This window comes from Stenotrophomonas sp. 14P6.2.3, assembly GCF_057799055.1.
The window spans coordinates 1-57199 of the sequence record NZ_JBYOLA010000004.1; the positions used below are offsets into that span (position 1 = coordinate 1).

General features: G+C 65.7%; 48 protein-coding genes (1 of these 48 cut by a window edge). 25 read left to right on the forward strand and 23 right to left on the reverse strand.

What is annotated here, in order from left to right:
* Window positions 1-114 precede the first annotated feature (114 nt).
* Window positions 115-633, reverse strand: a complete 519-nt coding sequence (locus AC27VL_RS05030) for an RNA polymerase sigma factor (protein ID WP_488765823.1) — start codon at window positions 631-633, stop codon at window positions 115-117.
* 247 nt (window positions 634-880) lie between these two features.
* Here AC27VL_RS05030 and AC27VL_RS05035 point away from each other — a divergent pair, with 247 nt between their 5' ends.
* Window positions 881-3727, forward strand: a complete 2847-nt coding sequence (locus AC27VL_RS05035) for a bifunctional diguanylate cyclase/phosphodiesterase (protein WP_100552289.1) — start codon at window positions 881-883, stop codon at window positions 3725-3727.
* Window positions 3728-3746: 19 nt separating this feature from the next.
* Here AC27VL_RS05035 and AC27VL_RS05040 read toward each other — a convergent pair whose 3' ends face one another.
* Together AC27VL_RS05040 and AC27VL_RS05045 are read right to left on the reverse strand one after the other, a co-directional pair.
* A complete protein-coding gene (locus AC27VL_RS05040; RefSeq protein WP_025875132.1) occupies window positions 3747-4340 on the reverse strand; it encodes an LOG family protein in 594 nt (197 codons plus the stop codon).
* Between the two features lie 201 nt (window positions 4341-4541).
* Complete coding sequence (locus AC27VL_RS05045; protein ID WP_488765706.1) at window positions 4542-6038, reverse strand: aminotransferase class III-fold pyridoxal phosphate-dependent enzyme; 1497 nt, start codon at window positions 6036-6038, stop codon at window positions 4542-4544.
* A gap of 246 nt (window positions 6039-6284) precedes the next feature.
* Here AC27VL_RS05045 and queA point away from each other — a divergent pair, with 246 nt between their 5' ends.
* A complete protein-coding gene (gene queA, locus AC27VL_RS05050; RefSeq protein WP_483024333.1) occupies window positions 6285-7316 on the forward strand; it encodes a tRNA preQ1(34) S-adenosylmethionine ribosyltransferase-isomerase QueA in 1032 nt (343 codons plus the stop codon).
* Between the two features lie 169 nt (window positions 7317-7485).
* Here the strand turns inward: queA and AC27VL_RS05055 are convergent, their stop codons facing one another.
* Complete coding sequence (locus tag AC27VL_RS05055) at window positions 7486-7896, reverse strand: hypothetical protein (RefSeq protein ID WP_488765707.1); 411 nt, start codon at window positions 7894-7896, stop codon at window positions 7486-7488.
* A gap of 217 nt (window positions 7897-8113) precedes the next feature.
* Between AC27VL_RS05055 and tgt the strand changes: the two genes are divergently transcribed.
* The 5 genes from tgt (at window position 8114) to fabV (ending at window position 14589) form a co-directional block, all read left to right on the forward strand.
* A complete protein-coding gene (gene tgt / locus AC27VL_RS05060) occupies window positions 8114-9244 on the forward strand; it encodes a tRNA guanosine(34) transglycosylase Tgt (protein ID WP_025875126.1) in 1131 nt (376 codons plus the stop codon).
* A gap of 136 nt (window positions 9245-9380) precedes the next feature.
* Complete coding sequence (yajC, locus tag AC27VL_RS05065) at window positions 9381-9725, forward strand: preprotein translocase subunit YajC (protein ID WP_025875124.1); 345 nt, start codon at window positions 9381-9383, stop codon at window positions 9723-9725.
* Between the two features lie 61 nt (window positions 9726-9786).
* Window positions 9787-11643, forward strand: coding sequence for a protein translocase subunit SecD (secD, locus tag AC27VL_RS05070; protein ID WP_089240486.1), 1857 nt, complete (start codon window positions 9787-9789; stop codon window positions 11641-11643).
* 15 nt (window positions 11644-11658) lie between these two features.
* Window positions 11659-12639, forward strand: coding sequence for a protein translocase subunit SecF (gene secF, locus AC27VL_RS05075; RefSeq protein WP_100552292.1), 981 nt, complete (start codon window positions 11659-11661; stop codon window positions 12637-12639).
* 690 nt (window positions 12640-13329) lie between these two features.
* A complete protein-coding gene (gene fabV, locus AC27VL_RS05080) occupies window positions 13330-14589 on the forward strand; it encodes an enoyl-ACP reductase FabV (protein WP_488765708.1) in 1260 nt (419 codons plus the stop codon).
* A 112-nt stretch (window positions 14590-14701) separates the two neighbouring features.
* Here the strand turns inward: fabV and AC27VL_RS05085 are convergent, their stop codons facing one another.
* The 3 genes from AC27VL_RS05085 to AC27VL_RS05095 form a co-directional block, all read right to left on the reverse strand.
* Window positions 14702-16771, reverse strand: a complete 2070-nt coding sequence (locus AC27VL_RS05085; protein WP_191078901.1) for an EAL domain-containing response regulator — start codon at window positions 16769-16771, stop codon at window positions 14702-14704.
* A gap of 91 nt (window positions 16772-16862) precedes the next feature.
* Window positions 16863-18047, reverse strand: a complete 1185-nt coding sequence (locus tag AC27VL_RS05090) for a BaiN/RdsA family NAD(P)/FAD-dependent oxidoreductase (RefSeq protein WP_488765709.1) — start codon at window positions 18045-18047, stop codon at window positions 16863-16865.
* The gene (locus AC27VL_RS05095; RefSeq protein ID WP_025875114.1) at window positions 18044-18592 is read right to left on the reverse strand and encodes a YaeQ family protein; all 549 of its coding nucleotides are present in this window, start codon (window positions 18590-18592) and stop codon (window positions 18044-18046) included. Before AC27VL_RS05095 ends, AC27VL_RS05090 begins: the two co-directional genes overlap by 4 nt.
* A 180-nt stretch (window positions 18593-18772) precedes the next feature.
* Between AC27VL_RS05095 and AC27VL_RS05100 the strand changes: the two genes are divergently transcribed.
* Complete coding sequence (locus AC27VL_RS05100; RefSeq protein WP_100552294.1) at window positions 18773-19642, forward strand: pseudouridine synthase; 870 nt, start codon at window positions 18773-18775, stop codon at window positions 19640-19642.
* Between the two features lie 13 nt (window positions 19643-19655).
* On the opposite strand, the gene AC27VL_RS05105 is transcribed toward AC27VL_RS05100, so the two are convergent.
* Window positions 19656-20144 carry a YaiI/YqxD family protein gene (locus AC27VL_RS05105; RefSeq protein WP_049466875.1) on the reverse strand — a complete coding sequence of 163 codons (489 nt, stop codon included), beginning with the start codon at window positions 20142-20144 and terminating at the stop codon, window positions 19656-19658.
* 304 nt (window positions 20145-20448) lie between these two features.
* Here AC27VL_RS05105 and AC27VL_RS05110 point away from each other — a divergent pair, with 304 nt between their 5' ends.
* The 4 genes from AC27VL_RS05110 to AC27VL_RS05125 all read left to right on the forward strand — a co-directional run bounded on the left by AC27VL_RS05110 (window position 20449) and on the right by AC27VL_RS05125 (window position 24260).
* On the forward strand, window positions 20449-20658 hold the full coding sequence (locus AC27VL_RS05110; RefSeq protein ID WP_025875108.1) for a cold-shock protein: 210 nt from the start codon (window positions 20449-20451) through the stop codon (window positions 20656-20658).
* 152 nt (window positions 20659-20810) lie between these two features.
* Window positions 20811-21500, forward strand: coding sequence for a glutathione S-transferase (locus tag AC27VL_RS05115; RefSeq protein WP_488765710.1), 690 nt, complete (start codon window positions 20811-20813; stop codon window positions 21498-21500).
* Between the two features lie 31 nt (window positions 21501-21531).
* The gene (locus AC27VL_RS05120) at window positions 21532-23097 is read left to right on the forward strand and encodes a protein adenylyltransferase SelO (RefSeq protein ID WP_488765711.1); all 1566 of its coding nucleotides are present in this window, start codon (window positions 21532-21534) and stop codon (window positions 23095-23097) included.
* 626 nt (window positions 23098-23723) lie between these two features.
* Window positions 23724-24260, forward strand: a complete 537-nt coding sequence (locus AC27VL_RS05125) for an adenine phosphoribosyltransferase (protein WP_108265793.1) — start codon at window positions 23724-23726, stop codon at window positions 24258-24260.
* A 105-nt stretch (window positions 24261-24365) separates the two neighbouring features.
* Here AC27VL_RS05125 and dbpA read toward each other — a convergent pair whose 3' ends face one another.
* The 4 genes from dbpA to AC27VL_RS05145 form a co-directional block, all read right to left on the reverse strand.
* Window positions 24366-25742, reverse strand: coding sequence for an ATP-dependent RNA helicase DbpA (dbpA, locus tag AC27VL_RS05130; protein WP_089240500.1), 1377 nt, complete (start codon window positions 25740-25742; stop codon window positions 24366-24368).
* 102 nt (window positions 25743-25844) lie between these two features.
* Window positions 25845-26117, reverse strand: coding sequence for a hypothetical protein (locus AC27VL_RS05135; RefSeq protein WP_488765712.1), 273 nt, complete (start codon window positions 26115-26117; stop codon window positions 25845-25847).
* Window positions 26118-26161: 44 nt separating this feature from the next.
* Complete coding sequence (locus tag AC27VL_RS05140) at window positions 26162-26704, reverse strand: CbrC family protein (protein WP_165376907.1); 543 nt, start codon at window positions 26702-26704, stop codon at window positions 26162-26164.
* Between the two features lie 74 nt (window positions 26705-26778).
* Window positions 26779-27858 carry a YeiH family protein gene (locus tag AC27VL_RS05145; RefSeq protein WP_488765713.1) on the reverse strand — a complete coding sequence of 360 codons (1080 nt, stop codon included), beginning with the start codon at window positions 27856-27858 and terminating at the stop codon, window positions 26779-26781.
* A 101-nt stretch (window positions 27859-27959) separates the two neighbouring features.
* Here AC27VL_RS05145 and AC27VL_RS05150 point away from each other — a divergent pair, with 101 nt between their 5' ends.
* Window positions 27960-28835, forward strand: a complete 876-nt coding sequence (locus AC27VL_RS05150) for a LysR family transcriptional regulator (protein WP_488765714.1) — start codon at window positions 27960-27962, stop codon at window positions 28833-28835.
* A 355-nt stretch (window positions 28836-29190) separates the two neighbouring features.
* Complete coding sequence (locus tag AC27VL_RS05155; RefSeq protein WP_100552300.1) at window positions 29191-31071, forward strand: ATP-binding cassette domain-containing protein; 1881 nt, start codon at window positions 29191-29193, stop codon at window positions 31069-31071.
* Window positions 31072-31189: 118 nt separating this feature from the next.
* Here AC27VL_RS05155 and AC27VL_RS05160 read toward each other — a convergent pair whose 3' ends face one another.
* Both AC27VL_RS05160 and AC27VL_RS05165 read right to left on the reverse strand, forming a co-directional pair.
* A complete protein-coding gene (locus tag AC27VL_RS05160) occupies window positions 31190-31651 on the reverse strand; it encodes a c-type cytochrome (protein WP_099821251.1) in 462 nt (153 codons plus the stop codon).
* A 9-nt stretch (window positions 31652-31660) separates the two neighbouring features.
* Window positions 31661-32056, reverse strand: coding sequence for a c-type cytochrome (locus AC27VL_RS05165; protein ID WP_089240512.1), 396 nt, complete (start codon window positions 32054-32056; stop codon window positions 31661-31663).
* Between the two features lie 205 nt (window positions 32057-32261).
* On the opposite strand from AC27VL_RS05165, the gene AC27VL_RS05170 reads away from it, so the two are divergent.
* Genes AC27VL_RS05170 through AC27VL_RS05180 form a run of 3 tightly spaced genes read left to right on the forward strand, consistent with a single transcriptional unit; the run spans window position 32262 to window position 40017 of the window.
* On the forward strand, window positions 32262-33413 hold the full coding sequence (locus tag AC27VL_RS05170) for an efflux RND transporter periplasmic adaptor subunit (protein WP_100552302.1): 1152 nt from the start codon (window positions 32262-32264) through the stop codon (window positions 33411-33413).
* The gene (locus AC27VL_RS05175; protein ID WP_488765715.1) at window positions 33410-36931 is read left to right on the forward strand and encodes an efflux RND transporter permease subunit; all 3522 of its coding nucleotides are present in this window, start codon (window positions 33410-33412) and stop codon (window positions 36929-36931) included. The genes AC27VL_RS05170 and AC27VL_RS05175 overlap by 4 nt, the downstream gene beginning before the upstream one ends.
* Window positions 36928-40017, forward strand: a complete 3090-nt coding sequence (locus tag AC27VL_RS05180) for an efflux RND transporter permease subunit (RefSeq protein WP_488765716.1) — start codon at window positions 36928-36930, stop codon at window positions 40015-40017. Before AC27VL_RS05175 ends, AC27VL_RS05180 begins: the two co-directional genes overlap by 4 nt.
* An 81-nt stretch (window positions 40018-40098) precedes the next feature.
* Here AC27VL_RS05180 and AC27VL_RS05185 read toward each other — a convergent pair whose 3' ends face one another.
* The 7 genes from AC27VL_RS05185 to ykgO all read right to left on the reverse strand — a co-directional run bounded on the left by AC27VL_RS05185 (window position 40099) and on the right by ykgO (window position 45494).
* The gene (locus AC27VL_RS05185) at window positions 40099-40944 is read right to left on the reverse strand and encodes a phytanoyl-CoA dioxygenase family protein (RefSeq protein ID WP_100552305.1); all 846 of its coding nucleotides are present in this window, start codon (window positions 40942-40944) and stop codon (window positions 40099-40101) included.
* A gap of 49 nt (window positions 40945-40993) precedes the next feature.
* Window positions 40994-42214 (reverse strand): TraB/GumN family protein, encoded by a 1221-nt coding sequence (locus AC27VL_RS05190; protein ID WP_488765717.1) that lies wholly within the window; start codon window positions 42212-42214, stop codon window positions 40994-40996.
* Window positions 42215-42218: 4 nt separating this feature from the next.
* Window positions 42219-42749 (reverse strand): GNAT family N-acetyltransferase, encoded by a 531-nt coding sequence (locus AC27VL_RS05195; protein ID WP_025875048.1) that lies wholly within the window; start codon window positions 42747-42749, stop codon window positions 42219-42221.
* Between the two features lie 14 nt (window positions 42750-42763).
* Window positions 42764-43651, reverse strand: a complete 888-nt coding sequence (locus AC27VL_RS05200) for a carbon-nitrogen hydrolase (protein WP_025875046.1) — start codon at window positions 43649-43651, stop codon at window positions 42764-42766.
* Between the two features lie 164 nt (window positions 43652-43815).
* The gene (locus AC27VL_RS05205; protein ID WP_488765718.1) at window positions 43816-44853 is read right to left on the reverse strand and encodes an agmatine deiminase family protein; all 1038 of its coding nucleotides are present in this window, start codon (window positions 44851-44853) and stop codon (window positions 43816-43818) included.
* A 39-nt stretch (window positions 44854-44892) separates the two neighbouring features.
* Entirely contained in the window at window positions 44893-45222 is a 330-nt protein-coding gene (locus AC27VL_RS05210; RefSeq protein WP_089240526.1) for a hypothetical protein, read from the reverse strand.
* A 146-nt stretch (window positions 45223-45368) separates the two neighbouring features.
* Entirely contained in the window at window positions 45369-45494 is a 126-nt protein-coding gene (gene ykgO / locus AC27VL_RS05215; protein WP_005409283.1) for a type B 50S ribosomal protein L36, read from the reverse strand.
* A 197-nt stretch (window positions 45495-45691) separates the two neighbouring features.
* On the opposite strand from ykgO, the gene cmk reads away from it, so the two are divergent.
* The 8 genes from cmk to galU all read left to right on the forward strand — a co-directional run bounded on the left by cmk (window position 45692) and on the right by galU (window position 53983).
* Window positions 45692-46369, forward strand: a complete 678-nt coding sequence (gene cmk / locus AC27VL_RS05220; RefSeq protein WP_165376917.1) for a (d)CMP kinase — start codon at window positions 45692-45694, stop codon at window positions 46367-46369.
* A gap of 201 nt (window positions 46370-46570) precedes the next feature.
* Window positions 46571-48256 carry a 30S ribosomal protein S1 gene (rpsA, locus tag AC27VL_RS05225; RefSeq protein WP_025875032.1) on the forward strand — a complete coding sequence of 562 codons (1686 nt, stop codon included), beginning with the start codon at window positions 46571-46573 and terminating at the stop codon, window positions 48254-48256.
* An 89-nt stretch (window positions 48257-48345) separates the two neighbouring features.
* Window positions 48346-48651, forward strand: coding sequence for an integration host factor subunit beta (locus tag AC27VL_RS05230; RefSeq protein WP_005409286.1), 306 nt, complete (start codon window positions 48346-48348; stop codon window positions 48649-48651).
* Window positions 48652-48728: 77 nt separating this feature from the next.
* On the forward strand, window positions 48729-49013 hold the full coding sequence (locus tag AC27VL_RS05235; RefSeq protein WP_025875021.1) for a lipopolysaccharide assembly protein LapA domain-containing protein: 285 nt from the start codon (window positions 48729-48731) through the stop codon (window positions 49011-49013).
* Between the two features lie 6 nt (window positions 49014-49019).
* Window positions 49020-50198, forward strand: a complete 1179-nt coding sequence (gene lapB, locus AC27VL_RS05240) for a lipopolysaccharide assembly protein LapB (RefSeq protein ID WP_032977571.1) — start codon at window positions 49020-49022, stop codon at window positions 50196-50198.
* Between the two features lie 3 nt (window positions 50199-50201).
* On the forward strand, window positions 50202-51179 hold the full coding sequence (locus AC27VL_RS05245; protein ID WP_488765721.1) for an MraY family glycosyltransferase: 978 nt from the start codon (window positions 50202-50204) through the stop codon (window positions 51177-51179).
* Window positions 51180-51194: 15 nt separating this feature from the next.
* Entirely contained in the window at window positions 51195-53108 is a 1914-nt protein-coding gene (locus tag AC27VL_RS05250; protein WP_165780973.1) for a polysaccharide biosynthesis protein, read from the forward strand.
* A complete protein-coding gene (gene galU, locus AC27VL_RS05255) occupies window positions 53105-53983 on the forward strand; it encodes a UTP--glucose-1-phosphate uridylyltransferase GalU (RefSeq protein WP_100552310.1) in 879 nt (292 codons plus the stop codon). The genes AC27VL_RS05250 and galU overlap by 4 nt, the downstream gene beginning before the upstream one ends.
* Before the next feature lie 465 nt (window positions 53984-54448).
* Here galU and AC27VL_RS05260 read toward each other — a convergent pair whose 3' ends face one another.
* Together AC27VL_RS05260 and AC27VL_RS05265 are read right to left on the reverse strand one after the other, a co-directional pair.
* Entirely contained in the window at window positions 54449-55657 is a 1209-nt protein-coding gene (locus tag AC27VL_RS05260; RefSeq protein WP_100552311.1) for an acetyl-CoA C-acyltransferase, read from the reverse strand.
* Between the two features lie 74 nt (window positions 55658-55731).
* Window positions 55732-57199, reverse strand: the 3' portion of a protein-coding gene (locus AC27VL_RS05265) for a 3-hydroxyacyl-CoA dehydrogenase/enoyl-CoA hydratase family protein (protein WP_089240532.1). The gene runs 905 nt beyond the window's last position; the window shows 1468 of its 2373 coding nt (coding positions 906-2373); its start codon lies off the right edge, out of view — the gene reads right to left on this strand; the stop codon is at window positions 55732-55734.

Sequence of the window (57199 nt, forward strand, 5' to 3'; positions counted from 1 at the left end):
CACGCGCAGCGGCCAGGATCGCGGCGTCCAGCGCCGGCGGAGGGCCCTGTTCGGCGCGTCGCCCAAGCAGGCGTGCCAGCTCGCGCTCTTCCGGGGTCAGGGGATCGTCTCGGTTCATGCGTTCAGTCCCGCACGCAGCTTGTCCATCGCATAGCGCAGCCGCGATTTCACGGTTTCCCGGCCAACGCCGGTGATCTGGCCGATCTCCTCCAGGCTCAGTTCCTGTTCCAGCCGCAGCTGCAGCACTTCACGCTGTTCTGCGGGCAGCTCTTCCATCGCCAGTTGGATGCGGCGACGTTGTTCGAATTCGGACAGTTCCGCTTCCGGGGTCTGCCCATCCTCCAGCGCAGCCAGGCGCAGATCGGCATCGGCCGGTGCAGCAGCGCGATGGCGGGCGGCGCGCCAGTGGTCGTTCAGGCGGTTGTGGGCGATGCGGAACAGCCAGGTGCTGAAGGCCGCGTCGGCCTGCCAGCCGGCCCGTGCGCTGATCACCCGTTGCCAGACGTCCTGGAACATCTCCTCGGCCAGCGCGGTGTCGCGCAGCTGCCGCAGCAGGAAGCCGAACAGGCGCTTGCGATGACGTGCATACAGGCTTTCGAACGCGTGCACGTCACCGGCGGCCCAGGCCAGCATCAAGGCTTCATCGGTTGGCAGGGCGCTGGCATCCACGCCGTACAGGGTAAGCCCTGCAGGCGGTGGCGCATAGCCGGCGATGGCGTGGGACAGGGCGACGGTCACGGCGGGAATCAGGAGAGGATCGACAGGAAAAACGCCCGACGGCACGTTTCGGGGTTACCGGGCTTCCATTGCCCCCCGGGTGGCGCGTTATGCTCGGTAATTCAGGGGAGGCGGCGCTCAGGCGGCGCCAAGAGAACGTCATTTGTCCACCGAAGCCGACCGCGCGCTGGAAGCGTCACACAACGAGCCTGTGCTGAGCGCGGCGCTGGTGCGCGCGCTTCATGCGCTGCTGCCGGAAACGGCGGTCGTGCGCGTCGGTTGGGACGATCCGCAGCTCGGCAGCGGGCAGGGCGGTTGGCCGATCGGTGGCGGCGGCGAGGACGTCTGGCAGCCGTTGGCCGACCATGCCGAGGGCCGTCATGGCTGGGAGTACGACGGCGCCCGCTTGTTGCTGTCGGTGCGCGGGGCGACACCCTCTCCGGCCTGGTGGGGGCTGGCCCGGCAGGCGATGGAGCTGGCCTTGCAGCGCGACCGCCAGGCGGGTCAGATCAAGGCGCTGGAACAGGCCGAGCGGTTGCAGCAGGCCTTGTTCCAGATTGCCGACCTGGCCGGTGCCGACCTGGAAATGGGCGAGATGCTGCGCCACGTGCATGGCGTGCTGGGCACGCTGATGTATGCGCAGAACTGCTACATCGTCGAGTATGACGATGCCCGTCGGCAGATCCGCTTCCTGTACTTCGCCGACCAGGTCGATGACTTCGTTGCCGATCCTGCACAGAGCTACGACATCGACCAGATGCCGCGCAGCCTGACCGTGGCGTTGCTGCGGCATGGCCGGCCACTGAGCGGGCCTTCGCGCGAACTGCTGGCGCGGGTAGACCAGGAGCACGACCCGCAGCGCGGCCCGGAAAGCCTGGACTGGCTGGGCGTGCCGATGCTGCGCGATGGCCGCGTGTGCGGTGCGATCGTGGTGCAGAGTTACGAGCATGCCGACCGCTACGGCGAAGCCGAACGGGCGCTGCTGGGTTTTGTTGCCCAGCACGTGCAGACCGCCATGGACCGCCGCCAGGCGCAGGTGCGGCTGGAGCAGCAGGTGGAACGGCGCACGCAGGAGCTGCAGCGCGCCAATCTCAGCCTGCAGGATGAAGTGGCCGAGCGCCGTCGTGCAGAGCAGCTGCAGACCGCGCTGTACAACATTGCCGAGATGGCGATGTCGGCCGACAGCCTGGCGCAGTTCTACGGGCAGGTGCACGGGGTGGTCGGGCGCTTGCTGGATGCGCGCAACTTCTACATCGCGCTGGTCAATGCCGAGGGCGATGGGCTGGATTTCGTTTATTCGGTAGACGAGCACAACGCCAGTCGTGCACCGCGCGCGTTCAGTCGCGGCCTGACCGAATATGTGGTTCGTCATCGGCGACCCCTGTTGGCCTCGCGTGCACAGATCGATGCGCTGCTGGAAACCGGCGAGGTGCGCGAATCCGGCGCACGTTCGCAGTGCTGGCTCGGTGTGCCGCTGCTGCGCGACGACGAAGTGGTCGGCGCGATCGTGGTGCAGAGCTATACCGAGCAGATCGCCTTCAGTGTGCATGACCAGCGCCTGCTGATTTTCGTCGCGCAGAACATCGGCACCGGTCTTGCGCGCCAGCGCGACCAGCAGCGCCTGCGCTCGGCGCATGCCGAGCTGGAAAAACGGGTGGAAGAGCGCACCCGCGAACTGGGCGAGGTCAACGAAAAGCTGCTGGGCCAGATCGGCGAACGCCTGCGCGCCGAGCAGCGCCTCACCCACCAGGCCATGCACGACGCGTTGACCGGGCTGCCCAATCGCCTGCACCTGCTGGACAGGCTGCAGGATGCGCTCGCGCTGGCCCGGCGCGAAGGCGGCCCGGTGTTCGCGGTGCTGTTCCTGGACCTTGACCGCTTCAAGCTGGTCAACGACAGCATCGGCCACGCCGCCGGCGATCGCATGCTGGTGGAAGTGGCCAAGCGCATCGTATCGATGGCGGGTGACAACGACGTGGTTGCGCGCTTGGGCGGCGATGAGTTCGCCGTGCTGCTGCAATGCCCGGACGGGCTGGCGCAGGCGCTGGATTTCGGCCAGCGGTTGTTGTTGGCACTGCAGGAGTCGATGTGGATCGCCGGTCGGGAGCTGTTTCCCTCCGGCAGCCTGGGCATCGCCCTGTGGAACCCGCGTTATCGCACCGGTGAAGAACTGCTGCGCGACGCTGATGCGGCGATGTACCGGGCCAAGGCGCAGGGCCACGACCGCTGCTCGATCTTCGACGAGGAGATGCGCGAGCAGGCGCTGCGCAGTCTGGACCTTGAGGCTGACCTGCGGCGGGCGATCAACAACCGTGATTTCGTGCCGTTCTACCAGCCGATCGTGCGCTTGTCCGATGGCGAAGTGGTTGGCCACGAGGCCCTGCTGCGCTGGAAGCATGAGCGCCGCGGCCTGCTGCTGCCGGGCGCGTTTCTGGAACTGGGCGAGGAAAGTGGCCTGATCGAACAGGTCGACTGGCTGATTTACGAGCAGGTCATTGCCGGCCTCGCCGACGGCGGGCGTGGCTATGTTTCAGTCAACGTGTCGCCACGGCATTTCCGCTCCGCCGAGTTCAGCGGACGGCTGTATGGATTGCTGGAGGCGTGCAACGCGGACCCACAGCGGCTGCGCCTGGAAATCACCGAGGTTGCACTGCTCGACGATGGTCCGCATACGCTGCACATCCTCAAGGGCCTGCGCGAACGCGGCATCCAGGTGCAGCTGGACGATTTCGGTACCGGCTTCTCGGCGCTGTCCTACCTGCACCGCTTCCCGATCAGCACGTTGAAGATCGACCAGAGCTTCATTGCCGGCCTGCACGGGCCGGAGGCGCAGAGTACGCGCGCGCTGGTGGAGGGCGTGCTGTCACTGGCCCGCACGCTGGGCATCGAGACGATCGGCGAAGGCATCGAGACCGAGGCGCAGCGTGACACGCTGTTTGAGCTCGGCTGCGACTACGGCCAGGGTTACCTGCTGGGCCGGCCGGCACCGTGGACGCGCGCGGCGGCCTGAGCCACCGCGCACGCAGTCTTCAACGCAGCGCCGCGCGGCGCTTCTCGTCGATCCACTTCGAGGCCTGGGCCGGCTGGTAGTTCTTCATCCAGGCCAGCATCTCTTCGATGTCCGAGCCGTACCACAGGTCCTGGCGCTGCTCGGGGTGCAGGAAGCGCTCTTCCACCATGCGATCGATCATGCCGATCAGCGGTGCGTAGAAGCCGTCCACGTCGAGGAACGCGCAGGGCTTGTTGCCGATGCCGAGCTGGCGCCAGGTCAGCATCTCGAAGATCTCTTCCATGGTGCCGAAGCCGCCGGGCAGGGCGACGAAGCCATCGGACAGATCGAACATGCGCGACTTGCGCTCATGCATCGAACCGACGATCTCCAGTTCGGTCAGGCCACGATGGGCCACTTCCCAGTCGGCCAGCTGGCGCGGAATCACGCCGGTGACCTCACCGCCGGCGGCGAGCACGGCATTGGCCACGGTGCCCATCAGGCCGACATTGCCGCCGCCGTACACCAGGCGCATGCCGTCGCGGGCGATGCGGTCGCCCAGCGCAATGGCCCGTTCGGTGTAGACCGGCTTGCTGCCAGCGTTGGAACCGCAGTACACACAGATCGACTTCATGGATCTTCCTGTCTTGGCCGGAAACGAAAACGCCCCGCGGTCGACCAGTGGAGCCGGTCGCAGGGCGGGGTGTCCGGGCAATTATGAGGCCTCGCCGTTGTTCTCTGTAGAGCCGGGCCATGCCCGGCGGCATTTCGTTCAGATCACCGCCAGCCCGTCAGCCTTCAGCCGGGCAGTGCCCGGCTCTACGAGGGTCTGGGGTTACGCAGCGGCAGCCTGCTCGCGGCGGGGCCCTTCACGCAGCGCGCGGCCCACCATGCCCACCAGCAGGTCCAGCTCGCTGCTGTCCATGCCGAAGTGCGGGGTGAAGCGCAGCGAGTTCTCGCCGCCGTGGATCACGTTGATGCCGTGCTGGCGCAGCCATTCCTCGGTGGAATTGGCGCCATAGCACTTGAACTGCGGGGCCAGCTCGCAGGAGAACAGCAGGCCGGTGCCCTGCACCTTGGTGATCAGGCCGCCCAGCTCGTTCTTCAGCTGCTCCAGCTTGCGCACGGCCTCAGCACCGCGCTCGGAGATCGCCGCGCGGACCTGCGGGGTCAGCTGGGCCAGGGTGGCGCAGGCCACGTCCAGCGCACGCGGGTTGCTGGTCATGGTGTTGCCGTAGATGCCCTTGCGGTACAGCTGTGCGGCGTGCTCGGTCACTGCCAGCACCGACAGCGGATACTGTGCAGCGTTCAGCGCCTTGGAATAGGTTTCCATATCCGGCGCATCCAGGCCTTCGAAGCCCGGATAGTCGACCACCGACAGCACGCCATGGGCGCGCAGGCCGGCCTGGATCGAGTCCAGCAGCAGCAGGCTGCCGTGGGCACGGGTCAGTTCGCGGGCCAGCGCATAGAACGCCGGCGGCACGGAGCGGCCCGGGTCGCCTTCGCCCATCACCGGCTCCAGGAACACCGCTTCGATGAACCAGTTGTTGTGCGCGGCATCCTCGAACACCTTGCGCAGGCAGGCTTCGTCGTACGGCGCGACGGTGATCACCGACTCCTCGCCACGGTAGCTGGCCAGGTGCTGCATGTAGGTCTTGCGGCTGGAGTCGGAATACAGCGCCGGGCGGTCGGTACGGCCGTGGAAGCTGCCCTTGATGACCACGCGCTTGATTGCCGCACCGGCGTGGCGGGCGCCCGGGTCGGTCTGCAGCTTGGCGTTGACGTCGGCGATGCGCGCGGCCAGGCCAACCGCTTCCGAACCGGAATTCAGGCACATGAAGCGCGTGAACGGACAGCCGCCACGACGGTGGCCGATCTCGGCCCGCAGCGCGGTGATGAAGCGCTGCTGGGACAGGCTGGGGGTCATGATGTTGGCCATCACCTGCGGCCGTGACATTGCCTCCATGACCGCATCGGGGGTGTGGCCGAAGCCGAGCATGCCGTAGCCGCCGGCGTCGTACAGCACCGCGCCCTTCAGGGTGACCACCCACGGGCCGCGCGCGGCCAGCGCCACGTATGGGGTCACCGCATCATCGGCGTAGAAATTGACGAAGCCGTCCTGCATGGCATCGATCTGCGCCTGCTCATCCTGTGCCAGCAGCGGCCCCAGCTCGGCCTGCACGCGCGCGAATTCGGCAGCAGCGGCATCGACTGCGGCAACCAGTTGCGGATGGTTGGCGGCGAGGGCGGTCAGGGTTGCGTCATCCAGGCCGTTGGTGAGGCGGGTGCCGGGCTGGGCGCGGAGGGGGGCGAGGCGTTCGATGAAGCTCATTGCAGATCTCCTGAAACGTTGGGTCGCACGGGCCTTCAAAAGCAAAAAGCGCGTCTTTACGCGCGCTTGGGGCGGGCTCGTGCAGCGGACTTCCTCGTCGATGCTAGCACTTGTTTTTTTGCGCGATAACCCCGCAAAAGACTGCTGCATAGCAGCATTTTGCGCGACGTTCGGGCTCGGTCGTGCCGGCTCGCAGACGCTGGACGTACAATGCGCGCCATTGTCGACCTGTTGCCGTCCACTGCCTTGAAGAAGTCCGATTTCCATTACGACCTGCCGGCCGAACTGATCGCCCAGGCCCCCTTGGCCGAACGCTCGGCGAGCCGTCTGCTGCTGGTGCCGCAGGCACCGGCTGCCTTCACCGACCTGCAGGTGCGTGACCTGCCATCGCTGCTGCAACCGGGCGACCTGCTGGTGTTCAACGACACCCGGGTGATCCCGGCGCGCCTGTTCGGGCAGAAGGCCAGCGGTGGCCGCGTGGAGATCCTGATCGAGCGCCTGCTCGGCGGCCAGCAGGCGCGGGCCCAGGTGGGTGCCAGCAAGTCGCCGAAGGCCGGCAGCCGCATCGCCCTGGATGCCGGTGGCGAAGCCGAGGTGCTGGGCCGCGACGGCGAGTTCTATGTGCTGCAGTTCCACGTGCCGGAGTCGCTGGAACAGTGGCTGCTGCACGCCGGGCGGCTGCCGTTGCCGCCCTACATCCAGCGCGAGCCGGGCGTGGATGATCGCGAGCGCTACCAGACCGTGTTCGCGCGCGAAGTGGGCGCAGTGGCGGCGCCGACTGCAGGCCTGCACTTCGACGAAGCGCTGCTGGCGGCACTGAAGGACAAGGGCGTGGATTTCGGCCACGTCACCCTGCACGTGGGCGCGGGCACCTTCCAGCCGGTGCGCGCCGACGACCTGAAGGACCACGTGATGCACCGCGAGTGGCTGAACGTGGGCGCAGAGTTGGTGCAGCAGGTGCGACGCACACGTGCGGCTGGCGGCCGGGTGATCGGCGTCGGCACGACCGTGGTGCGCGCGCTGGAAAGCGCGATGCGCGATGGCGAACTGCTGCCGTTCGCCGGCGAAACGCAGATCTTCATCACCCCGGGCTACCGGATCCGCAGCGTCGACGCGATGGTGACCAACTTCCACCTGCCGGAAAGCACGCTGCTGATGATGATCTCGGCCTTCGCCGGTAAGGAGCGGGTGTTCGAGGCCTACCAGCACGCGATCGAGCAGCGTTATCGCTTCTTCAGCTACGGCGACGCGATGCTGCTGTTCCCGCAGGCGGGGTGAGGCGCCAACCCCCGCTTGCGGTGCCTGAGGGGGGAGCCACGCATGGCGTGGATCCGCTGCCGCTGGAATCAGTAGATCCACGCCATGCGTGGATGAATCCCTCGCCGAGTCAGCCAACCCACGCCGTGCGTGAATAAGCCTGGCCGTGGGTTGGTTCCGCCGGACTGGCTCAGCCGAAATCCAACTTGCATTCGCTCAATGGGACGGACTGGCCATCCGAGATCATCAGGTGGTCACCTTCAATGCGAGCTAGACGAAGGCCCAGCGTCCTTGCCCCGACTTCTACCGCCGCTCGCCATGCATCCAGATCGCCGTGGAAGGACAGGGCTCGGAAACACTGGTCGTTCGGTGCAACTATCCGGCAGCTGTCCGATACGATGCCACCGCTGCTGACGGTGACCTCTCCAGCAGAGTCCATTAGCTCCTCGAACTGACTTGCAGCACAGCTCGTTTCGTAGTCTTCGTAGTAGACAAATTCCACGCCGGCCACAGGGTTGGTGCCTGGGGCGGTTCGATCAGATCTTTGCTCGATTTTCCCTCCAAGGGCTCTTTCCAGCACTGAGTGCTCGTTTTTCAACATCGGGGCAGGACTTCCTGGCAAGAGGGGGGAGGGCAGGGTGAAGCGGGTGCTGCGCAATCTGTCCGTCCATCCTGGGGTGACGGGAGAACGTAGCCAAGGCCGGATGCGACAGGTGTACGGCCGCGCATGCCCCACGGGCCGGTGCGTTCAGGCCTGAATGGGCGACCGGCCTAGTTTTGAGAGACAATGGGCGACTATTTGCCCGAACGACCGCTCCATGTCCCGATTGCAGTTCCAGCTCCAGACCCGTGATGGCCGCGCCCGCCGTGGCCGCCTGACCTTCCCGCGTGGCACGGTGGAAACGCCGGCCTTCATGCCGGTGGGGACCTATGGCTCGGTCAAGGGCATCCTGCCGGACCAGGTGCGGGCACTGGGCGCCGAGATCATCCTTGGCAACACGTTCCACCTGTACCTGCGCCCGGGCCTGGACATCATCGCCGACCATGGCGGCCTGCACGGCTTCTGCCGCTGGGATGGCCCGATCCTGACCGACTCCGGCGGCTTCCAGGTGTTCTCGCTGGCCCACCGCCGCAAGATCACCGAGCAGGGCGTGACCTTCGCCTCACCGACCGACGGTGCCCGGGTGTTCCTGGGCCCGGAAGAGAGCATGAAGATCCAGAAGGTGCTCGATTCGGACGTGGTGATGATCTTCGACGAGTGCACGCCGTACCCGGCCACCGAGGACGTCGCCCGCCGCTCGATGGAGCTGAGCCTGCGCTGGGCCCAGCGCAGCCGCAACGCGCATGACGAGCTCGGCAATGACGCGGCCCTGTTCGGCATTGTCCAGGGCGGGGTGCACACCGATCTGCGCAGCCGTTCGGCCGAGGCCCTGCAGGGGATCGGCTTCGACGGCTATGCCATCGGCGGCCTGGCCGTGGGTGAGCCGGAAGACGAGCGCAACGCCATGCTCGACCATCTGGACCCCGAGCTGCCCGCCGACCGGCCGCGCTACCTGATGGGCGTGGGCCGCCCCGAGGACCTGGTCGAGGGTGTCGCACGTGGCGTGGACATGTTCGATTGCGTGATGCCGACCCGGAATGCGCGCAACGGCCACTATTTCACCTCGTTCGGCACCGTTCGCATCCGCAATTCACAGTACGCGCGGGACATGGACCCGATCGAGCCGGGCTGTGGCTGCGTGGCCTGCGCCGGCGGCTATACCCGCTCGTACCTGCGTCATCTGGACCGCTGCAACGAGATGCTGGCGCCGATGCTGGGCACCCAGCACAACCTCTTCTATTACGAAAAACTCATGGCCGACATCCGCGCGGCCATCGAGGCGGGAACCTTCCTGGCCTTCCGCGAGTCCTTCTACGCAGCACGCGGGGCGGTAGCGCCGCCCCTGTAAACCCGCAGCACCCCCTGCCAAACGGCCCAAGGACGAATGCCCGGGGCCGTGGCATACTTCAAGGCTGACCCAGATCCGCGGTCGACACCTCGTGCCCGTGAAACGGCCGAAGCGCCGCCCAACCAAAGGACCAACGATGAACCTGCTTGCCTTCCTGATTCCCGCCGCCCACGCCCAGGCCGCCGGCGGCCAACCGCAGGGCATGGGCCTGACCACGCTGCTGTTCCCGATCATCCTGATCGCCATCATGTACTTCCTGATGATCCGCCCGCAGATGAAGCGGCAGAAGGAGCACAAGGCCATGCTGGAGAAGATCAAGCGCGGCGACGAAGTGCTGACCAACGGCGGCATCGCCGGCAAGGTCACCGATATCGGCGACAACTTCGTCACCGTCGAAGTGGCCGAGAACGTGCGCATCCGCGTGCAGAAGGGCGCTGTCGGTAGCGTGCTGCCGACCGGCACCCTGGATTCGGCCAAGTAAGCCACTCCCTTTCTGAAGCACAACCGCGGCGCCGGGGATGGCGCCGCGCGGGACCCAAGCAATGCTCGAATTTCCACGCTGGAAGTACGTCGTCATCGTGATCGTACTGGCGCTCAGCGCGCTGTACGCACTGCCCAACATCTACCAGAAGGACCCGGCCATCCAGATCACCGCCAACCGTGGCGGCCAGGTCGACGATGCGCTGCGTGACCGTGTGCTGGCCGATCTGAAGAAGGCCGGTGTCACCACGCTCGGCGCAGAGAAGGAAGGGGACAGCCTGATCGTCCGCCTGTCGGACCTGAAGTCGCAGTCCGCTGCCAGCGATGCGCTGCGTGACAGCGTGGGCGAGAACTACACGGTGGCCCTGAACCTGGCCTCGACCGTGCCGGACTGGCTGGCCAAGCTCGGCGGTCGCCCGATGGTGCTGGGCCTGGACCTGCAGGGCGGCGTGCACTTCGTGCTGCAGGTCGACCAGAAGGCCGCGCTGGACAAGCGCCTGGATGCCTACACCGAAGACGTGCGCAGCACCCTGCGTGATGCGCGCATCGCCTACCAGTCGGTGGAGCGTCGTGCCGACAACACCATCGTCGCCAACCTGAGCCCGTCGGCCGGCGAAGATGCCGGTACCCGTGCGCGCGCCGCGCTGGCCAAGGCGCAGCCGACGCTCGGCTACGACGTCAGCGGCAACCGCATCACGGTCTCCATTCCGGAAGCCGAGATCGCGCAGATCGCCAACGGCGCCATCGAGCAGAACATCAACACCCTGCGCAACCGCGTGAACCAGCTCGGCGTGTCCGAGCCGATCATCCAGCGCCAGGGCGCCGACCGCGTGGTGGTGCAGCTGCCGGGCGTGCAGGACACGGCCGAAGCCAAGCGCATGATCGGTGCCACCGCCACCCTGGAATATCGGGCGGTTGTGGATGGCAACGCGCAGGACGCCATCGCGTCGGGTCGTATCCCGCCGGAAGCCAAGGTCTACCAGCGCCGTGACAACGGCGGTCCGGTGCTGCTGAACAAGCGCGTGATCGTCACCGGTGACCAGATGGTGGCCGCGCAGGCGGTGACCGACTCCACCAGTGGCACCCCGGCAGTCAGCGTGACGCTGAACAATGTCGGTGGCCAGCGCATGTTCGACTTCACCAGCGCCAACGTGAACAAGCCGATGGCGGTGGTGTACACCGAGCGCGTGCCGACCGTGACCGTGGTTGACGGCCAGGAAGTGCGTGGCTTCAAGGTCAACGAGGAAGTGATCTCGGTGGCCAACATCAACGGCGTGTTCGGCAAGAACTTCCAGACCACCGGTCTGCAGAAGAAGGAAGCCGAAGACCTGGCCAAGCTGCTGAAGTCGGGCTCGCTGGCCGCGCCGATGGACTTTGTTGAAGAGCGCGTGGTCGGCCCGAGCCTGGGCGCGGAGAACGTCAAGAACGGCATCACCGCGGTGGTCTACGCGTTCATGTTCACCCTGGTGTTCTTCACCATCTACTACCGCATGTTCGGCCTGATCACCTCGGTCGCGATGCTGTTCAACCTGTTGATCGTGGTGGCGGTGATGTCGCTGTTCGGCGCGACCATGACCCTGCCGGGCTTTGCCGGCCTGGCGTTGTCGGTCGGCCTGTCGGTCGACGCCAACGTGCTGATCAACGAACGTATCCGTGAAGAGCTGCGTGCCGGCGTGCCGGGCAAGACCGCGATCGTGACCGGTTACGAGCGGGCATCGGGCACCATCCTCGACGCCAACCTGACCGGCCTGATCGTCGGTGTGGCGCTGTTCGCATTCGGTACCGGTCCGCTGAAGGGCTTCGCGCTGACCATGATCATCGGTATTTTCGCTTCCATGTTCACCGCGATCACCGTATCGCGTGCACTGGCGACGCTGATCTACGGCCGTCGCAAGAAGCTCCAGAACGTGGCCATCTGACGGGACGACACGCACATGAAACTGTTTCCGCTGCACATCCTCCCGAACGATACCAAGATCGACTTCATGCGCTGGCGCCATGTCGCGATGGTCGTCACGATCATCGTGTTCCTGGCATCGATCGGCATCATCGGCTTCAAGGGCTTCAACTACGCTCTGGACTTCACCGGCGGCACCCTGATCGAAGCCCGCTTCGAACACGCGGTGGACGTCGAGGATGTCCGCAGCAAGCTTGAGCAGAACGGCTTCGACGGCGCCCAGGTACAGAGCGTCGGTGGCAACACCGACCTGCTGATCCGCCTGGCCCCGCACGGTGAACATGCTCCGGGTACCGGTGGCGCCTCTGCCGAGGACAAGGCCACTGCTGCGGCCGTGGTCAAGGCGGTTTCTTCGGCGGACAACCAGGCCACCGTGCTGCGCAACGAGTTCGTTGGTCCGCAGATCGGCAAGGACCTGGCGATGAATGGCCTGTACGCCACCATCTTCATGCTGGCCGGCTTCCTGATCTACATCGCGGTGCGCTTCGAATGGAAGTTCGCGGTTACCGCCAGCATCGTGGCCATGTTCGACCTGATCGTGACGGTGGCCTACGTGTCGCTGCTCGGCCGTGAGTTCGACCTGACCGTGCTGGCCGGCCTGCTGTCGGTGATGGGTTTTGCGATCAACGACATCATCGTGGTGTTCGACCGTGTCCGCGAGAACTTCCGCAGCCTGCGCGTGGAGCCGATGGAAGTGCTGAACCGTTCGATCAACCAGACGCTGTCGCGTACGGTGATCACCGCGGTGATGTTCTTCCTGTCCGCGCTGGCCCTGTACATGTACGGCGGCAGCTCGATGGAAGGTCTGGCCGAGACGCACATGATCGGTGCGGTGATCGTGGTGCTGTCCTCGATCCTGGTCGCGGTGCCGATGCTGACCGTGGGTGCCCTGCGCGTGACCAAGCAGGATCTGCTGCCCAAGGCCAAGGACATCGAAGCCCTGGAGCGTCGTCCGTAAGCCTCTGCTGCACGCAGTACACAGAGAACCCCGCGCAAGCGGGGTTTTTTGTTGACAGGGCTTGCAGCCCTGCACCTGCTGCAATCAACGGCAACGTCAAAAGCCGGAGCGGCATTCCGTGGGATGGCGGGGCACTGTGGGTTTGCGGGGACGCCGTAAACCCATCCATGGGGGCTTGGTCGCCGCATCCATGCGGCTCACACCCCGCAAACCCACAGTGCCCCGCCTTCGACAGTTGGCCGGCGGCCAGTAGATCCACGCCATGCGTGGATGAAATCTGTCAGACATCGAAACAATTCTGGGGTCAGATCCGTTTTCCTTCGGAAAACGGATCTGACCCCAAGAGCTGTTCCGACAGATCGCGGAAGACTGTCGAAGGCGGGGTGGGTCCGGTTGCGGGGGTGTCCGCGGCATGGATGCCGCGGCCAAGCCTACAGGGACGTATTTACGGCGTCCCCCGCAACCGGACCCACCCCGCCATCCCTCAGTACCCCAGCTTTTGACGTTGCTTCGGCCGTTGTCGTTGCCTCTGCAGGTGCAGGGTGCAACCCTGCAGAACACCACCACCCTACGGCAGCGTCGGTTGTGCAATCGGCCCCTGCGCACTACGATCCTGCGGTTCGCGCGCACACGCGTGCCCGTATTCCTGCTGAGCGCCCTGTGCGCCGCATCTGCCAACCCGAGGTCTTCATGGTCATCAAACCGCGCGTCCGCGGCTTCATCTGCGTCACCACCCACCCGACCGGCTGCGACGCCGCCGTCAAGCAGCAGATCGACTACATCCGTGCGCGCCCGCCGATCCAGAACGGCCCCAAGCGCGTGCTGGTGATCGGCGCCTCGACCGGCTACGGCCTGGCCGCGCGCATCACTGCAGCCTTCGGTAGTGGCGCTGCAACCCTGGGTATCTTCTTCGAGCGCCCGGGCAGTGAAACCAAGCCGGGCACGGCGGGCTGGTACAACTCCGCGGCGTTCCACAAGTACGCCGACGAAGCAGGCCTGTATGCCAAGAGCATCAACGGCGATGCGTTCTCCGACGAGGTGAAGGCGAAGACCATCGAGATGATCAAAGCCGATCTCGGCCAGGTCGATCAGGTGGTCTACAGCCTGGCTGCGCCGCGCCGCAAGCACCCCAAGACCGGTGAGATCATCAGCTCCACGCTGAAGCCGATCGGCGAGCCGATCACCCTGCGTGGTCTGGATACCGACAAGGAAGTGCTGACCGAAACCCACCTGCAGCCGGCGACTCCGGAAGAAATCGCCGGCACCGTCGCGGTGATGGGCGGTGAGGACTGGCAGATGTGGATCGACGCGCTGGCCGATGCCGGCGTGCTGGCCAATGGTTGCACCACCACGGCCTTCACCTACGTGGGCGAAGAGATCACCCAGGCGATCTACTGGAATGGCTCCATCGGTGCCGCCAAGAAGGATCTGGACGACAAGGTGCTGGGCCTGCGCGAGAAGCTGGCCAGGATCGGCGGCGATGCGCGCGTGTCGGTGCTGAAGGCAGTGGTGACCCAGGCCAGCTCGGCCATTCCGACCATGCCGCTGTACCTGTCGCTGCTGTTCAAGGTGATGAAGGCGAAGGGCACCCACGAAGGCTGCATCGAGCAGCTCGACGTGCTGTACGACATTCTGTACGGCGCCAAGGTCGATGGCGTGGCGGTCGATCGCCTGCGCCACGATCTGGTCGACGGCGATGGCCACACCGTCGCGCTGATCGATGAAGAAGGTCGCCTGCGCGCCGACTACAAGGAAATGACGGCCGACGTGCAGGGTGAGGTGCTGGCGCTGTGGCCGCAGGTGACCAACGAGAACCTGTACGAGATCAGCGATCTGGCCGGCTACAAGGCCGATTTCCTGCGTCTGTTCGGTTTCGGTGTCGAAGGCGTCGACTACGAAGCCGACGTCAACCCGGACGTGAAGATCGCCAATCTGGTCGATCTGACCTGATTGAAAAAGGCCGGCGCAAGCCGGCCTTCTTGATTATGTAGAGCCGAGCCATGCTCGGCTGCTCTTCGCTTGGACCCTGCAGCCGAGCATGGCTCGGCTCTACAGAGAGGCGTCAGCCGAACTCGAAGTTCATCGCCGGCGCTGCAGGGCCGACGAAATCGCCCTGCACGTAATCCACGCCGGCACTGAACAGCAGTGTCATCGAGTTGGCGTCGCTGACGAACTCGGCCATGGTGCGGATGCCGGCTTCCTGCGCGCGTGCGGTGATCTGGCTGACCCGGTCAATGTTCTCGCGGGTGGCGGCCAGGTCGCTGGTGAAGCCGCGATCAAGCTTGAGGAACTGCGGCTGGAAGTGGGCCAGCAGCTGGAACGAATCGAGGCCCGAGCCGAACTGCTCCAGACCGATCCGGCAGCCGAGCGGTGCCACTTCCGCCAGGAACTGCTGGGCGCTGCGCAGGTGCGTGAATACCTTTGACTCCGGCGCATGCAGCCACAGGCGTTCGCCCGGTACGCCGTGTGCCTGCAATTGCTGGCGCAGCGTGGCGATCATCTTCGGATCGTCGAACGATTCCGGCGTGACCTTCACCAGCATCTGCGTCGGATGACCCTCGCGCGCACGCGCGCCCAGTACCGCGATCGCCTGCGAGACGACCCAGCGGTTGATGTCCGCCAGCAGGCCGTGTTCTTCGGCAATGCCGAGGAAGGCGGTCGGGCTCAGCAACTCTCCGTTGTGTTCCAGCCGCAGGTAGGCTTCATACAGCTCCAGCGACTCGCCCTGCAGGTTCAGCACCGGCTGGTAATGCAGCTGGAAGCCATCGCCTGCCAAGGCCTCGCGGATACGCGCGACCCAGCGCTGCACGCGCTCTTCTTCTACGCGATCGACAGCGGCCGGGTCGAAGATGCGGCAGGTATTGCCGAGCGCGGCAGCGGCCTGTGTACATTCACTGGCGCGCGCCAGCACCTGGCCGATGCTGGCGATCTTCTCGCCCACCTGCACCCCGCCAATGCTGACGGTCACCGTGGCCGAGCGCGCGCCGATGCTGAAGACGTGCGCGGCGTAGGCTTCGCGGATTCGCTCGGCCAGTGCCACGGTCTGTGCATAGGGACCGGACTGCAGCACGGCGAAACTGTGTTCGCCGAAGCGGGCCAGTTGCGCATCCTCGCCAACGACCTCGGCCAGCAAGGCGGCGAGGGCGCCGATCAGGGCGTCGGCCGAGGCCAGTCCAATATCGGGGATCAGGCGCGCGTAATGATCCGGTTCGACCATCAGCAGGCCGAACTGCCCCTCGCTGCGCCCGGCCTGTGCAACCGCGTCCTCGACCTGCAGCATGAAGGTCGGGCGGTTGAGCAGGCCGGTGACCTGGTCGCGCTGGCGCAGGTCTTCGACCTCGCGTGCCAGCTCCGGGTCGAATTCCATGCGCCGGCGGAACACCACCTGCAGGCAGGATTCGCCCTCGTAGGTGGCTGCGGTGAACTCCATCGTCGCCGGGAAAGCGTTGCCGTCCTGGTGGCGGGCGTCGAGCTGGTACTGCGGTGGTGGCGCTTCGCCGCGGCTGAGTGACTTCAGCAGCTGCTTGAAATCATCCACGTGCTGGGCGGCGACCATGTCCAGCAGCGAGATGCCTTCGACCTCCTCGAAATCCTCGTAACCGAACATCTCCAGGTAGGCATCGTTGGCGCGGATGTGCATGCCTTCGTGGACATAGGCAATCGGTTCACGCGACGAGGCGATCAGCGCGTCGCAGCGACGCTCGGTCTCGCGCATCTGCGCTTCGATCCGGCGCAGGCCGCGGCGTGCCTGCAGGTCGACCCACTGGTCGCGGACCACCGCCAGCAGGTGTTCGGCGCGCTGGCGCAGGGCGAGGGCGCGAACCCCGTTGCTGCTGGCCTGTACCAGTTCGTCCTCGTCGATGCGCTCGGCCAGCAGCACCAGCGGGATGTCCTTGCCGCTGGCGGCGATGTGCTGGGCCACCAGTGGCAGCGGGATGCTCTGCGAGGGCGCCGCCAGCACCAGGTCGATCGCCTGGCTGGCCAGTACCTGCGACAGCTCGGCCGAGTCCTGCGGGCGCCATGGGCGCACGGCGATGCCGCTGTTGCGCAGGGTGCTGACGATGGCTTCGGCGTTCTCGCCGCTGTCATCGACGATCAGCAGGCGGATGGTGATGTCGTTCGCGTTCTGCATGCACTGCTCCCCAATCTGCAAATCTAGATACACGATGCGTGGCGGCGCGTCCATGCGCGCAACGCTTGCGTGCCCGGAACGGCGATGCGGTTCACACCACGCAGCCGGCTGCGTGCCCGCTGGCCCAGGCCCACTGGAAGTTGTAGCCGCCCAGCCAGCCGGTCACGTCCAGCACCTCGCCGACGAAATGCAGGCCGGGCACGCGCTTGGATTCCAGCGTTGACGAAGAGACTTCGTTGGTGTCGATACCGCCAAGGGTGACTTCGGCGGTGCGGTAGCCCTCGGTGCCGCTGGCCACCAGCGGGAATGCTGAAAGCACCTGTGCTGCCTTGCGCAGGTCCGGCTCGTCCAGCTGGCGCACCGGGCGGTCGGGCAGCCAGTGCTCGCACAGGCGCTGCGCCAGTCGTTTGGGCAGCACATCGCCCAGCACTGTACGCAGTTCCGCGGCGGGGCGTTCGCGCTTCATCTGGCGCAGCCATCCGGCGGCATCCTGGCCGGGCAGCAGATCCAGCGACACCGCGTCACCGGGTTGCCAGAACGAGGAAATCTGCAGGATGGCCGGGCCACTGACGCCACGATGGGTCAGCAGCATGAAGTTGCGGAAGCTGGTGCCGTTGCAGCTCGCCTCGACCGGCAGGGCGACGCCGCTGAGCTCGGCCAGGCGCTCCTGGTGGGTGCCGCTGAGTGTCAACGGCACCAGGCCGGCGCGCGTCGGCAGCAACTGGTGGCCGAACTGGCGCGCGATCTCATAGCCGAACCCGGTTGCACCGAGGCTGGGAATGGACAGGCCGCCGGTGGCGACCACCAGCGAGGCGCAATGGAACAGGCCGTGCGTGGTGTGCACGCGGAAGCCGTCAGTGCCGTGCTCGATGCGCTCCACGCTGCACTGCGTGCGGATCTGCACGCCGGCCTGCTGGCACTCGTCCACCAGCATCTTCACGATCTGCTTGGACGAGACATCGCAGAACAGCTGGCCCAGCTCTTTTTCGTGATAGGCGATGCCGTGGCGCTCGACCATCTCGATGAAGTGGTAGGGCGAGTAACGCGCCAGCGCCGACTTGCAGAAATGCGGATTGGCCGACAGGAAGTTGGCCGGGGTGGTGCCGGTGTTGGTGAAGTTGCAGCGGCCACCGCCGGACATCAGGATCTTCTTGCCGATCTTGTTGGCGTGGTCGATCACCTGCACATGCCGGCCTCGCTGGCCCGCCGTGATCGCGGTCATCAGCCCGGCTGCGCCGGCACCGATCACCAGCACGTCGCAGCGGATCGTGCTCATGCCTTGGCGCGCTTGCGCCAGTTGGGGATCACGTCCAGCTGCATCTGATCGTTGAGCAGTTGCACTTCGGCGTCCTGGATCAGCACGCTCCAGCGCATCGCACGCTGGATCTGCTGGCCCCACAGGTCGACGAATCCGCCGTCCAGGTCAACCACCGACAGGTTGTCGAAGCGGGCCAGGCCCTTGCCCTGTTTCTGCCACCAGATGTCCGACGCATTGCCACCGTAGTTGACCACCTGCACCTGTCGGCTGCGGTTGCTGGCCTTGCGGATGCGCGACTCGTCCGGATGGCCGAGGTCGATCCACTGCAGGATGTCGCCGGTGTAGTCGTGTTCCCACAGGTCCGGCTCGTCATCGGTGCTCAGGCCGCGGCCGAACTCCAGGCGGTCGCCAGCGTTCAGCGCGAAGGCGAGCAGGCGCACCATCAGGCGTTCGTCGGTTTCAGACGGATGCTGGGCCAGGGTCAGGTTGTGGGTCGCGTAGTAGCCGCGATCCATGTCGCTGATCTGCAGTTCGGCCTTGCGGATGGTGGCGGTGAGGGCCATGAAGATCCAGAGGGGTAAAGACCGTCAATGATAGAGGTTTGCCCCGGGGGTGTCCGGTATGGGGGTGTCGGCAGGGCGTGATCGGTGGCACGCTGGCCGTCCTGATTCTTCCGGCTTGCCCTGTCGTATGTCCCGTTCACGTCCGTGCCGCCTGCAGATCTTCGGCATCGCGACCACGCCATGACCACGCCCAGTCGACTGCAGCTGCCGCCCGGTAACTGGGTTTCCCTGCTGGAGGGGCTGTGCGCGCGCTTCCCGCGCATCGATCGGTTGCAATGGGAGAGTCGCTTCGCGCGAGGCCGGGTGCAGGACGCGCAGGGCAGGGCGCTGGCAGCGGACATGCCGTGGCAGGTGGGGCTGGAGATCCGCTACTTCCGTGAAGTGGCTGACGAGCCGGTGATTCCCGTCGTGGAGACCATCCTGCATCACGACGCGCACCTGCTGGTGGCTGACAAACCGCACTTCCTGCCGACCGCGCCTGCCGGTGCCTTCGTGCGCGAAACCCTGTTGGCGCGCCTGATCGAGCGCACCGGCAACACCGAGCTGGTGCCGTTGCATCGGCTGGACCGGCTGACGGCCGGCCTGGTGTTGTTCTCCACCCGGCCGGAGACGCGCGACGCCTACCAGCGCCTGTTCCGTGAGCGCCGCATCGAGAAGACTTACGAGGCGCTGGCACAGGCCTTGCCCGATCTGCGGTTTCCGCTGGAGCGGCACAGCCGGCTGCAGCCAGGGGAGCCGTTCTTCCGTATGGTCGAAGGTCCCGGCGAACCGAATGCGCGGACCCGTATCGAGGTCATCGATGCGCACGGCCCGGTCTGGCGCTACCGGCTTGTGCCGGAATCCGGACGCAAGCATCAGCTGCGCGTCCATATGGCTGCGCTCGGCGCGCCGATCCTGGGCGACGGGTTCTACCCGCAGCTGCAGGACCGGCCGCAGGGTGAGGGCGAGCCGCCGTTGCAGCTGCTGGCGCAGGCACTGGCCTTTGATGATCCGCTGACGGGCCAGCGGCGCAGCTTCCGCAGTGCGCGCACCTTGAGCGTTTCCGGCTGAGGTACAGCTGGACTCACCTGTTCGGGCGGCGCGCCAGCCAGCGGTCCAGCTCGGCAGCGAACAGCTGGCGGTCGCGCGCGCCGAGCGGCGGTGGTCCACCAGTCTGCACGCCCGAGCCACGCAGCTCTTCCATGAAATTGCGCATCGACAGCCGCTCGGCCATGTTGTTGGGGGTGTACAGCTGGCCACGCGGGTTCAGGGCCACCCCCTTCTTCTCCAGCACCAGGGCGGCCAGCGGGATGTCCTGGGTGACCACCAGGTCGCCGGCGGCCACCCGTTCGACAATGGCGCTGTCGGCCACGTCCAGTCCCTGCGGCACCTGGATCGAGCGCAGCCAGCGCGAGGGTGGGGTGCGGATCCACTGGTTGGCGACCAGGGTCAGTTCCACCCCGACCCGTTCAGCTGCGCGGAACAGGATGTCGCGAATGACGACGGGGCAGGCGTCTGCGTCCACCCAGATGCGGGGGAGCAGGGGTTCAGCTCGGGTTTCAGCTTCAGTCATTTACCCAGTGTAGGGTAGGAAAAACCTGAATGGGGGCCCGGGTTTAGCCTCGATCTGGTGCAACCCCTTGCCCTGTCTGGGGGTCGGCCGTTTGTCGCTGAATATCAGGGCTATCGCTTTTTGCTCAAAACACGCGTATCGTCTGGCCCACTGTGTTTGCTAGGGTCACCGTGAATCGTGGCCTGGTGCAGTTGATCTCACGATCCGCTCATCGATCCGCTTTACCAACGCCTGCAACTCAGTCTCGGCCCCGATACCCGGTGGCTGCGATTTTTTTCAACATGTGTTTCAGGAGTTAGTAAATATGTCTGATCGTCAGACCGGCACTGTCAAGTGGTTCAACGACGCCAAGGGCTTCGGCTTCATCACCCCGGAAAGCGGCCCGGACCTGTTCGTGCATTTCCGCGCGATCCAGGGCACCGGCTTCAAGACCCTGCAGGAAGGCCAGAAGGTTACCTTCGTCGCCGTCCAGGGTCAGAAGGGTATGCAGGCTGACCAGGTGCAGGCGGTCTAATCCGTCTGCTACCGTTTGGTAGCCAGAACGCCGGGAGCGAAAGCTCCCGGCGTTTTTCGTTATGGGCTTCTTGCAGCGTCGAGCCAGGCCCGGCTCTACAAAGGGCATGCACCCGGCACGGTACGATGCGGTCCTCCCCAAGGATCGTCCCCATGCGCATCGTCCATCATCTGGAAAACTCCCGTTCGCTGCGTGTGCTGTGGATGCTGGAGGAGCTGGAGCTGGACTACGAGCTTCGCCGCTACCCGCGCGACCCGAAGACGATGCTGGCGCCGCCGGAACTGCGTCAGGTGCACCCGCTGGGCAAGGCCCCGGTGCTGCAGGATGGTGAGCTGATCCTCGCCGAATCCGGCGCCATTCTCGACTACCTGGCTGACCGTTACGACGTGCATCGCCAGCTGTCGCCGTCGCCGGTACCGGCCGACGGCAAGGAGCGCATCGATTACCGCTACTGGCTGCACTATGCCGAAGGCTCGGCGATGCCGCCGATGCTGCTGACCTTGGTGATGAGCCGCATCCGCAGCGCGCCGATGCCGTTCTTCGCGCGGCCGATCGCCCGCAGCATCGCCGACAAGGCTGAGCGCGGTTTCGTCGGCCCGCAACGACGCCTGCATCTGGACTGGATGGAGCGGCGCCTGGCCGAAAGCCCGTGGTTTGCCGGCGAGCGCTTCACCGCCGCGGACATCCAGATGAGCTTCCCGATCCAGGCAGCGGCCGCACGCGGCGGCGGACTGGACGACAAGCCGGCATTGCGTGGCTTCCTCAAGCGCATCGGCGAGCGTCCGGCCTACCAGCGTGCCGAGGCGCACGGTGGGGCATTGCAGGCCCTGCGCGGCGATTGAGGACGGCCATCCTCGCCCCCATGCTGTGCTCATGGATACCACAGCTCCCCAGTTCGACAACCGCCTGCTGAATCTGCTGCCGGGCGATCCCGAGTCCGGCCCGCGCCGGCGCGAAGTGCTGGGTGCGGCCTGGTCGCCGGTGATGCCGACGCCTGTTGCAGCGCCGGTGCTGCTGGCCTGGTCGCCGGAGGTGGCCGGTATGCTCGGATTCGATCCTGCGCAGGTCGATGATGAAGGCTTCGCCCAGGTGTTCGCTGGCAACGCGCTGTATGCGGGCATGCAGCCGTGGGCGGCCAACTATGGAGGCCATCAGTTCGGGCATTGGGCCGGGCAGCTGGGTGATGGTCGCGCCATCTCGCTGGGCGAGTTGATCGGCGCCGATGGCAGGCACTGGGAACTGCAGTTGAAGGGCGCCGGGCCCACGCCGTACTCGCGCGGCGCCGACGGCCGTGCGGTGCTGCGCTCGTCGATCCGCGAATTCCTGTGCAGCGAGGCGATGCATCACCTCGGCGTGCCGACTACCCGCGCCCTGTCGCTGGTCGGCACCGGCGAGGACGTAGTGCGCGACATGTTCTATGACGGTCATCCGCGCGCGGAGCCCGGCGCGATCGTCTGCCGGGTATCGCCCTCGTTCCTGCGTTTTGGCTCATTTGAACTGCCCGCTTCACGTGGCGAGACCGCACTGCTGAAGCAGATGGTCGACGCCTGCATCGCCCGCGATTTCCCGGAACTGAAGGGGCAGGGCGAAGCGCTTTATGGCGACTGGTTCGCACAGATCGCCGTGCGTACCGCAGAGATGATCGCGCACTGGATGCGCGTCGGTTTCGTGCATGGGGTGATGAACACCGACAACCTCTCGGTGCTCGGCGTGACCCTGGACTATGGCCCGTATGGCTGGGTCGAGGACTTCGATCCGGACTGGACGCCGAACACCACCGATGCGCAGGGGCGTCGCTATCGTTTCGGCACCCAGCCGCAGGTGGCGTACTGGAACCTCAGCCGTCTGGCACAGGCGCTGTCGCCGTTGTTCGCCGATGTGCAGCCGCTGCAGGCAGGGCTGGCCGCCTACCAGGCGACCTTTGTCGCCTGCACCCGTCGCGATGTGGCGGCCAAGCTGGGTCTGGCAGCGGCCGACGATGCCGATCTGCAGCTCTACCAGCGTTGGCAGCAGCTGATGCAGGACGGTGGCATGGACATGACCCTGGCATGGCGTGCGCTGATGCGCATCGATGCCAATGCACCCGATGCGGGAGTACTGGCCGAAGTCTTCTACGAAGCCGAGCTGCAGCACGCGGTGCAGGAGCCTCTGCAGCAGTGGCTGCAGGATTACGCGGCCCGGCTGCGTACCGATCCGCTGCCGGCACCAGAGCGGTTCGCGAAGATGGGCGCAGCCAACCCGCTGTATGTGCTGCGCAACTGGCTGGCACAGGAAGCGATCGATCGCGCCGAACAGGGCGACCTGGGCGGTGTGCACGCCCTGCAGGACGTGCTGCGTGATCCATACACCGAACGCCCGGGGCTGGAGCATTACGCCGGCAAGCGCCCAGCGTGGGCAGACAATCGCGCAGGCTGTTCAATGCTGTCCTGCAGTTCCTGAGGATGGGTTTTGGCAGGGCTGCGCCCTGCACCTGCAGAGGCCAGGTCAACAGCCAGAGCAAAAGCTGGATTCCGTGGTTTGGCGGGGCGGTGTCGGAGTGCGGGGGCGCCGCAAGTACGTCCTTGTAGGCTTGGCAGCCGCTTGCTCGTGTGCGCGCTCCTGCGCACACGGCAAGACCGGGGTTGGGCAGGACGCCCCGCACTCCGACACCGCCCCACCTCCGACAGATTCCCGCTGCTGTGGGTAGGTGTCGACCTTGGTCGACACGGTAGATCCACGCCATGCGTGGATGCTCTTCGTTCAATTCTCGAAATATTCGATTTCGATAGAGATTCATCCACGCATGGCGTGGATCTACTGGCTACCGGCAAACTGTCGAAGGCGGGGCACTGTGGGTTTGCGGGGTGTGAGCCGCATGGATGCGGCGACCAAGCCTCCATGGACGGATTCACGGCGCCCCCGCAGACCCACAGTGCCCCGCCATCCCACGGAATGCACGCCGTTGCTGTTGCTTCGGCTGTTGCTGCTGCCTCTGCAGGTGCCGGGCGCAGCCCGGCCGAACCGCTCAACAGGCAGCCGGCGCCCGGAACAGGTACCCTATGCCGCCATCAGACAACCGAATCGCCATGACCGACGCCATCGTCGCTCCTCAGTGGGCCTCGCGCCTGCGCGACATCGCCGACTTCCCCAAGCCGGGCATCCTGTTCAAGGACATCATGCCGCTGCTCGCCCACAGCGAGGACTTCCGTGGCGCGATCGCAGCGATGGCCGATCGCTGGCGCGGGCAGAAGCTGGACGCGGTGGTCGGCATCGAATCGCGTGGCTTCATTCTGGGCGCGGCCATGGCGCTGGAACTGGGCGTCGGCTTCGTGCCGGTGCGCAAGCCGGGCAAGCTGCCGGGCAAGGTGCTGCGCGAGGAATACACCCTGGAATACCGCAGCGACTGCATCGAAGTGCATGCCGACGCGCTGCCCGCAGGTGCGCGCGTAGCGATCATCGATGACGTGCTGGCAACCGGCGGCACGCTGGTTGCTGCGTTGTCGCTGGTGCGCCGCCTGGGCGTGGAAGTAGTCGGCGCCGGCGTGCTGGTCGAGCTGGACGGCCTGGGTGGCCGTGGCCGCTGGGAAGCGGATCTGCCGCTGCACACCGAACTGGTGTTCTGATTCCGGTAGCTGCCAACCTTGGTTGGCACCGCATGGATGGGCCAACCAAGGTTGGCCACTACCAGGTCAAGTCGCTGCCAACCGTGATTGGCAGCGCTCCTTCAATCACATCATCCGCACGCGGAACCGTCGGCCCTTGATCTTGCCGGCTTCCAGCTTCGCCACCGCCTTGTTGACCTGCTCGCGGGCGATTGCTACGTAGGAGCGGGTCGGGAAGATCGCGATCTTGCCGATGAACTTGGCCGACAGGCCGGCGTCGCCGGTGAGTGCGCCGAGGATGTCGCCCGCGCGCAGCTTGTCGGTCTTGCCGCCATCGATGCGCAGGGTGCGCATCGCCGCCTGCGGCAGCTCGGCCGGGCGCGACGTCGCCAGCGGTGTTTTCTGCCAATCCAGCGGCTCGCCGCGCTGCGCTTCGATGGCGTCGGCGCGGTTCTTTTCGCGGCCTGCCACAAGGCTGATCGCCAGGCCACTGGCGCCGGCACGACCAGTACGGCCGACACGGTGCTGGTAACTCTCGACGTCGGTCGGCAGCTCGTAGTTGATCACTGCTGCCAGCTCTTCCACATCCAGCCCGCGTGCGGCGACGTCGCTGGCAACCAGCACGTTGCAGCTGCGGTTGGCCAGGCGCAGCAGCACTTCCTCACGGTCGCGCTGCTCCATGTCGCCATGCAGGGCGAGCGCGGAGAAGCCGAACTGCTGCAGCGAGTTGGCCACTTCGTCCACGTCCTTGCGGGTGTTGCAGAACACCACGGCCGATTCGGGCGTGTACTTCAGCAGCAGGCCGGCCAGTGCCTTCTGCCGGTGCGCTGGTTCGACCTCGCAGAACAGATGACGGATGGCCGGCGCCTGATCGGCGCCTTCCACGGTCACTTCCACGGCATCGCGCAGCAGGTCACGGGCCATGGCGCGAATGGTGTCGGGGAAAGTGGCCGAGAACAGCAGGCTCTGGCGATCGCGGTGGGTACGGCCGGCGATCTCACGGATCGGCTCTTCGAAACCCATGTCGAGCATGCGGTCGGCTTCGTCCAGCACCAGCGTGCGCACGGCGCCCAGATTCAGTGCGCGCTTGCGCGCCAGTTCCTGCACGCGGCCGGGCGTGCCGACCACCACGTGCGGATCGTGGCTTTCCAGCGACGCCAGCTGCGGGCCCAGCGGCGTGCCGCCGGTCAGCAGCAGCAGCTTCAGGTTGGGGATGCCGGTGGCCAGCTTGCGGATCTGCTTGGCCACCTGGTCCGCCAGCTCGCGGGTGGGGCACAGCACCAGCCCCTGCACGCGGATCAGGCTGGGGTCGATGGACTGCAGCAGGCCCAGGCCGAAGGCCGCGGTCTTGCCGCTGCCGGTCGGGGCTTGGGCGATGACATCGCGGCCATCGAGGATGGCGGGCAGGCTCTGTGCCTGGATCGGCGTGAGGGTGGTGTAGCCGAGGGCATCCAGGCCGGGCTGCAGGGCCGGGCTCAGCGGCAGGGTCGAGAAATCAGTCATGGCGCATTGTACCTGTGCGCGCGGCCGGTCCCGCCGTCGTTCACGATTGAGGGGGCGCCCGGTAGCGGCCGACCTTGGTCGGCACCTCGGCCGAACGTCCTCTCAGCCCAGCCCGAGGGCCTCCAGCTGCGCGGCCATCGCCTGCAACTGCTCCGGGGTGGCCGGCTTTCCCGCAGCCCTGGGCTCCAGCAGCAGCTGGTGGAACCACGGGTTGGCGTGCTGTGTATCGAAGTCGAACGAACAGGTCGCCTGCTCGCCCATCACCGCCTGCACGATTCCGATCAGCGTGTCTTCGGCTTCGTCGACATTGCCCGGCCCATAGCGATCATCCAGCAGGCGCAACGGGATCGGCAGCAGGGTGGGAGATGCGGGCATGCCTCAAGTCTAACGATCCACGTTGGACAGGAGCAGGAGGCGACTCAGGCCGCGTCAACATGGAACTGGATCAGGCCGCAGTGCAGGCACTCGAACGTGTAGAAGCCGATATCTCCACCGGGCGCGTAGTCGCTGACCAGCTCCGACCAGAGTATTTCGTCGGCGCTATTGGCCGCGCACCATGCCGCGATGGTCGTTGCCGAGGCCTGACTCACCTGTTCCATGGTGGCGTCGCCCAGGAAGCGGCAGACATCACTGCAATGTGCCAGCCATTTTTCGCCTTGAAAACTGACGTAGCCTGGTGTGCGCAGGGACAGCTCTTCCAAGGCGGTTTCGGGCACTTCTTGGTCGACATCCAGACTGCAGGCAAATGCCACATCCAGTGCCGACGCTGCACGGCCATCGGCAATGCACCAAGGGCAGATCTGCTCTGAATAATCTTCGCGCCCTGCGTGGATGGCATCGCGCAGGTACACGTATCCACGCGCTTGCTGGCAGACCCTGCAGGCAGCCGAGGACGGCCCCACGTTGCCCGTCGCAACCGGGTCCGGGTGGTAGCGGAAGTTTGGAAAGTCATTGATGCTCATGGCGTCCATCCAGTGCAGCGCAGGGGACGTTCTTGTACGACCTGCGGATGGTCCAGGCAAGCTGGGAGGGTCGCTCAGCCCAGCACCGCCAGCACGCCCTGGTGGATCGCCAGGCCGCCGAACAGCAGCCAGCCGAACAGGATCAGCGCCAGCAGCAGCGGCTTCAGGCCGGCCTGGCGCAGGGCTGAGACGTGGGTGGTCAGGCCCAGTGCGGCCATCGCCATCGCCAGCAGCACCGTATCCAGCTGCACCAGTCCTGCCAGCAGCCCGGCCGGCAGCAGGTGCAGCGAATTGAGGCCGGCAACCGCCACGAAACCGAACGCGAACCACGGCACCACGATCCGGGCCTTGCCACCGTCCGCCGTCGCCTTGCCGCCACGCGCCAGCCACAGCGACAGCGCGATCAGGAACGGTGCCAGCAGCATCACCCGCACCATCTTGGTGATGACGGCGGTATCGGCGGCCGGCTCGCTTACCGCGCGTCCGGCAGCGACCACCTGTGCGACTTCGTGCACGGTCGCGCCGGTGAACAGGCCGTACTGCTGCGCGTCCATCGCCAGCCAGCCATGTGACTGCACCAGCGTGTACAGCGCGGGATACAGGAACATCGCCACCGTTCCAAACACCACCACCGTCGATACCGCTACCGTTACCTGCGCGGCGCGACCGCGCACCACCGGTTCGGCGGCCATGACGGCGGCCGCACCGCAGATGGCACTGCCGGCACCGATCAGCATGGCTGCCTCGCGCTCCATCTTGAACACCCGCACGCCCAACCAGCAGGCCAGGCCGAAGGTGCTCGCCACCACCAGCACGTCCATCAGCACGCCGGCGACGCCGACGTGGCCGATGTCCTGGAAGGTCAGCCGCAGGCCGTACAGCACGATGCCGGCGCGCAGCAGCCAATGCTTGGAGAAGCCGACGCCCGCCGCGCTGGCAGGGGCCAGCCGTGGATAGAACGTGTTGCCGACCACGATGCCAGCGACGATCGCCACGGTCAGCGCGCTCAGGCCGTGCGCCTGCAGCCAGGGCAGCTCGGCCAGATACAGCGAAGCAGCCGCGACCACGCCGACCAGCAGCAGGCCGGGCAGCCGCGGCTGCCAGCGCTGGCGCAGGGCGGGCAGGGACCAGGAGGAGAGAGCAGGGGCGTTCATGGCAGTGGAAGGGTCTGGAGAGGCCATGCCAGCGTGCGCTCACATCGGTGACCAGTAAAACGAATAATATTGGTGAAAATTACCTATACAGCAGGTTGAATGTGCGCCTGACCCTCCGCCAGCTGCAGGTCTTCGTCGCCATCGCCGATCACGGCAGCACCACGGCCGCCGGCCAGGCCATCGCCCTCTCGCAATCGGCCAGCAGCGCCGCGCTGCAGGAACTGGAGGCGCATTTCGGCACGCCGCTGTTCGACCGCATAGGCCGTCGTCTGGCGTTGAACGGCCACGGCCGGGCATTGCTGGAACCGGCGCGCGCGCTGCTGGTCAATGCCGCCGATCTGGAGCGGCAGTTGGCGGCGGGCGGTGACCCGGCCCAAGGCGCACCACTGCGGCTGGTACTGGCGGCCAGCACCACCATCGGCAACTACCTGCTGCCGCCGCGTATCGCCGAACTGCTGCGGCAGGCGCCGCAGGCCGAGGTCGATCTGCGCATCGACAACAGCGCAGGCGTGGTGGCGGCCGTTCAACGGTTGGACGTGGATGCAGGATTGATCGAAGGCCCATGCCACGAACGCGGACTGCAGGTGACTGCCTGGCAGCAGGACCCGCTGGTGATCGTGGCAGCGGCGGATGCGCCTCCGCGCTGGTCGCTGGATGAACTGCGCGCAGCGCGTTGGCTGCTGCGCGAACCCGGTTCAGGCACCCGCGAGGCCGTTGAACAGGCGCTGCTGCCGCATCTGCGCGGCTTCGCGCAGACGCTGCAGCTGGGCAATACCGAAGCCATCAAGCAAGCCGCCATCGCCGGTCTCGGCCTGGCCTGCCTGTCCCGCCACGCGCTGGAAGAACCGCTGGCCCTGGGCCGCCTGCGCATCCTTGAAACGCCATTGCCCGCCCTGCAACGCACGCTGTGGCTGGTACGCCACCCCGGCAAGCGATGGTTGCCGGGCCTGCAGGCGTTGTTGGGGGAAGTGGAGTAGTCCGCCGCAATCCAGTCGATTCCATCGATTCATCCTGCGGCGATCATCCACGCATGGCGTGGATCTACGTGTCGACCAAGGTCGACACCCACCAAGAGCAGGCCATGCCATTCCGACAGATCTCGGGAAACTGTCGAAGGCGGGGTGGGTCCGGTTGCGGGGGCGTGAGCGCCATGGATGGCGCGACCGAGCTTACAGGGACGTACTTGCAGCGTCCCCCGCAACCGGACCCACCCCGCCATCCCCCAGGAAACCGGCTCTGGCTGTCGCCGTTGAGGTTGCCGGCCAGCGGCCGGCACTACCGGGGGTGCCGGGCGCCGCCCGGCCAAGCCCCGCAACCCGCTACAATGGTCGGATGCCTCTGATTACTCTGCAAAACGTCGACTTCAGCGTCGGCGGCCCCCTGTTGCTGGAAAAAGCCGAACTGTCGATCGAGCCGGGCGAGCGTATTGCCCTGATCGGCCGCAACGGCGCCGGCAAATCGACCCTGCTCAAGCTGCTGTCCGGCGACCACAAGCCCGATGACGGCGAAGTGCGCGTGCAGCAGGGCGTGCGCGTAACCCGCCTTGAGCAGGAAGTGCCGCATGGCGCCGCCGGCAGCGTGTTCGACGTCGTCGCCGACGGCCTGGGCGAACTGGGCCAATGGCTCGCCGAATTCCACCACCTCAGCCACGCCGACGTGTTCGATGGCGAAGCGCTGGGCAACGTGCAGGCGAAGATCGATGCCGCCAACGGCTGGGGCCTGGATCAGCGCGTCAGCGAGACCCTGACCAAGCTCGACCTCGATGGCGAAGCGGAGTTCGCGCGCCTGTCCGGCGGCATGAAGCGCCGCGTGCTGCTCGGTCGCGCGCTGGTCTCCAGCCCCGATCTGCTGCTGCTGGACGAACCGACCAACCACCTGGACATCGAAGCCATCGACTGGCTCGAAATGTTCCTCAAGAACTGGAACGGCAGCGTGGTGTTCGTCACCCATGACCGCCGCTTCCTGCGCGCGCTGGCCACCCGCATCGTCGAGATCGATCGCGGCCAGGTCACCAGCTGGCCGGGCGACTGGGCGAATTACGAGCGCCGCCGCGAAGAACGCCTCAATGCGCAGGCGCAGGAAAACGCACGGTTCGACAAGCTGCTGGCGCAGGAAGAAGTGTGGATCCGCCAGGGCATCAAGGCACGCCGCACCCGTGACGAAGGCCGCGTGCGCCGCCTGAAGGCGATGCGCAACGAGCGTTCGGAGCGCCGCGACCTCAGTGGCAACGTCAAGATGGAAGCGGCCCAGGGCGTGAGCTCGGGCAAGAAGGTCATCGACATCAAGGACATCTCGTTCGCCTTCGGTGATCGCACGATGGTCCGCGATTTCTCCACCACCATTTTGCGCGGCGACCGCATCGGCCTGATCGGCCCCAACGGCAGTGGCAAGACCACGCTGCTGAAGCTGCTGCTGGGCGAACTGCAGCCGCAGAAGGGTGAGGTCAACGCCGGTACCAACCTGCAGGTCGCGTACTTCGACCAGTACCGTGCGGTGCTGCGCGAAGACTGGAGCGCGATCGAGAACGTGGCCGAAGGCCGCGATTTCCTCGAGTTCAACGGCAAGCGCAAGCATGTGCACGCCTACCTGCAGGACTTCATGTTCACCCCCGAGCGCGCGCGCGCGCCGATCACCCGCCTGTCCGGTGGCGAGCGCAACCGCCTGCTGCTGGCCAAACTGTTCGCGCAGCCGTCCAACCTGCTGGTGATGGACGAACCGACCAACGACCTGGACGTGGAAACCCTGGAGCTGCTGGAAGAGCTGCTGGGCGAATACAACGGCACGTTGCTGCTGGTCAGCCATGATCGTGACTTCATCGACAACGTGGTGACATCCACCCTGGTGATGGAAGGCGATGGCGTGATCGGTGAGTACGTGGGCGGCTACAGCGACTGGCAGCGTTACGCGGCCAGCGTCGCTGCCGCGCCTGCGGTGGTGTCCGCGGCCAAGTCCGCTACCGCTGCGCCGGTGGCGGCTGCGGAACCGGCTGCGCCCAAGCGCAAGCTTGCCTACAAGGAAGCGCGCGAGCTGGAGCAGTTGCCCAAGACGATCGAAAAGCTCGAAGGCGATGTCGAAGGCCTTACTGCAGCGATGAACGATCCGTCGTTCTACACGCGCAGCAGCGCCGAAGTGACCGCGCACACCCAGCAGCTGGCCAAGGTGCAGGCCGAACTGGATGCCGCGTACGCGCGCTGGGAAGAGCTGGAAGGCTGAGCGAGAGCCGGGTCATGCCCGGCTCAGTAGATCCACGCCATGCGTGGATGTCTGGATCAGTGCGGACCAAGGTCCGCACCCACCAAAGCTGATTCCGCACCCACCGGGGGCCCGGCGGTCATTTAACCCCGTGCAGATCCCGCAGCTGGCTCGTGCGGCTGCCAAAGTACGCCGCCAGATCGGCGATGTCCTGATCGCTCAGGTCCTTCGCCTGCGGAGTCATCAACGCGTGCTGGCGGTCACCGGCACGGTAGGCCTGCAGCGCGTGCGCCAGGTAATCGCCGTATTGCCCACCCAGCTTCGGGTAGGTCGGATCGATCGGCGCATTGCCGTCGGCACCGTGGCAATCGATGCAGCTCTGGCTGGTGGCCTTGCTCTTGACCTTGGCGCGGGCCTCACCGGCGGCTTCACGCCCGGCAGGCAGGCCAGCGGATGAAGACGATCCGTGCTCGCCGCTGGCATGGCCGGGATCGCCGGCGGATTTCTCGCTGTTCTCCACCTGTGACTGCGAGCAGGCCGCCAGCAGCAGGGCGACGGACAGGGCGATGGCGTGACGCAGTGGATGCGCGGCTTTCGACATGGGCGGGCCTTACTTGACGGTGGACAGGTAAACAGCGAGATCGGCGATCTCCTGTTCGCTGAAACTCATCGACTGTGCCTGCATCGTGGGATGCCGGCGCTTGCCCTGGCGGTACTCGGTCAGGGCCTGGGTCAGGTACTGCTGGGTCTGGCCACCGATCTTCGGTACCCGGTAACTGGGGTAGGCGTTCTTGTAACCGGTGATGCCGTGGCAACCCTGGCAGGTATAGGCCAGCACACGGCCATTGTCGAAACTGCCGGTGGGCGTGGCGGCCGCCGGCACAGGGGCCGTAGCCGGTGCCGGGGCGGGTGCTGCAGGAGCAGAAGCAGGAGCGGGCTGTGCGGCGGCCCCGAGGGGCAGGAGGACGGCCAGAGCGAGACAAGCGGCGAGCGGCTGCGGGCGCATGGTGTCTTTTCCGGGGATTCGGGTCTGGTCGTTCCGGCGTGGGGTACGGAACGACCCGAGTATAGCCTCAGGTTTCATCTAGCTGAAATGGGGTTGGCCCGACCGGCGGCGTGAAGGCACCATGACCTTTGGGATATGGTGTTGCCGTGAAGTGGTGCATTACTTTGCTACCACACCTGCCCACGCATCCTCCAGGGATCTGACGATGTCGCACCAAACCTTCCTGCCCGGCCCCCGCAGCGGACTCTGCGCTGCCGCGCTGCTGCTCTCCACCTCCCTGCTGCTGAGCGGTTGCGCCGCTGGGCCCAACAACGAGGCCAAGGCGGCCGAGACCAAGGACGAGAAGAAGGTCGACGCAGTGCCGGTGGAAGTGGCCGTGGCCAGCCATCGCGCAGTGGCCGCCAGCTACACCGGAACCGCAGCACTGGAGCCGCGCGCCGAATCGCAGGTGGTTGCCAAGACGTCGGGCGTCGCGTTGGCGGTGCTGGTCGAGGAAGGGCAGCGGGTCAGCGCGGGGCAGCCGCTGGTGCGGCTGGATCCGGACCGCGCGCGCTTGTCCGTAGCGCAGAGCGAAGCGCAGATGCGCAAGCTGGAAAACGACTATCAGCGTGCACAGAAGCTGGTCAGCCAGCAGCTGGTCAGTGCGGCCAGCGTCGACCAGTTGCGCTACGACCTGGAAAACATCCGCGCCCAGTACCGCCTGGCCACGCTGGAACTGTCGTACACCACCGTGGTCGCACCGATTTCCGGCGTGATCGCCTCACGGTCCATCAAGACCGGCAACTTCGTGCAGATCAACACGCCGATCTTCCGCATCGTCGACAACTCGCGGCTGGAAGCCACCCTCAACGTGCCCGAGCGTGAGCTGGCGACGTTGCGCGCAGGCCAGCCGGTCACGTTGTCGGCCGATGCGCTGCCGGGCCAGACCTTCACCGGCGTCGTCGACCGCATCGCACCGGTAGTGGATTCGGGCAGCGGCACCTTCCGTGTGGTCAGTGCCTTCGATGGCGCCGCGCAGTCGCTGCAGCCGGGCATGTTCGGCCGCATCCGCATCGACTACGACCAGCGTGCCGATGCGCTGGTGGTGCCGCGCCTGGCACTGCTGGACGATGGTGAGCCGGCGGTGTTCCGGGTGCGCGAGGGCAAGGTCGCGCGGGTGCCGGTCAAGCTTGGCTACGCCGAAGGGCCCTGGGTGGAGATCCGTGAGGGCCTGGCCGCTGGCGACCAGATCGTCACCGCCGGCAAGGTCGCCCTGCGCGATGGCACGGCAGTGCAGGTGATCGCCGATCCGAAGGCCAAGGCGAAGACGGTAGCCACCTCGGCCAAGCCGGCAGAGAAGGCCGGGAGCACGCAATGACCGCGCCCGGCCACGACCACGGTGCCTCGCCAGGGAGCGACGGCGCCGCCGCAGGCATGCGTGGCGGCCTGGTGGAGTTCGCCACCCGCCGTCGCGTCACCATCGCCATGTGCACGGTCACCCTGCTGCTGTTCGGCCTGATTGCGCTGGGCAACCTCAAGGTCAACCTGCTGCCGGACCTGAGCTATCCGACGCTGACCGTGCGCACCGAGTACACCGGTGCGGCGCCGACTGAAATGGAAACCCTGATCACTCAGCCGGTCGAAGAGGCCGTGGGCGTGGTCAAGAACCTGCGCAAGCTGAAGTCGGTGTCGCGCACCGGCCAGAGTGATGTGGTGCTCGAGTTCGCCTGGGGCACCAACATGGACCAGGCCAGTCTGGAAGTACGCGACAAGATGGAAGCGCTGAACCTGCCACTGGAAGCCAAGGCTCCGGTGCTGCTGCGCTTCAATCCCTCCACCGAGCCGATCATGCGCCTGGTGCTGTCGACCAAGGCCGCGCCTGCGACCGACGAAGAAGCGATCCGTGAACTGACCGGTCTGCGTCGCTATGCCGATGAAGACCTGAAAAAAAAGCTGGAGCCGGTCACCGGCGTGGCGGCGGTCAAGGTCGGCGGTGGCCTGGAAGACGAGATCCAGGTCGACATCGACCAGCAGAAACTGGCCCAGCTCAACCTGCCGATCGACACCGTCATCAAGCGGTTGAAGGAAGAGAACATCAATATTTCCGGCGGCCGTCTGGAGGAGGGCTCGCAGCGCTTCCTGGTGCGTACCGTCAACCAGTTCGCCGACCTGGAAGAGATCCGCAACCTGCTGGTCACCACCCAGGCATCCAATGGCAGCGCGGCCGACTCGGCGCTGCAGCAGATGTTCAACATCGCGGCCTCGACCGGCTCGGCTGCGGCGGTTGCTGCTGCGTCGGCTGCGCAGAGCGCTTCGTCCGGCGGCGCCTCCAGCGTGGTCGCCAACGGTGTGCCGGTGCGCCTGAAGGACGTGGCCACCGTGCGCCAGGGCTACAAGGAACGCGAAGCGGTCATCCGCCTCGGCGGCAAGGAATCGGTCGAACTGGCGATCTACAAGGAAGGCGACGCCAATACCGTTGCCACTGCCGAGGCGCTGCGCAAGCGCCTTGAGCAGATCAAGGCAACGTTCCCGGCCGATGCCGAACTGACCACCATCGAAGACCAGTCGCGCTTCATCGAGCACGCCATCGCCGACGTCAAGAAAGATGCGGTGATCGGTGGCCTGCTGGCGATCCTGATCATCTTCCTGTTCCTGCGAGATGGCTGGAGCACGTTCGTGATCAGCCTGTCGTTGCCGGTCTCGATCATCGCCACGTTCTTCTTCATGGGCCAGCTCGGCCTGAGCTTGAACGTGATGTCGCTGGGCGGTCTGGCACTGGCCACGGGCCTGGTGGTGGATGACTCGATCGTGGTGCTGGAGAGCATCGCCAAGGCGCGCGAACGCGGCCTGGGCATCCTGCAGGCGGCGATCGCTGGCACCCGCGAAGTAAGCATGGCGGTGGTTGCTTCCACCCTGACCACCATCGCGGTGTTCCTGCCGCTGGTGTTCGTCGACGGCATCGCCGGCCAGCTGTTCCGCGACCAGGCGCTGACCGTGGCGATCGCCATCGCGATCTCGCTGCTGGTGTCGATGACCCTGATTCCGATGCTGAGCTCGCTGAAGGGCCGGCCGCCGCTGGCATTCCCGGAAGAAGCCGCGGCTGAGCCGTGGCAGCCGCAGAGCCGCTGGCAGAAGCCGGTCGCGCTCGGCCGTCGTGGTGTGATGGCAACGATGCGCTGGAGTTTCTATGCGCTGGCATGGTTGGTGGTGCGCCTCTGCCGCGGCGTGGCTGCAGTGGTCGGCCCGGTGATGCGCAAGGCCAGCGACATCGCCATGAAGCCATACGCCGGTGCTGAGCGTGGCTACCTGCGGCTGCTGCCAGGTGCGTTGGCCCACCCCGGCAAGGTGCTGGGCCTGGCTGCACTGGCGTTCGTCGGCACGATGGCATTGGTGCCGATGCTCGGTGCCGACCTGATCCCGCAGTTGGCGCAGGACCGTTTCGAAATGACGGTCAAGCTGCCGGCCGGCACGCCGCTGAAGCAGACCGATGCACTGGTGCGCGAGCTGCAGTTGGCACACGGCAAGGGTGAAGGCGTGGCATCGCTGTATGGCGTCAGCGGCAGCGGTACCCGCCTGGATGCCAGCCCGACCGAGAGCGGCGAGAACATCGGCAAGCTGACCATCGTGATGGAAGGCGGCGGCAACCCGCAGACCGAAGCGGAGATCACCGAGCGCCTGCGCGACACCATGGGCCAACACCCGGGTGCGCAGGTGGACTTCGCGCGGCCGGCATTGTTCAGCTTCTCCACGCCGCTGGAGATCGAACTGCGCGGACAGGACATGGCCACACTGGAAGTGGCGGGCCAGCGCCTGGCGGCGCTGCTGCGTGGCAACGCGCACTACGCCGACGTCAAGTCGACCGTGGAAGAGGGTTTCCCGGAAATCCAGATCCGCTTCGACCAGGAGCGTGCCGGTGCACTGGGCCTGACCACGCGGCAGATCGCCGACGTGGTGGTGAAGAAGGTGCGCGGCGATGTGGCCACCCGCTACAGCTTCCGTGACCGCAAGATCGACGTGCTGGTGCGCGCGCAGGAAACCGATCGTGCCAGCGTGGAGAGCATCCGCCGGTTGATCGTCAATCCGGGCAGCACCCGTCCGGTCACCCTGGACGCAGTGGCTGATGTGGTCGCCACCACCGGCCCGAGCGAGATCCATCGCGCCGACCAGACCCGGGTTGCCGTGGTCTCGGCCAACCTGCGCGACATTGACCTTGGCGCGGCCATGCGCGAAGTGCAGCAGATGGTGTCCGAACAGCCGCTGGGCGCGGGCGTGGGCCTGCACATCGGCGGCCAAGGTGAGGAGCTGGCACAGGCAGCGAAGTCGCTGATCTTCGCCTTCGGCCTGGCGATCTTCCTGGTCTACCTGGTGATGGCCTCGCAGTTCGAATCGCTGCTGCATCCGTTCGTGATCCTGTTCACCATCCCGCTGGCGCTGGTGGGCGCGATCCTTGCACTGATGCTGACCGGCAAGCCGATCTCGGTGGTGGTGTTCATCGGCCTGATCCTGCTGGTCGGTCTGGTCACCAAGAACGCGATCATCCTGATCGACAAGGTCAACCAGCTGCGCGAGGCCGGCGTGGCCAAGCACGAGGCGCTGGTGGAAGGCGCCCGCTCGCGCCTGCGGCCGATCATCATGACCACGCTGTGCACGCTGTTCGGCTTCCTGCCGCTGGCGGTGGCAATGGGCGAGGGCGCCGAGGTGCGCGCACCGATGGCGATCACCGTGATCGGTGGCCTGCTGGTGTCGACGCTGTTGACCCTGCTGGTGATCCCGGTGGTGTACGACCTGATGGATCGGCGCGGTGATGCCTACTACCGCGAACGTGGCCGCAAGCATGCCGGTGAGGGCCTGCGCGGCGCCGAGGGCAGTGCAGCGGGCGCGGAGGAACCGGCATGAGCATTGCCGAGTTCTCCATCCGTCGGCCGGTCACCACCATCATGTGTTTCGTGTCGCTGGTGGTGGTCGGACTGATCGCCTCGTTCCGGCTGCCACTGGAAGCGCTGCCGGACATCTCCGCACCGTTCCTGTTTGTGCAGATTCCGTATACCGGCTCCACCCCGGAAGAAGTCGAGCGGACCATCATCCGCCCGGTGGAGGAGTCGCTGGCGACGATGACCGGGATCAAGCGCATGCGCTCCTCGGCGACGTCCGAAGCCGCGTCGATCTTCATCGAGTTCAGCGACTGGGACCGTGACATCGCCATCGCCGCATCCGACGCGCGTGAGCGCATCGATGCAATCCGCAGCGATCTTCCCGACGACGTGCAGCGCTACAACGTGTTCAAGTGGTCCAGCAGCGACCAACCGGTGCTGAAGGTGCGCCTGGCCAGTACCACCGACCTGACCACCGCCTACGACATGCTCGACCGCGAGTTCAAACGGCGTATCGAACGGATTCCGGGCGTGGCCCGGGTCGAGATCACCGGTGCGCCGCCGAACGAGGTGGAGATCGCGATTGATCCGAACCGCCTGAACGCCCACGGCCTGAGCATCAACGAGCTGAGTGATCGCCTGCGCACGCTGAATTTCTCGATCTCGGCCGGGCAGATCGATGACAACGGCCAGCGCGTGCGCGTGCAGCCGGTGGGTGAGATCACCGACCTGCAGGAAATGCGTGATCTGGTCATCAATGCCAAGGGCCTGCGCCTGGGTGACATTGCCGACGTGCGGCTGAAGCCGGCGCGCATGAGCTACGGCCGCCGCCTGGATGGCAATCCTGCCGTCGGCCTGGACATCTACAAGGAGCGCAGCGCCAACCTGGTGGACGTCTCACGCGGCGCGCTTGCCGAGGTTGAAGCGATCCGCGCGCAGGACTCGATGCGCGATGTGCAGATCAAGGTGATCGACAACCAGGGCAAGGCGGTGACGTCGTCCCTGCTGGAGCTGGCCGAGGCCGGCGGCGTCGGCCTGATCCTGTCGGTGACGGTGCTGTTCTTCTTCCTGCGCCACTGGCCGTCCACGCTGATGGTGACCCTGGCCATTCCGATCTGTTTCACCATCACCCTCGGCTTCATGTACTTCGCCGGCGTCACGCTCAACATCCTGACCATGATGGGCCTGCTGCTGGCCGTGGGCATGCTGGTCGACAACGCCGTGGTGGTGGTCGAGAGCATCTACCAGGAACGTGAGCGGCTGCCGGACCAGCCACGCCTGGCCTCGATCATCGGCACCCGCAACGTTGCCATCGCGCTCAGCGCCGGCACCTTGTGCCACTGCATCGTGTTCGTGCCCAACCTGTTCGGCGAAACCAACAACATCAGCATCTTCATGGCGCAGATCGCGATCACCATCTCGGTCTCGCTGCTGGCCTCCTGGCTGGTGGCGGTCAGCCTGATCCCGATGCTGTCCGCACGCATGGCCACACCGAAGCTGGTGCATTCGCAGACCGGCGTGATCGCGCGCCTGCAGCGTCGATACGCGCAGCTGCTGGACTGGTCACTGCGCCATCGTGGCTGGAGCCTGCTGGGCATCCTGCTGGTGGTGCTGGTCAGCCTGGTACCGATGAAGCTGACCAAGATCGACATGTTCGGTGGTGATGGCGGCAAGGATATCTTCATCGGCTACATGTGGAAGGGCGCCTACACCTACCGGCAGATGTCCGAGGAAGTGGCGCGCGTCGAAGCCTGGGTCGAGGAGAACCGCGAGCGCCTGCACGTGCAGCAGGTCTACTCCTGGTACAGCGAACAGGAAGGCAGTTCGACCGTGGTCACCCTGGACGAGAAGTACGCCAAGGACATCAAGGCGCTGCAGGAGGAGCTGCGCAAGGGCCTGCCGAAGTCTGCGCGCACCGACTACTTCGTCGGCAACCAGGGCGGTGATGGCGGCGGCGGTGGCGGCAACCAGGGCGTGCAAGTACAGCTGGTCGGCGACTCCAGCGCGATGCTGCAGGAGATCGGCCAGGAAGTGCTGCCGCTGCTGGCACAGCGCACCGAGCTGCGCGATGTGCGTATCGACAATGGCGAGAAGGGCGGCGAGCTGAAAGTGCACGTCGACCGCGAGCGCGCGGCGGCGTTCGGCTTCAATGCCGAGCAGGTGGCCAGCTTCGTCGGCCTGGCGCTGCGCGGTGCGCCGATGCGCGAGTTCCGTCGTGGCGACAACGAAGTGCCGGTGTGGGTGCGCTTTGCCGGTGCCGAACAGAGCAGCCCCGAAGACCTGGCGGGCTTCAGCGTACGCACCGGCGATGGCCGCAGCGTGCCGCTGTTGAGCCTGGTCAGTGTCGACGTGGGTTCATCGGCGACCCAGATTGGCCGCACCAACCGCCAGACCACGCTGACCATCAAGGCCAACCTGGCCGAGAAGATCACCGCGCCGGACGGCCGCAAGGCCATGGAAGCAGTGCTCAAACCGATGAACTTCCCGGCCGGCTACGGCTTCACCTTCGACGGTGGCGACTACGGCGATGACAACGAGGCGATGCAGCAGATGGTGTTCAACCTGCTGATCGCGCTGGTGATGATCTACGTGGTGATGGCCGCGGTGTTTGAATCGCTGCTGTTCCCGGCGGCGATCATGAGCGGCGTGCTGTTCTCGATCTTCGGCGTGTTCTGGCTGTTCTGGATCACCGGTACCTCGTTCGGGATCATGTCCTTCATCGGCATCCTGGTGCTGATGGGCGTGGTCGTGAACAACGGCATCGTGATGATCGAGCACATCAACAATCTGCGCCGGGGCGGGATGGGGCGTACCGAGGCGCTGGTCGAAGGCTCGCGCGAGCGTCTGCGCCCGATCATGATGACCATGGGCACAGCGATCCTGGCGATGGTGCCGATCTCGCTGACCGATACGCAGATGTTCGGCAACGGGCCGGAGTACTCGCCGATGGCGCGTGCGATTGCCGGTGGCCTGGCGTTCTCGACCGTGGTCAGCCTGCTGTTCCTGCCGACCATCTACGCGGTGCTGGATGACCTGCGCAATGCGGTGGTGCGCCTGATCCAGCGCGCCCGTGGGCTGGAGAGGGTAGAGCCGGGCGCTGCCCGGCTGTAATGCACAACACAACGTGTTTGTGGTGGGGGGAGACCGGTCGTAGTGGGGCGGTCTCCCCCGTTTTTTTGTTCGCGGGCCGGGTCAGGCCTTGCGCAGGAACCAGGTGCGACGCGTGTATTCGTGGCCGAAGTCGACATGCCTGAACCGCGCGATCTCACGTGGACCACGCCGGTAGTAGCGCCAGGGCGCCTTCTCTGCCGGAGGGGTCTGGCCATAGAAGACATCCATGTGGCCCACGGGCATCGACTTCGGTGTCACGTGCATGACCACGCTGCGACGCGTGCCGGCCGATGGGTGCGGGGCGCCGCCATGGAACAGCTGCGGGTGCCAGACGATCACGTCACCCGGCTGCACGTGCACTGCCTCCGGTTGCAGGCCAGCATCTTCGCACTGGCGTGCTACCGCGTCCTGATACGCCGTCCAGCCTTCCGGAGACATCGCGCTGACCGGCCCGTCGCCGAGGACTTTGCGGCGCAGTGCCTGCACGTCGATGGGCGGTAGCAGGTGGCTGCGCGGAACCACGCGCAGTGGGCCATTGCTGTCATCAACCGCGTCCAGTGCCGTCCACACGCCCATGTAGCGTTCACCCGGGGAAGTGCAAAACACCGGCGTATCGCGGTGCAACGACTGTTCCGATCCGCGCTCGTAGTAGAGGCTGGTGTAGAGCGTGGTGGGCTCGCCGAAGAAGCGGTCACAGACATCGATGGCCGGGTTGTCGGTAAGCAGGCGCGTCATCGCATCCACTACCAGGTGCAGATTGACAACCCGATACAAGCGCTTGTGATCGTCAAGGTTGCGCGACACCGACTTGGGATTGCGCTGCTTGAAGCGCGCGATGCGCTCGTTGATGTCTTCCACCAGTGCGGGCGCGATGGCCTGGCGCACCACCACGAAACCATCGCGCATCAGCGCATCGTATGCATCCATCGCTGTATTCCTTCCTTAAATGTCGACTATAGCCATGCGTGGCGAGACGTTACCCCGCCACCTTGCTCCACACCTTGCCTGCAGTCAGCCACAGGCCCAGCATGCTGCCCAGGTTGGTCAGCATGAAGGTCAGCACCACGCGGGTGACGCGGTTGCGGTACCAGCCCTTCAACGACTGCGCGTCATCACGCAGCTTGAGGAAATCCTCGTAGGTCGGCTTGCGCAGGCGCGCCTCCACCAGTGCCGAGAACGCACCGGTGGGGATGCTCAGGCGGAACGGCTTGAACGGCGCCACCACGATCGCGGTGAGGATGCTCAGCGGGTGGCTGCCGGCCACCAGACAGCCCAGGCCGGCCAGACCGCCGGTATACATCGCCCAGGTCGCCAGCAGTTCGGTGCCCACGCCCAATCCACCACGATAGAAGCCGACACCGATGCCGGTGGCCACGATGGCGAGGATCGCCAGGGTGAACCACGGGATGTTGCGCTTCTTCGGCACCGCTTCCAGCTGCTCGCGCAACGGCGCGGGCGCCTCGGTATCGGTTTCCAGGTAACGCGCCAGGCCGGCCAGGTGACCGGCACCGACCACCGCCAGCACTTCGCGCTGTTGCGGATCATGCGCTTCACGCAGACGTGTCGCCATGTAGCGGTCGCGCTCGCCGATGATCGTTTCGTACAGGGCCGGGTTCTCGCTGGCGAACTCGCCGAAGCTCGATTCCAGCATGTCACCCTGCTTCAGCTTCTCGATCTCGTCTTCGCCGACATCCTCGGACGAGAACAGGCCGGCGCCGAGCCCGGCCACCAGCTTCAGCTTTCCGAAGAAGCCCAGTCGCTGCGAAGCGCGGCGGAATGTCAGGCCGACTTCGCGGTCGATCAGGTGCACCGGCAGGTTGCGCTCGCGCGCCAGTTCCACTGCACGCTTCAGTTCGGCGCCGGGCTCGATGCCGAGCTGTTCGGCCAAGCGGCGCTGGTAGGCCGACAACGCGAGGTTGGCCGCGAACAACGCGACGCGGCCCTTGCGGATCACCTCCACCAGGTCCAGTTTGGCCAGCGTGTCCGGGTCGCTCAGCGCCTGCAGGCGCTGTGGGTCCAGCTCGACCGCCACTGCATCGAAACGGCCGCTGTCGATGGCTTTCTCCACCGCCTCGACGCTGGCATGGGAGACGTGGGCGGTGCCCAGCAGGGTGTAGCGCACGCCATCGCGTTCGACCACGCGTACGGGCTGGCCGGCAAACAGATCGTCGCCGGTTTCGGGAAGGGTTTCAGTCATGGAATCATTCATTGGAAGGAGCGGAATCGGCGCCATCGCCGAGCGCGCGCTGCATCTGTACGGTGTCCAGCCAGCGGCCGTGCTTGCGGCCGAGGCCACGGAACACGCCCACCAGCTGGAAACCGAAGCGTTCGTGCAGCTTGATGGAAGCGGTATTGGTCGGTTCGCCGATCACCGCCACCATCTGTCGATGGCCGCGCGCGGTACAGGCATCGATCAGTGCCTGCAGCAGGCTGGTGCCGACGCCACGGCCCTGGAAGCGTGCATCGACATAGACCGAGTTCTCAACGGTCCACTGATAGGCGATGCGCGTGCGGTAGGTGTTGGCATACGCGTAGCCGGCAACCTGGCCGTCGACCTCGGCCACCAGGTAGGGGAAGCCGCGGTCGATGATGTCGCGCATGCGGCGCAGCATCTCGGCCTGGTCGGGAATCTCGTACTCGTAGGTGTTGACGAAGTCGGTCACTTCCACCGCGTAGATCGCGGTGATCGCAGCGATGTCGGCAGGGCCGGCATCACGGATGAGTACGGCCATGCGCGGGCTCCGGGTCAGTCGATGTAGCGCTTGAGCAGATCGCCGTAGGCGTCGATGCGACGATCGCGCAGGAACGGCCAGATGCGGCGCACGTGCTCGCTGCGTTGCAGGTCAACCTCACACATCAGGATCGTCGCGTCGGTGCCGGCCTCGGCCAGGAATTCGCCCTGCGGGCCCAGCACGTGGCTGTTGCCCCAGAACTGGATGCCCGAGGCGCCCAGCGGCGAAGCTTCATGACCCACGCGGTTGCAGCTGAGCACCGGTACGCCGTTGGCCACGGCATGGCCACGGTGGCTCAGCACCCAGGCGTCGCGCTGGCGGGTCTTCTCGTCCTGCACGTCATCCGGATCCCAGCCGATCGCGGTGGGGTAGAGCAGCAGTTCAGCACCGGCCAGCGCCATCAGGCGCGCCGCTTCCGGGTACCACTGGTCCCAGCACACCAGCACGCCAAGGCGGCCGACCGAGGTGTCGATCGGTTTGAAGCCGATGTCGCCCGGGGTGAAGTAGAACTTCTCGTAGAAACCCGGGTCGTCCGGAATGTGCATCTTGCGGTACTTGCCCAGCAACGTGCCGTCCTTCTCGAAGACCACGGCGGTGTTGTGGTACAGGCCGGCAGCGCGGCGCTCGAACAGCGAGCCGACCAGCACCACGCCGTGCTTCTTCGCCAGCGCGCCCAGGCGCTCGGTGCTTGGGCCCGGGATCGGCTCGGCCAGGTCGAATTCATCGACCGATTCGTGCTGGCAGAAGTAGGGACCGTTGTGCAGTTCCTGCAGCAGCACCAGCTTCGCGCCCTGCGCCGCAGCGTCGGCAACACGCGCTTCGATCACCGCCAGGTTGGCGGCGGCATCACCGTGGTTGCGCTCCTGGATCAGGGCGACGGTAAGAGGGCTGCGCGAGTTCATGCGGGGCGATCCTGCGGGGGAAAACCCGCATGTTAACGCGGATGCGGCATGACAGCGTGTTGGCTGCTGAATGGTGCACGCAACCGGTAGCGCCGGGCCATGCCCGGCGGATTTTCCAGATGCCGCTGCGCTCGCCGGGCATGGCCCGGCGCTACCGCGTGGCTTTATGCCTTCAACAGCCCCGCGGGCAGCTGCATGGTGATGCAGTGCAGGCTGCCGTTCTGCCAGATCAGCGAGCGGCAGGGCACCTGCACGATCTCGCGGTCAGGGTGGGCCTGTGCCAGCACATCACGGGCCAGGTCGTCGGCCGCGTCGCCATAGGCCGGCATCAGCACCGCGCCGTTGACGATGAGGTAGTTGGCATACGACGCAGCCAGGCGGCGGCCTTCATCGATCACCGGCTTTGCCCACGGCAACGGGAATAGGCGGTACGGCTGGCCGTCACGCGTGCGCAGTGCGGCCAGCTCGGCACCCATCGCCTGCAGTTCGGCGTAGTGCGAATCGCTGGCGTCGTCGCAGGCCTGGTAAACGATGCTGTCGGCCGAGGCGAAGCGGGCGAGGGTGTCGATATGGGCGTCGGTGTCGTCGCCTTCCAGGTAGCCATGATCCAGCCACAGCACGCGCTCCTGCTGCAGCCAGTTCGCCAGGTCGGCGCTCAGGCTGTCGCGGTCACGGTCGGGATGGCGCTCGTGCAGGCACTTCCAGGTGGTCAGCAGGGTGCCTTCACCATCGGTCTCGATGCCGCCGCCTTCCAGCGCGAACGGAATGCTGCGCACCGTCGCGTCGTTGAACACGCCGGCCTGGTCGAGCACGCCGACCAGCTGGTCATCGAGGGTGGCATCGAACTTGCCGCCCCAGCCGGTGAAGCGGAAGTCCAGCAGCTGGAAGCTGCCATCGGCGCGGCGCAGGGTGATCGGGCCCGAATCACGCAGCCAGGTATCGTCGTACGCGGCGGTGGTGAAGTGGACCTTGTCCATGTCGATGCGGTTGGAGCGCAGCCGCATCTCGGCATAGGTCTCCACGTCATCGTCGGCCACGCAGATCAGCACCGGCTGGAAGCGGGTGATTGCCGCAACCAGGGCGATGTAGGTCTCTTCCACCTGGCCCAGGCGGTCGGCCCAGTCGGTGTCGGCGGTGGGCCAGGCAATCAGGACGCCGCTCTGGGCTTCCCATTCGGCAGGAAAACGAAGGGTCTGGTTCATGGTCTCGCTACACGCGCCCGCCGGTGGCGGGCATGGGGGTCAACGGATCGGCGGCTTGGGGCCGATTTCGTTCGGATCCGCCTGGTTTGCCACCACGTCGATCACCTTCTGCTTCTCGAAGTAGACGGTGAACTGCGGGTACACCCAGCGGTGGATGGTCGGCCATTGCCGTTTCTGTCCGCCGCGCGGCTGCAGCTGCTCTGCCGGCGCGCCGAACTGGGACTGCACCTGCTGCATGCTCTGGCCGCGGACGGGCAGGGCGCCGGCCGGCTTTTCGCGGGCGCGGTCGACAAGCAGGGTATCGGCCAGCGCCGGGGTGGCGGCAGCCAGGGTGGCCAGTACGGCCAGGGTGCACAGGTAACGCGTCATCTCGATCTACTCCCCAGTGGTCAAGAACAGCGATTACAGCAAAAACGGCGGGAAAAAACCGCATAAACAAAAAACCGCCCGAAGGCGGCTTTTTGCATCGGGTCGGCCCCGCGTGGGGCCAGCCGCGGTCGCAAGGACCGTTGGGCTTAGCGCTGACGCGCCTTGAAACGCGGGTTCGACTTGCAGATGACGAAGATCTTGCCACGACGACGCACGACCTTGCAGTCACGGTGACGGGCCTTCGCCGACTTCAGGGAGGACAGAACTTTCATGGCATACCTCGGCGTAAACAGTAGTTGTTCGGGTGGAGCGTGGCCGCGATATGCGAAAGACAATCGGCAGTTGACGCTCGTTCAAGCCCGCCATTCTACCGGGCTTTTCCCCATGGTTTCAAGTGGTTGCAAAAATGGCCCGTTGCGGGGCGTCTGGCAGGGGCTAGAATGCCCCCTTCACACGCGCAAGGACCCCCATGAATCCACTCGTTCCCGTCCTGACCATCGACGGCCCATCAGGGGCCGGCAAGGGTACCATCAGCCGCATCGTGGCGCGCCGGTTGGGCTGGCACTACCTGGATTCGGGCGCTCTGTACCGCGCCGTCGGCGTGGCGGCCAGTTGGGCCGACATTGACACCTCCGATGCCTCCGCGCTGGTGCGCTGCACCTTTGACACCCATGTCCAGTTCGTCGAGCAGGGCGATGCCATGCGGGTCCTGGTCAATGGCACCGATGCCACCGACGAGCTGCGGCTGGAGACCACCGGGGCGCTGGCGTCGGCGATTGCCGCCATTCCCGAGGTCCGGGCCGCGCTGAAGGAGCGCCAGCGCGCATTCAGGATGGAGCCGGGGCTGGTCGCCGACGGCCGCGACATGGGCACCGTCATCTTCCTGGACGCCCCCTACAAGGTCTTCCTGACCGCCAGTGCCGAGGAGCGCGCCGAGCGCCGGCATAAGCAGTTGAAAGACAAGGGGGTTTCTGTTAACTTTGAAGACCTCCTGCGCGAGATCATGGCCCGCGACGCCCGTGATGCTCAGCGTACCGTGGCGCCCCTGAAGCCGGCAGACGATGCTGTCCTCATCGACACCACAGGCATCGGCATCGAAGATGTCGTTGCCAGAGTGATGGATCTGCTTCCGGTTCCGGCTGCCTGATCCGTTCGCGCGGGAGTTCTGCCAGCAGCATCGGCGGTGGTCGCGTATCTGCAGTGCTGTAAAAGCTCCGTCGCGCAATGATGCGTGGCGGTTTTCCTACTTCCACACACGACCTGCATTTCCGGGGTCGACCAACAGGCGGGCGGCAGCCATTCCCTGAAGGGAAGCCAGCCGACCCATGTGTCCAACAGAGTAAATCTAATGACCGAATCATTTGCCGAACTGTTTGAAGCCAGCCAGGCCAACCTGGCCAAGCTGAAGCCGGGCGCCATCGTCAGCGGTACCGTTGTTGAAGTCCGCGGCGACGTCGTGGTGATCAACGCCGGGCTGAAGTCGGAAGGCATCGTGCCGATCGAACAGTTCCGTAACGACGCTGGCGAAATCGATGTTGCCGAAGGCGACATCGTCAAGGTCGCCCTCGACTCGATCGAGAACGGCTTCGGTGAAACCGTCCTGTCGCGCGAGAAGGCCAAGCGCGCGATGGTGTGGGACGAGCTGGAAGAAGCGTTGGAAAAGAACGAAACCATCACCGGCCGCATCAGCGGCAAGGTCAAGGGTGGTTTCACCGTGGACATCAAGGATGTCCGCGCCTTCCTGCCGGGTTCCCTGGTCGATGTGCGCCCCGTGCGCGATCCGGCCTACCTGGAAGGCAAGGAGCTGGAATTCAAGCTCATCAAGCTTGACCGCAAGCGCAACAACGTCGTGGTCTCGCGCCGCGCTGTCGTCGAAAGCGAGCACTCGGAAGAGCGCGAGCAGCTGATGGACAAGCTGCAGGAAGGCGCGATCCTGAAGGGTGTCGTCAAGAACCTGACCGATTACGGCGCATTCGTGGACCTGGGCGGTATCGACGGCCTGCTGCACATCACCGACATGGCATGGAAGCGCGTGCGCCATCCGTCCGAAGTCGTGAACGTCGGCGACGAGCTGGACGTGCGCGTGCTGAAGTTCGACCGCGAGCGCAACCGCGTTTCGCTGGGCCTGAAGCAGCTGGGCGAAGATCCGTGGGATAACATCGCCCGTCGTTACCCGGCCAACAGCCGCGTGTTCGGCAAGGTCTCCAACGTCACCGATTACGGCGCATTCGTCGAAATCGAGCCGGGCGTCGAAGGTCTGGTGCACGTTTCCGAGATGGATTGGACCAACAAGAACGTCAACCCGTCCAAGGTTGTGCAGGTCGGTGACGAAGTTGAAGTCATGGTCCTGGACGTCGACGAGGAGCGTCGCCGCATCTCGCTGGGCATGAAGCAGGTTGCCGCCAATCCGTGGGAAACCTTCGCTGCCACCCACAAGAAGGGTGACAAGGTGTCGGGCCAGATCAAGTCGATCACCGACTTCGGCATCTTCATCGGCCTGGACGGCGGCATCGACGGCCTGGTTCACCTGTCCGACATCAGCTGGGCGACCACTGGCGAAGACATCGTTCGCAACTTCAAGAAGGGCGACAACCTGGACGCAGTGGTCCTGGCCGTCGATCCGGAGCGCGAGCGCATCTCGCTGGGCGTCAAGCAGCTGGAGCAGGATCCGTTCGGCCAGTACATGGCGACCAATCCGAAGGGCTCCAAGGTCGAAGGCGTGGTGAAGGAAGTCGACGCCAAGGGCGCGATCATCGAGCTGTCCGACGGCATCGAAGGTTATGTTGCAGCTCGCGACATCGCCAACGAGCGTGTGGACGACGCGACCCAGCACCTGAAGGTCGGCGACAAGGTTGAAGCCAAGTTCGTGGGCATGGATCGCAAGGGTCGTACCCTGCAGCTGTCGATCAAGGCCAAGGACGACGCTGAAATGCGCGAAGTGCTGGAGGAATACCAGTCCTCTTCGGCTTCCAGCGGCACCACCCAGCTGGGCGCGCTGCTGCGTGCACAGCTGAACGGCAACAAGTCCGAGTAATATCGGCCTTACGCTGTTCGTTGTTTCCTGGACGGCCCGGGCACTGCCCGGGCCGTTTCAGGCTGAGATGCCCCTGATGTGAGCCGGTAATGACCAAATCCGAACTGATCGAAATCCTCGCGCGCCGTCAGGCGCACCTGAAGGCCGATGATGTCGATCTGGCGGTCAAGTCATTGCTGGAAATGATGGGGGGCTCACTGTCGGCCGGCGATCGCATCGAGATCCGCGGCTTTGGCAGCTTTTCGCTGCACTACCGCCCGCCGCGCCTGGGTCGCAACCCGAAGACCGGCGAATCGGTTGCCCTGCCGGGCAAGCATGTCCCTCATTTCAAGCCAGGCAAGGAATTGCGCGAGCGGGTCAGCAGTGTGCTGCCGCTGGACGCAGATCCGGCCTGAGCCGTCCGTCGCGCGACTTCGTGCGAATCCCACCACGAGTCGGATAAGCTACGGCCTCCTGCCAATGGAGCTGTCGCATGAAAGTTTTTCGTCTGCTGGTCCTGCTGGCGGTTCTGATCCTTGGTCTGATCATCGGTGCGGTCAACATGACGGCCATGTCGATCAACCTGCTGTTTACCCAATTGAACACGTCCGTCGGCGTGGCGCTGATTGCCGCCCTGCTGATCGGTGTCGTGGTCGGTGCTGGCCTGGTGCTGGTAAGCGTGGTCATTCCGCTCTACAGCCAGCTGCGACGTGCCAACAAGTCGGCGGCTGCACCGTCGGCGCCGGTGGCCCCCTCCCAATCGTTTGATGGACGTTGATCGAAGATGGAATTCGTTTCCGAGTGGTTCTGGTTCTTCCTCTGTCTTCCGTTGGCGGCCCTGGCCGGCTGGGTGATCGGACGCCGCGGCGGTCAACGCCACGGTGACAACCAGGTCAGCCACCTGTCCAGCACCTACTTCCGTGGCCTGAACTATCTGCTCAACGAGCAGCCGGACAAGGCCATCGAACTGTTCCTGCACATCGCCGAGCTGGACAAGGAAACCTTCGAGACCCAGGTCGCGTTGGGCCATCTGTTCCGCCGCCGTGGCGAAGTGGACCGCGCGATCCGTCTGCACCAGGGCCTGGTCAACCGCCAGGACCTGAGCGACGCGCAGCGCGTGCAGGCCCTGCTGGCGCTGGGCGAGGACTACATGAAGTCCGGTCTGCTGGACCGTGCCGAAACGGTGTTCACCGAGCTGGCGCAGCTGGACCAGCGCGCACCGCAGGCGCTCAAGCACCTGATCGGCATCTACCAGGCCGAGCGTGACTGGGAAAAGGCGATCGACAACGCTACCCGCTTCGAAGATGTCACCGGCGAGCCGATGGGCAAGCTGATCGGGCAGTTCGAATGCGAGCTCGCCGAGCGCTTCCGTGGCGCGGGCAAGCTGGAAGAGGCGAGGGCGGCCATTGCCCGCGCCTACCAGGCCGATGCCATGTCGGTCCGTGCCGGCATCATCGAGGGCCGCCTGGAAACCGATGCAGGCAACGCCGAGGCCGCCGTGCGTGCCTTCGAGCGTGCTGCCCGCAACGATCCGGAGTACCTGCCGGAAGTGCTGCCGGCGCTGATGGAAAACTACCGCAAGGTCGGTGACCTGGGCGGCGCGCGCGCCTTCCTGTCCGAGATGACCGAGCACTACCGCGGCATCGCCCCGGTGCTGGCGCTGACCCGCCTGATGGAAGAGCAGGAGGGTGTCGCACCTGCCCGCGCCTATCTTGGCCGCCAGCTCAAGGATCGCCCGTCGGTGCGTGGCGAATCGGCACTGATCGACCTCACCTTGGCCGAGGGCGCAGATTCCACCGCGACCCTGCACGACCTCAAGCACATCACCGACCAGTTGCTGGTGCGCAATCCGGCCTACCGCTGCACCCGCTGCGGATTCGGCGCGCGTACCCACCACTGGCAATGCCCCAGCTGCAAGGAGTGGGGCACGGTCAAGCCGCTGTTGAATTACGCGGTGCTCTGAACCATGCCGTGGCTTGTGATGGCCGCGCTGCTGGGCCTGGCCCTGCTCAGCGCGGCATTGACCTGGGCGGCACGCGTGTACGCCCTGCGCAGGCAGTTGCTGGACCAGCCCGGCGAGCGCCGCAGCCACAGCGTCGCCACCCCGCGCGGTGGCGGTATCGCCATCGTGATCAGTCTGCTGGTTGCGGCAGCCGTGGCCGCTTGCGTCTGGCCGGACGCTGCAGCCAGCCTGGCTGTCGCCAGCCTTGGCCTGGCGCTGGTTGCCGGCATTGGCTGGTGGGATGACCATCGGCCGCTGCCGGCCATGCGCCGGTTGCTGGTGCATTTCCTCGCCGCCGCCTTGCTGGCGGGACTGGTCAAGATGCACGGGGGCAGCTGGCTGCTGAGCCTGCTGGTGCTGTTCTTCACCGCCTCGCTGATCAACATCTGGAACTTCATGGATGGGATCAACGGGATTGCCAGCAGCCAGGCAGTCATCGTTGCGCTGGGCTTCGCGATGGTGCTGCCCTGGCCCTATTCGCTGGTGGCCATCGTGCTTGGCCTGGCGTGCCTGGGTTTTCTGCCATTCAACTTTCCGCAGGCGCGGATCTTCATGGGTGATGTCGGTAGTGGCGCGCTGGGCTATGCCGTGGCAGTGGTGCTGGCCGTCGCTGCAGTGCACACCGACGTCAACTGGATCCTGCTGCTGCTGCCGTTGTCCGCCTTCCTTGTGGACGCGGGCTTCACGCTGTTGGCGCGCATGCTTTCCGGGCAACGCTGGATGGAACCCCACACCCAGCACGTCTACCAGCGCGCGGTCCAGGCAGGAGCCAGCCATGCCCAGGTGACAGGGATGTACTTTGTTTTGGGCCTGTTCAGTATTACAGTGTTCAATATCTGCACCAATTTGCAGCCGAGGTGGGAGGCTGCCGTAGCGGTCGCGTGGTTTGCCGCGTTGACCCTGCTGTGGCTCCTCCTGCGCAATGGATTGCGCCACCGATAAGGAATTACTCGATCTATGTCTTCACCCTGGCGGGACAGAATCCTCGGTCTGATGCCGCGTACGGCCATCGTCTGCCACGACTTGTTCATGGTATGGGCCTGTTGGCAGCTGCTGCATGCAGGTCGTTACTCGATCCTTGCCGACGCTCCCGCATTGCCGCTGTGGAACGTGGACACCACGCTGGTGCTGGCGCTGCAGGGCCTGGTGTTCTGGCGTATCGGCCTCTATCGCGGGCTGTGGCGCTTTGCCAGCGTCAGCGACCTGCTGAACATCTTCAAGGCCAGCTTCATCGGCCTGATCGCCATTGTTCTGGTGCTGGCCTGGAAGCGCTTCAACGGCGTGCCGATGTCGGTGCTGGTGATCTATCCGTTCGCACTGTCGGCACTGCTGGGCGCGCCGCGCCTGTTGTACCGGGCGTGGAAGGACTACCAGTCGCTGCAGTCCGATTCGTCCGCGCGCCGCGTGCTGATTCTTGGCGCCGGCCAAGCCGCTGAAACCCTGGTGCGCGACCTGCGCCGATCCGGCAATTTCGAGCCGGTCGGCCTGCTCGATGATGCACCGCACCTGCGTGGCGCCAAGCTGCAGAGCCTGCCGATCCTGGGCACGCTGGACGACGCACCGGCGGTGGCCCGGGAGACCGCGGCCAAGCTGCTGGTGATCGCCATGCCCTCGCTGGATGCCGTAGGCATGCAGCGCGTGGTGGCCATCTGCGAGAGCACCGGCATTCCGTTCCGCACGGTGCCCAAGCTCAGCGACATCCTGCAGGGTCAGTCGCTGCCGGGCCAGTTGAAGGAAGTGGCCATCGAAGACCTGCTTGGGCGCAAGCCGATCATGCCGGACTGGAACCTCATCCGCGGCTGGTTGGGTGGGCGCACGGTGATGGTCACCGGTGCCGGTGGCTCGATCGGGTCCGAGTTGTGTCGCCAGTGCGCGCGCCATGGTGCCGGTCGTATCGTGCTGCTGGAGATCAGTGAGCTGCTGCTGTTGACCATCGAGGGCGAGCTGCGCCGCAGCTTCCCCGATGTCGAGATCGAAGCCGTGCTCGGTGACTGTGGCGACCCTGCGGTGATCCGTCATGCGCTGTCGCTGCACCCGGTCGACACCGCCTTCCATGCGGCCGCCTACAAGCATGTGCCGGTGCTGGAGCGTCAGCTGCGCGAAGCCGTGCGCAACAACATCCTGGCCACCGAGAACGTGGCCCGCGCCTGCCTGGAAGCCCGCGTCGAGCACTTTGTGTTCATTTCGACCGACAAGGCGGTGGACCCGGTCAATGCGCTGGGCGCCAGCAAGCGCTATGCGGAGATGATCTGCCAGAGCCTGGACCAGAAGTCCACGCACACCCGTTTCGTGACCGTGCGCTTCGGCAACGTGCTGGCGTCGGCCGGCAGCGTGGTGCCGTTGTTCCGCGAGCAGATCCTCAAGGGCGGCCCGGTTACGGTGACCGACCCGGAGGTCAGCCGCTATTTCATGACCATTCCCGAGGCCTGCCAGCTGATCCTGCAGGCGGCCGCGTCGGCGTCGCACGGGGCGATCTATACCTTGGACATGGGCGAGCCCGTGCCGATCCGGGTGCTGGCCGAACAGATGATCCGCCTGGCGGGCAAGCAGCCCTACAAGGACATCCCGATCATCTACACCGGCATGCGCCCGGGCGAGAAGCTGCACGAGACGCTGTTCTATTCCGACGAGGACTACCGGCCGACCGCGCACCCGAAGATCCTGGAAGCCGGCGTACGTGCGTTCTCGCGTGACGTCGTGCTGGGCAACGTGCCCAAGCTGCGCGAGGCGATTGCCAGGTACGACATCGATACGATCCAGGAAATCCTGTTCGCGACCATGCCGGAATTCTCGCCAATCGAACAGGATGCTTACATTTCTTCCGCTAAGGTTGTGCCCTTTCCGGCACGTGAGGCCAGCAGGCACCAATGAGCAAGCGCATTCGCAAGGCAGTATTTCCAGTAGCAGGTCTGGGCACGCGTTTTCTTCCGGCGACCAAGACGGTGCCAAAGGAGATGCTGCCGATCATCGATCGGCCGCTGATCCAGTACGCCGTGGATGAGGCGATCGAAGCGGGCTGTGACACCCTGGTGTTCATCACCAATCGCTACAAGCACGCTGTCGCCGACTATTTCGACAAGGCCTACGAGCTGGAGCAGAAGCTCGAGCGCGCGGGCAAGCACGAGCAGCTCGAATTGATCCGCCATGTGCTGCCGGAAGGCGTGCGCGCGATCTTCGTCACCCAGGCCGAGGCTCTGGGCCTGGGCCACGCGGTGCTGTGCGCCAAGGCGGTCATCGGTGACGAGCCGTTTGCTGTGCTGTTGCCGGATGATCTGATCTGGAACCGCGGCGCGGGTGCACTGAAGCAGATGGCCGACCTCAACGAGGCCAGCGGCGCCAGCGTCATCGCTGTGGAAGACGTGCCACACGACAAGACGGCCAGTTACGGCATCGTCGCCACCGAGGCGTTCGATGGCCGCAAGGGGCGTATCTCGCAGATCGTGGAGAAGCCGAAGCCGGAAGACGCGCCGAGCGATCTGGCGGTCGTCGGCCGCTACGTGCTGAGCCCGAAGATCTTCGAGCTGCTTGAGCAGACCCGGACCGGTGCCGGCGGCGAAATCCAGCTGACCGATGCGATCGCTGAACTGCTGAAGACCGACGAGGTCGATGCCTATCGTTTCGAAGGCACCCGTTTCGACTGCGGCACCCATCTGGGGCTGGTCGAGGCGACGATTCGTTTTGCGCTGGACAACCCGAAGCTGGCTGGTCCGGCGCGGGAGAAGTTGACGGCGATGCTGGCGGAGTAAGGTTTTTCGAGCGTTCCGTTTGCGCTTTGATTGATACGTGATGGGCGGGACGGGTGGGCCTTTGCAGGACACGCCGTAAACCCGTCCATGGGGGCTCGATGGCGCCATTCATGGCGCCAACGGTCCTGCAAAGCCCCACCCGTCCCGCCAGCCTGGTTTCCTGCGGGCGCGGACGGGTAGGGCGGAATCAACGGCAGAAGCAAAAGCAGAAAGGCAGCCATTGGCTGCCTTTTTTGTGGCTCTGACCCCATCGTGGAAAGCATCCACGCATGGCGTGGATCTACTGCCTTTGCTCACCCCTCCGCCGCGCGGAATGTTGGGTGGTCCGGGTGGGTGAGGCTGACCGGGACTGTCAGCGGCATGGATGCCGCTGCCAAGCCTACAGGGATGTACTTGCGGCGTGTCCCGGGCAGTCTCACCCACCCGGGCCCCACAGCCAGCAATCAGCCGGCAACGCCTTGAACCTTACAGCGCCTCGAAAATGCCCGCCGCGCCCATGCCGGTGCCGATGCACATCGTCACCATGCCGTACTTCTGCTGGCGACGACGCAGGCCGTGCAGCAGGGTCGCGGTACGGATTGCGCCGGTCGCACCCAGCGGGTGGCCCAGGGCGATCGCGCCGCCCAGCGGGTTGACCTTGCTCGGGTCCAGGCCGCAATCGCGGATCACCGCCAGCGACTGTGCCGCGAAGGCTTCGTTGAGCTCGATCCAGTCCAGCTGGTCCTGGGTCAGGCCGGCCTGCTTCAGCGCCTTCGGAATCGCGGCGATCGGGCCGATGCCCATCACTTCCGGGCGCACGCCGGCCACCGAGAAGCTGACGAAACGGGCCAGCGGGGTCAGGCCGTAATCCTTGATCGCCTGTTCCGATGCCAGCAGCACCGCGCCGGCGCCATCGCTCATCTGCGAGGAGTTGCCGGCAGTGACGGTGCCGCCGAACTGGCCGTTGCGGAACACCGGGCGCAGCTTGGCCAGGCCTTCAGCGGAGGAATCCGGACGCGGGCCTTCGTCGGTGTCGGCCACCTTGTTGCGGGTGATGATGCGCTTGCCGTCGGCCAGGTCGGGCTGGTGCGAGATGATCTCGTACGGGCTGATCTCGTCCTTGAAGTCGCCATTCTGGATGGCGGCCATGGCCTTCTGGTGCGAGGCCAGGGCGAACGCGTCCTGGTCTTCGCGCGAGACCTTCCATTCTTCAGCGACCTTCTCGGCGGTGATGCCCATGCCGTAGGCGATGGCGACGTGGTCGTTGTCGAACACGCTCGGGGCCATCGCGATCTTGTTGCCCATCATCGGCACCATCGACATCGATTCGGTGCCGCCGGCCAGCATCAGGTCGGCATTGCCAAGGCGGATGGCGTCGGCCGCCTGCGCCACGGCCTGCAGGCCGGAGGAGCAGAAGCGGTTCACGGTCTGCGCGGCGATGGTGTTCGGCAGGCCGGCCAGCAGCACGCCGATGCGGGCGACGTTCATGCCCTGCTCGGCTTCCGGCATCGCACAGCCGATGATCGCGTCATCGATGCGGTTGACGTCCACGCCCGGCGCCTGTGCGACGACGCTGCGCAGCACGTGGGCGAGCATGTCGTCGGGGCGGGTGTTGCGGAACATGCCCTTGGGCGCCTTGCCAACCGGGGTACGGGTGGCGGCGACGATGTAGGCGTCCTGGATTTGCTTGGTCATTGCAGTGATCTCTTGAATTTTTTAGCCGGAGTGCCGACCAACGGTCGGCACCCACCAAAAGCAGGGAGGGGCAATCAGTTCCGCAGCGGCTTGCCGGTCTTGAGCATGTGCGCGATGCGGGCCTGGGTCTTTTCCTGCTGGGCCAGTTCGACGAAGTGCTTGCGCTCCAGGGTCAGCAGCCACTCTTCGTCGACCAGGGTGCCGCGGTCGACCTTGCCGCCGCACAGTACGGTGGCGATGCGCTCGGCGATCTCGTAGTCGTACGGGCTGATGAAGCGGCCTTCCAGCATGTTGACCAGCATCATCTTGAAGGTCGCGATGCCGACGTCACCGGCCACCTGGATGCGGCGTGCCGGCAGCGGCGGACGGTAGCCCGCTTCGGCCAGCGCACGCGCTTCGGCCTTGGCGATGTACAGCGCCTCGTAGCTGTTGAACACCACCTTGTCGGTGCTGCGCAGCAGGCCCAGTTCCTGGGCGTTGACCGCCGAGTTGGACACCTTGGCCATCGCCACGGTCTCGAAGGTCTTCTTCAGTTCGGCGAACACGTCACCGCCCGGGCCAGCGGCCTGCGAGGCGCGCACGGCCAGTTCCTTCAGGCCGCCACCGGCCGGCAGCAGGCCGACGCCGGCCTCGACCAGGCCGATGTAGCTTTCCAGGAAGGCCACGGTCTTGGCGCTGTGCATCTGGAATTCGCAGCCGCCACCCAGGGCCAGGCCACGCACCGCAGCCACCACCGGCACCAGCGAGTACTTGATGCGTTGGCTGGTGCGCTGGAAGTTGTGCACCATTTCCTCGAACTGGTCGACCTTGCCGGCCTGCAGCAGGCCGAGCGCGCCGGCCAGGTCGGCACCGGCGGAGAAGGGCTCCTTCTGCTGCCAGATCACCAGGCCCTGGAAGTCCTTCTCGGCGCGCGTGACGCACTCCTGCAGGCCGTCCAGCACGTGGTCGGACACGGTGTTCATCTTGGTCTTGAAGCTGACCACGGCGATGCCATCACCGTCGTGCCACATGCGCAGGCCGTCGTTCTCGAACACGGTCTCGCCCGGGGCGAACTTCTCGCCCAGCAGCGGATCGGGGAAGCGCTGGCGCTGGTACACCGGCAGCGACGAACGCGGCAGCTTGGCGTTGCGCGACGGGCTGTAGCTGCCCTCGGCGGCGTGCACACCGTCGCGGCCATCGAACACCCAATCCGGCAGCGGGGCGTTGCTCATGCTCTTGCCGGCGACGATGTCATCGGCGATCCACTGTGCGACCTGCTTCCAGCCGGCGGCCTGCCAGGTTTCGAACGGGCCCAGCGACCAGCCGTAGCCCCAGCGGATGGCCAGGTCGACGTCGCGCGCGGTCTCGGCGATGTCGGCCAGGTGGTAGGCGCTGTAGTGGAACAGATCGCGGAAGGTCGCCCACAGGAACTGCGCCTGCGGATGCTGGCTCTCGCGCAGCTTGGCGAACTTCTCGGCCGGGTTCTTGATCTTCAGGATCTCGACCACTTCCGGTGCGGCGGCGCGGTCAGCCGGACGGTAGTCCTGCTTTTCCAGGTCCAGC

Excerpts from the sequence above, each read along its gene's own strand:
- AC27VL_RS05235 (WP_025875021.1), top strand. The coding sequence starts at position 48,729 with ATGAAAGTTTTTCGTCTGCTGGTCCTGCTGGCGGTTCTGATCCTTGGT.
- tgt (WP_025875126.1), top strand. The coding sequence starts at position 8,114 with ATGTCCCGATTGCAGTTCCAGCTCCAGACCCGTGATGGCCGCGCCCGC.
- AC27VL_RS05170 (WP_100552302.1), top strand. The coding sequence starts at position 32,262 with ATGTCGCACCAAACCTTCCTGCCCGGCCCCCGCAGCGGACTCTGCGCT.
- AC27VL_RS05085 (WP_191078901.1), bottom strand. The coding sequence starts at position 16,771 with ATGCAGAACGCGAACGACATCACCATCCGCCTGCTGATCGTCGATGAC.
- AC27VL_RS05190 (WP_488765717.1), bottom strand. The coding sequence starts at position 42,214 with ATGACTGAAACCCTTCCCGAAACCGGCGACGATCTGTTTGCCGGCCAG.
- AC27VL_RS05030 (WP_488765823.1), bottom strand. The coding sequence starts at position 633 with ATGCTGGCCTGGGCCGCCGGTGACGTGCACGCGTTCGAAAGCCTGTAT.
- AC27VL_RS05055 (WP_488765707.1), bottom strand. The coding sequence starts at position 7,896 with ATGTTGAAAAACGAGCACTCAGTGCTGGAAAGAGCCCTTGGAGGGAAA.
- secF (WP_100552292.1), top strand. The coding sequence starts at position 11,659 with ATGAAACTGTTTCCGCTGCACATCCTCCCGAACGATACCAAGATCGAC.
- cmk (WP_165376917.1), top strand. The coding sequence starts at position 45,692 with ATGAATCCACTCGTTCCCGTCCTGACCATCGACGGCCCATCAGGGGCC.
- AC27VL_RS05125 (WP_108265793.1), top strand. The coding sequence starts at position 23,724 with ATGACCGACGCCATCGTCGCTCCTCAGTGGGCCTCGCGCCTGCGCGAC.
- AC27VL_RS05115 (WP_488765710.1), top strand. The coding sequence starts at position 20,811 with ATGCGCATCGTCCATCATCTGGAAAACTCCCGTTCGCTGCGTGTGCTG.
- AC27VL_RS05120 (WP_488765711.1), top strand. The coding sequence starts at position 21,532 with ATGGATACCACAGCTCCCCAGTTCGACAACCGCCTGCTGAATCTGCTG.
- AC27VL_RS05180 (WP_488765716.1), top strand. The coding sequence starts at position 36,928 with ATGAGCATTGCCGAGTTCTCCATCCGTCGGCCGGTCACCACCATCATG.
- AC27VL_RS05135 (WP_488765712.1), bottom strand. The coding sequence starts at position 26,117 with ATGCCCGCATCTCCCACCCTGCTGCCGATCCCGTTGCGCCTGCTGGAT.
- AC27VL_RS05160 (WP_099821251.1), bottom strand. The coding sequence starts at position 31,651 with ATGTCGAAAGCCGCGCATCCACTGCGTCACGCCATCGCCCTGTCCGTC.
- galU (WP_100552310.1), top strand. The coding sequence starts at position 53,105 with ATGAGCAAGCGCATTCGCAAGGCAGTATTTCCAGTAGCAGGTCTGGGC.
- AC27VL_RS05105 (WP_049466875.1), bottom strand. The coding sequence starts at position 20,144 with ATGACTGAAGCTGAAACCCGAGCTGAACCCCTGCTCCCCCGCATCTGG.
- AC27VL_RS05100 (WP_100552294.1), top strand. The coding sequence starts at position 18,773 with ATGACCACGCCCAGTCGACTGCAGCTGCCGCCCGGTAACTGGGTTTCC.
- ykgO (WP_005409283.1), bottom strand. The coding sequence starts at position 45,494 with ATGAAAGTTCTGTCCTCCCTGAAGTCGGCGAAGGCCCGTCACCGTGAC.
- AC27VL_RS05245 (WP_488765721.1), top strand. The coding sequence starts at position 50,202 with ATGCCGTGGCTTGTGATGGCCGCGCTGCTGGGCCTGGCCCTGCTCAGC.
- secD (WP_089240486.1), top strand. The coding sequence starts at position 9,787 with ATGCTCGAATTTCCACGCTGGAAGTACGTCGTCATCGTGATCGTACTG.
- AC27VL_RS05140 (WP_165376907.1), bottom strand. The coding sequence starts at position 26,704 with ATGAGCATCAATGACTTTCCAAACTTCCGCTACCACCCGGACCCGGTT.
- AC27VL_RS05205 (WP_488765718.1), bottom strand. The coding sequence starts at position 44,853 with ATGAACCAGACCCTTCGTTTTCCTGCCGAATGGGAAGCCCAGAGCGGC.
- AC27VL_RS05230 (WP_005409286.1), top strand. The coding sequence starts at position 48,346 with ATGACCAAATCCGAACTGATCGAAATCCTCGCGCGCCGTCAGGCGCAC.
- AC27VL_RS05165 (WP_089240512.1), bottom strand. The coding sequence starts at position 32,056 with ATGCGCCCGCAGCCGCTCGCCGCTTGTCTCGCTCTGGCCGTCCTCCTG.
- AC27VL_RS05250 (WP_165780973.1), top strand. The coding sequence starts at position 51,195 with ATGTCTTCACCCTGGCGGGACAGAATCCTCGGTCTGATGCCGCGTACG.
- AC27VL_RS05045 (WP_488765706.1), bottom strand. The coding sequence starts at position 6,038 with ATGAGCTTCATCGAACGCCTCGCCCCCCTCCGCGCCCAGCCCGGCACC.
- AC27VL_RS05195 (WP_025875048.1), bottom strand. The coding sequence starts at position 42,749 with ATGGCCGTACTCATCCGTGATGCCGGCCCTGCCGACATCGCTGCGATC.
- AC27VL_RS05185 (WP_100552305.1), bottom strand. The coding sequence starts at position 40,944 with ATGGATGCATACGATGCGCTGATGCGCGATGGTTTCGTGGTGGTGCGC.
- AC27VL_RS05095 (WP_025875114.1), bottom strand. The coding sequence starts at position 18,592 with ATGGCCCTCACCGCCACCATCCGCAAGGCCGAACTGCAGATCAGCGAC.
- dbpA (WP_089240500.1), bottom strand. The coding sequence starts at position 25,742 with ATGACTGATTTCTCGACCCTGCCGCTGAGCCCGGCCCTGCAGCCCGGC.
- AC27VL_RS05260 (WP_100552311.1), bottom strand. The coding sequence starts at position 55,657 with ATGACCAAGCAAATCCAGGACGCCTACATCGTCGCCGCCACCCGTACC.
- AC27VL_RS05210 (WP_089240526.1), bottom strand. The coding sequence starts at position 45,222 with ATGACGCGTTACCTGTGCACCCTGGCCGTACTGGCCACCCTGGCTGCC.
- AC27VL_RS05175 (WP_488765715.1), top strand. The coding sequence starts at position 33,410 with ATGACCGCGCCCGGCCACGACCACGGTGCCTCGCCAGGGAGCGACGGC.
- AC27VL_RS05200 (WP_025875046.1), bottom strand. The coding sequence starts at position 43,651 with ATGAACTCGCGCAGCCCTCTTACCGTCGCCCTGATCCAGGAGCGCAAC.
- AC27VL_RS05040 (WP_025875132.1), bottom strand. The coding sequence starts at position 4,340 with ATGAAGTCGATCTGTGTGTACTGCGGTTCCAACGCTGGCAGCAAGCCG.
- AC27VL_RS05090 (WP_488765709.1), bottom strand. The coding sequence starts at position 18,047 with ATGAGCACGATCCGCTGCGACGTGCTGGTGATCGGTGCCGGCGCAGCC.
- AC27VL_RS05110 (WP_025875108.1), top strand. The coding sequence starts at position 20,449 with ATGTCTGATCGTCAGACCGGCACTGTCAAGTGGTTCAACGACGCCAAG.
- AC27VL_RS05155 (WP_100552300.1), top strand. The coding sequence starts at position 29,191 with ATGCCTCTGATTACTCTGCAAAACGTCGACTTCAGCGTCGGCGGCCCC.
- lapB (WP_032977571.1), top strand. The coding sequence starts at position 49,020 with ATGGAATTCGTTTCCGAGTGGTTCTGGTTCTTCCTCTGTCTTCCGTTG.
- fabV (WP_488765708.1), top strand. The coding sequence starts at position 13,330 with ATGGTCATCAAACCGCGCGTCCGCGGCTTCATCTGCGTCACCACCCAC.
- yajC (WP_025875124.1), top strand. The coding sequence starts at position 9,381 with ATGAACCTGCTTGCCTTCCTGATTCCCGCCGCCCACGCCCAGGCCGCC.
- AC27VL_RS05145 (WP_488765713.1), bottom strand. The coding sequence starts at position 27,858 with ATGAACGCCCCTGCTCTCTCCTCCTGGTCCCTGCCCGCCCTGCGCCAG.
- rpsA (WP_025875032.1), top strand. The coding sequence starts at position 46,571 with ATGACCGAATCATTTGCCGAACTGTTTGAAGCCAGCCAGGCCAACCTG.